The sequence below is a fragment of the Actinomadura rayongensis genome, assembly GCF_009831215.1.
GTDB lineage: Bacteria > Actinomycetota > Actinomycetes > Streptosporangiales > Streptosporangiaceae > Spirillospora > Spirillospora rayongensis.
In genome coordinates this window covers 460,112-516,660 of record NZ_WUTW01000003.1, presented here as the reverse complement: position 1 = coordinate 516,660, position 56,549 = coordinate 460,112, and the positions used below count along the sequence as shown (strand labels likewise).

Here is a 56,549-nt window from a genome sequence, read left to right as displayed (position 1 = left end):
CCGGGGTCAGCAGGGGATCTCCGCGTGGACGGTGAAGCCTCCTTCAGAGTCCGGACCTGCGCTGAACGTGCCGTTGAGGGCGGTGACGCGTTCGCGCATTCCGCGCAGGCCGCTTCCCGTCGGCGCGCCGCCCTCCGCGCCTTCGACCGCGCTGCCGTTCGGGCCGCCAGCCGCACCGTCCGTCGCACCGCCCGTCGCGTCGCTGTTCGGGCTGCTGTTCGGGCTGCTGCTCGGGCCGCTGTTCGGGCCGCCGGTCGTACTGTCTGTCGCGTCGCTGCTCGGGCCGCTGTTCGGGCCGCTGCTCGCGCCGCTGTTCGAGCTGCCGTTCGGGCTGCCAGGCACACCTTCCGTCGCGTCGCTGCTTGCGTCGCTGCTCGGGCCGCTGGTCGGGCCGCTGGCCGCACTGTCCCTCGCGCCGCTGGCCCCACTGCTCCTCGGACTGCCGGTCGCGCTGCTGGCCGGGCTGACGGTCGAGCCGCCGGTCGCGGTGACTTCCGCGCTGTCGTGTCTGCCGCTGGTCGGGCTACTCGTCGGGTTGTTGGTGAGGTTGGCGCCCGGGTGGGCGCCGGGGTGGGCGGGCGGTGGCGTGGGCGTGTTCGTGATCGTCAGGCTCAAGGCGTCCGGGGTGTAGGTCAGCGTGATGTCGGCGGTCACCGGGGGCGGGCCCGCGTGGCGGGTGATGTTCGTCAGGGACTCCTGGACGATCCGGAACGCCGCCAGGTCCGCGCCCGCCGGGAGAGGGCGGCGGTCGCCGGTGACCGTGAGCAGGACGTCCAGGCCGGCCGCGCGGGCGCGGTCGACCAGGTCGTCCAGTTGGGCCAGCCCGGGCGTGGGGGAGCGGGGCGCGCGCTCGCCCTCGGCGCGCAGGGCGCCGATCACCGAGCGCATCTCGGTCAGCGCCTCCTTGCTCGCCTCCTTGATCGCGGCCAGGGCACTGCGGGCCTCCTCGGGGTTGTCGTCCAGCAGGTGCAGCGCCACGCCCGCCCGCACGTTGATCATGGAGATGTTGTGCGCGAGGACGTCGTGCAGCTCCCGCGCCATCCGCAACCGCTCCTCGCTGGCGCGCCGCCGGTCCTCCTCGGCGCGCGTCCGCGCGGCGGCGGCGGCGCGCAGGGACGTCGCCCGCAGCAGCTCGCCGGTCACGAGCGCGACCAGCGCCCAGCCGAGCGAGCCCGCCACGCCGTCCACGCCGGGACGGTCGACCGGGAAGAACGCGCCGGTATGGCCGCGTTCGGCGCCCGGCACGCCGATGAGCGTGGTCAGGACGAGATAGCCGGTGATCGTCGCCGCCGTCCCGGTCCAGGCGACGAGCCGGCGGCCCGCCGTCACCGCCCCGACCATCGCGACCAGCGGCGACAGCATCACCGGGCCGTAGGTGTAGGCGCGCAGCAGGTAGAACGCGGTGACCGCGCCGGTCGCGGCGAGCACCGCCACCGGCGCCCGGCGGCGCAGCAGCAGCGCCAGCGGGCCCGCCGCCAGCAGCGCCACGCCGAGCGCGTCCAGCGGCGTTGCGGGGGGCAGCCGGTCCTCGTGGCCGCCCCACCGGCCGCCCGGATGCTGCGCGCCGAACGATCCGGCGATCTGGACGGCGAGGAGCACCGCCGGGACGACCCAGACGGGCCATTCCGACGGCGGCGGGACGCGGCGCAGCGCGGACGAGGAGGTCACGCCCAGCACGCTAGGCGACGCGAGGGGCGACCGGCATCGCTCGGAAGTCGGCTTCGGGAGTACGCCGGGAGTCGTACGGGGTCCACCGAAAGTGGGCGGATGTAACGGACGGCTCCGGCGCAATCCCCGCAGGTCGCCTACTCGACGGCCGCGCCGTCCGCCACGATGTCGTCGGCCAGCGGGAGCACGACCGACGCGATCTCGGCGATGGTGTCGTCCGGGACGCCCGCCGCGCCGAGCGCCGCGACGAGGTGCCCGGCGACGAGGTCGAAGTGCCGCCGCTCGATGCCCCGGCCGAGGTGGACGTCCTTCATCGACCCGCCGCCGTAGATCATCGGCCCGCCGAGCGCCTGCCCGAAGAACTCGACCTGGCGCCCCTTGAGCCGGGGCAGGTTCGTCCCGGCGAAGAAGCCCGCCAGCTCAGGATCGGCGAGGATCCGCACGTAGAGGTCGTCCACGACCGCGACGAGCGCGTCTTCGCCGCCGATGGATTCGTAGATGCTCATTCCGACATCCCTCCGGTGTGTGGGACCCGAGCACACCGGAGGGCCTTGTCGGGGCGATTGCACCTCGGTTAGGACCGTGGCACGAAAAGCGCACACCGTCGTTCACGCATGGTGAGCGGCGGGCCGCGTCGGTGCCGGAACGGCGGGAGCGGCGGGAGCGGCGGACGCGCGCGGCAGGAACTGCACCAGCGCCGTGATCGCCAGCGACCCCGCGATGAGGTAGACCAGTCCGTCCTGGAACGCGTGCGGGACCCCGCCGGAGACGGCGCCGAAGTAGATGACGCCGATGATCCCGACGCCGAGCGCGTTGCCGACCTGCTGCGCCGTGGCGAGGGCCCCGGCGGCGGACCCGGCGTGGTGCGGCGCGACCCGGGCCAGGACGACGGCGGTGATCGGCGCGAACGCCAGGCCCATCCCGATCCCGTCCAGGACCAGCACGGGGACCAGTGCACCGATCGGTGCATCTACCCCGGCCAGGACGAGCAGGATCGCGAGCCCGCCCGCGCGCACCAGGCCGCCGAGCGCGATCGTCTGCCGCCCGAGCCGCGCGGACAGCCGGGGCGCGAGCAGGGAGGCCGCGAGATAACCGGCGCCGATCGGTGCGAAGACGAGCCCGGCCTGGAGGGCGTCCAGTCCGCGTCCCTGCTGGACGTACAGGGCGAACACGAAGAAGTACGCGGCCATGCTCATCGAGAACGCCACCGCGGTGAGCAGCCCGACCGTGAACGGACGCTCACGGAACAACGCCGGGTCGATCAACGGCGCGGGGTGGCGGCGCAGCGCGTAGACCGCGAGCAGGACGAGCGCGGCGAGTGGGGACAGCCACGTCCACAGCGGCCAGCCCTGCTCGCGTCCCTCGATCAGCGGCAGCAGCACGGCGGCCAGCGCGAGCGTGACGAGCACGGCCCCGCCCGCGTCGAGCCGAGGCCGCGCGCCCGCGGGTCCCGTGTGCCGCGAGCGACCCGGGAGACCGGTCGGGGCCGGTCGGCCGGGGAGGCTGGCCGAGGTCGGCTGGGCGGAGAGGCCGGTCGAGGTCGGCTGAGCGGGGAGACCGGACGGGGCCGGCTGGGCGGGGAGGACGGCGCGGCTTTCCGGGACGACCCGGAACGTCGCAGCGAGGGTCACCAGGCCGATCGGGACGTTGATCAGGAAGCAGGCGCGCCAGCCGAGGCCGAACAGGTCCGCGTTGATGAGCAGCCCCCCGATGAGCTGGCCGAACACGGCGGCGAGCCCGATGGTGAGCGCGTAGGCGTTGATGACGCGGACCTGCGCGCGGCCGGTGTAGGCGGTGCGCAGGATCGCGAGCACCTGCGGCGTGAGCAGCGCGGCGGCGGCGCCCTGGGCGACGCGGGCGGCGATGAGCGTCCCGGTGTCCGGCGCGAGGCCGCACAGCGCGGACGTGAGCGTGAACAGCGCGAGGCCGAGCGCGAAGGCGCGGCGGCGGCCGAGGACATCCCCGAGCTGTCCGCCGAGGACGAGCCCGGACCCGTAGACGAGCCCGTACCCGGCGACGACCCACTCGACGGCCGAGGCGCCCGCGCCCAGGTCGTGCTGGAGGGACGGCAGGGCGACGTTGACGATGAAGAAGTCGAGGACGGTGACGAACACACCGGTCAGCACGGTGGGGAGCGTGCCCGCACGGGCCATGAGCACTCCAGGGGAGATAGAACGGTCGGTATACGTCGCTGATCATAGATAGATCGGTTGATCTACTGTCAAGTCCGTGCCTAGAATCGTCCCGTGACCACGCGCCCCGGACCCCGCGACCGCCTCCTCCAGGCCGCCCGCGACCTCACCTACACCCAGGGCGTCCACGTCGGCGTGGACGCGATCCTCAAGCAGGCCGACGTCGCCCGAAGGTCGCTCTACCAGCACTTCGGCGGCAAGGACGGCCTGATCGTCGAGGTGCTGCGCAGCGCCGACCCCGTCGCCCGCTACCGCACCGCCATGGACGCGGCGGGCGACGAGCCGCGCGCCCGCGTCCTCGCGGTGTTCGACGAGCTGGACCGCGTCACGACCAAGCCCGACTTCCACGGCTGCCGGTTCACGGCCGCCGAACTGGCCCTGGCCGACCCGGGCCACCCCGCGCACAAAGAGGTCCGCGCCACCAAGTGGCGGATCCACGAGCTGTTCGCGGGCGAGCTGACCCGGCACGGCCACCCCGACCCGGACGCGGGGGCGAACCAGCTCGCCGTGCTCGTGGACGGGGTGCTGGCCCAGGGCGTCACGCGCCCCGAGGAGCACCCCGCGCTCGCCGCCCGCGCGCTGGCCGAGACGGTCCTCGACCAGGCCGGGCGGCCCTGAGCCGGGTCAGGCGGTCGACCCGGCCGTGAGGACGGCGTCGATCTCGCGCACGAAGTCGTCCAGGTCGTCCGGCCGCCGGGAGGTGACCAGCGGATAGCCCGCGTCATCGGTAACGACCGGTCGATCTACCCACGTGCCGCCCGCGTTGCGGATGTCGGTCTGCAGCGAGGGATAGGACGTAAGCGTCTTGCCCTCCGTCGCCCCCGCCTCCACCAGCGCCCACGGCCCGTGGCAGATCGCCGCGACCGGCGCGCCCGTGGACGTGAACGCCCGGACGATCCCGATGGCGGTCTCGTTGCGCCGCAGCGTGTCCGCGTTGAGCGTCCCGCCGGGAATGAACAGCAGGTCATAGTCGGCCGGTTCGACCTGGTCCAGCGAAAGCGTCGGTTCGACCGTCTTGCCCGGGTCCCGGTCGCCGACCAGCGTCTGGATGGTGTCCGCGGACGGGGCGGCGACGTCGATGTCGGCGCCGTCGTCGCGCAGGTGCTGCACCGGCACGATCAGCTCGTCCTGCTCGACGCCGTAGTTCGACACGATCGCCAGTGCGCTGTAGCCGGTCAGATTGGCGTCACCCATGATGCTTCCCTTCTGTCGCGGTCAGGCTGCATCCGACCGCCCGTACCCGCCCCCGGAGGCCTATCCACGCGCGACAGAAGGGTTTGCCCGGGGTTGGCCCCGCCCAGACGCGAGCGCTAGCCCCGCCGTCAAAACCCCACCCCGCCGTCCCCGCCCCGCAGCCCGCCCCGGCCCGAAGCCCGGAGCGATGCCGCGCTCGCGAAGACACGGTCGCGGAATGAGACGCCAGGCGAGCCCGGGAAGTCGGCCGGAAGCCGGACGGCCGGGCCGCCGCCCGGCATAACACCGCTGACCGTGGACTACCCCGACAGCGGGCTGAGCTTGACCCTGGGGCACGCGCTGCTGTTGCGCCCGACGGGGTCGGCGGGCTGGCGGGCGCGGGACGCGGCCGGAGCACTCCGCCGTCGCCCGGCTGGCCCGCAGCTGCTCAGGCGCAAGGGCCCGGGCAGGCGCGGGCGTTAGCTCTTGTGGCGGCGACGGCGCCCGGCGGGGCTGGTGGGCGCGGGGCGCGGGCGGGAGCACCCCGCCGATGGCCTTCGGCGGGGCTGGCGGGCATGGGACGCGGGCGAAGCACTCGGCCGCCGCCCCGGCCAGTCCGGAACCGGCCCGGGGCGCAGGGGCCTGGGCGGCTGTGGGCGTTGGCTGTTGTGCGGCGACGGCGTCCAGCGGGAACGGGACGCGGTCGGAACATCCTGCCGCCGCGCCGGCCGGCCCCGGGCCGACGCGGAGTCGGCCCGGGGGCGCTGGGGCCTAGGTGCGGGTGCTAGCTGTTGCGCGGGGACGGGGCTCGGCGCGGTCGGCGGTTGCGGGACGCGGGTGGAGTGCCCCGGCGGCGTCCCTCTTGGGCGGGATGGCCCGTGGTGGCCTCTCGGGGCGCCGGGGTTTCGCGGGACGCGGTGGTCTCGCGGGGCGCGCCGGCCTTGCGGGACGCGGTCTCGCGCGATGAAGCGGCTCCGCGGGACGGGGCGGCTTCGCGGCGCGCGGGGGTCTCGCGGGACGCGGCCTTGCGGGGCGCGGTGTCGCGGGACGGGGCGGACTCGCGGGACGCCGCCTTACGGGGCGCGCTGTCGCGGGGTGAGGTGGCCCTGCGGGACGGTGTTGCCTCGCGGGACGAGGCGGTGGGGGCCGGGCCGGGTGGGGTGCGGGCGCCGGTGATGCGGGTCAGTTCCGCGTCGCCCGGGCGGACGGCCGTCGTCGTCGGGCGGACCTTGGCGGCGGCGAACAGTTCGTCCACGGCGGCGCGCTGGTCGGGCAGGACGAGCGTGACGACCGTCCCGGCGCGGCCGGCGCGGGCCGTGCGGCCGGCGCGGTGCAGGTAGTCCTTGTGGTCGGCGGGTGGGTCCACGTTGACGACGAGGTCCAGGTCGTCGATGTGGATGCCGCGCGCGGCGACGTCGGTGGCGACGAGGACGGTCACCTCGCCCGTCCGGAAGCCGGCGAGCGTGCGGTCGCGCTGGGACTGCGTCCGGCCGCCGTGCAGGGCGCCGGCGTTGATCCCGCGCGCCGACAGCTTGCGGACGAGCCGGTTCGCGGCGTGCTTCATCCGCACGAACATGATCACCTGCCCGGAGCGGGCGGCGATGTGCGCGGTGGTCTCCTGCTTGTCGGTGTCCGCGACGCGCAGCAGGTGGTGCTCCATCGCGGTGACGGCCCCGGCGGCGGCGTCGACGGCGTGCGACACCGGGTCGTCCAGGAAGCGCCGGACGAGCTTGTCCACGTCGCCGTCGAGCGTGGCGGAGAACAGCATCCGCTGGCCGCCGGGCGGCGTGCGGTCGAGCAGCCGGGTGACCTGCGGCAGGAAGCCCATGTCGGTCATCTGGTCGGCCTCGTCCAGGACCGTGACGGCGATGTCGCCGAGGTGGCAGTCGCCGCGTTCCAGCAGGTCGGCGAGGCGTCCGGGGGTCGCGACGAGGACGTCGGCGCCGCGCCGCAGCGCGGTGGCCTGGCGCGCGATCGGCAGGCCGCCGACGACGGCCGTCATCCGCAGGCCGACGGCGTCGGCGTAGGGGGTGAGGGCGGTCGCGACCTGCTGCGCGAGTTCGCGGGTGGGGACGAGGACGAGCGCGAGCGGACGGCACGGCTCGGCGCGCCGGCCGGTGAGGCGGGCGAGCAGCGCGAGGCCGAAGGCGAGGGTCTTGCCGGAGCCGGTGCGGCCCCGGCCGAGGACGTCCCGGCCGGCGAGCGCGCTCGGCAGCGTCGCGGCCTGGATGGGGAACGGCTCGGTGACGCCCTGCGCGGCGAGGGCCGTCAACAGCGGGGCGGGGAGCGGGAGCTCGGCGAACGAGGCGACGGGCGGCGGTGCGGGCGTGCCCGGACGCGGGGACTCCGCGCCGTGCGGTCGCCGGGCCGCCGGGCGCCGGGAGCGGCGCGCGGGACGGGCGGAACGGGTCATGGCGGTAGTCCTTCCGGACCGGGTCGCCGCGGCGGATCGACGCCCGCCGCGGCGCTGCGGAACGGTCAGGCGGGGACGATGTTCTCCGCCTGGAGGCCCTTCTGGCCCTGGGTGACGTCGAACGTCACCTTCTGGCCCTCCTGCAGCTCGCGGAAGCCCTGCGCCGCGATGTTGGAGTAGTGGGCGAAGACGTCGGCGCCGCCGTCGTCCTGGGCGATGAAGCCGAAGCCCTTTTCGGCGTTGAACCACTTGACGGTACCGGTGGCCATATTGATCTCCTTCGGATTAGGTCCCGGTCGCACACCTTGTACGGCCGGAAGCGCCGCGATGGCCCATCCGGAAGATCCAGAACAACAAAAAATGCGCCTGAGGATCGAACCTGCAGGCGCACACAAATGTCTATGGGAACCGCAACTGCCTCGACGCTACCACACGTCCGCCGGAGCGCGATCCGGCGCGCGCGGCGCGTGCGCGAGCGCATGCGCGAGAATGGGCGGTGGCGACGGGAGGAGAACGACCCCATGACCCACCCGGACCGAACCGCGCACATCACCGTCACGCGGAGCCTGTCGCGCGAGCAGCAGGCGCGGCGGGAGCGGCTGATCGCGGCGGCCCGCGCGCTGGCCGACGCGGGCGGCTACCCGGCCGTCACGATGCACGACGTCGCCGACCGCGCGGGCGTGGCGCGCGCCACCGTGTACCGATATTTCGCGACAAAAGACCATCTTCTTACCGAGGTGGCCGCCGTCTGGGCGCAGGAGATCGCCCCCGGCGACCCGGCCCCCGGCGCGACGCCCGAGGAGCGGCTCACCGGCCTGCTGGAGCGCATCGTCGTGGTCGCCGCCGAGAACCTGACGCTCGCGTCGGCGGTCGTCCAGGCGGCGACGTCCGGCGACCCGGGCGTGGACGCGGCCCGCACCGAGCTGTTCGCGCAGCTCCGCGCCCGGCTGTCGGCGGCGATCGGCGATCCGGTGCCGGGCCGCGAGGACGCCGAGATCGTCCTCGGGCACGTGCTGCTCGCCGCCCTCGTCAGCCTGACGTCGCTGCGCCGCCCCGTGGACGAGGTCACCGCGCTCGTGCGCACGTCGGGACGGCTCGTCCTGCGCGGCGCGCTCGCCGCCGTCCCGGGCTGACCGCCGGGTCACAGGACGGTCACGGGCTCCGTCTCCAGGTGATGATCCCCGTCGGGTGAACGCCCGGGGTTGTCACTCGACTGACAACGGCACCCGGCTAATGCGTCGGTGAACCTGAAGCCCCGCCGTCCCACCGGAGGTACCTTCCCCGGAAGGCCCCGGACCCCGGCGGGGTGGGAGGAACCAACGGTGACAGCGTCGATCGAGGAACGTTCGCAGCTCAAGCCCTGGGTGGGCGTGCCCGGTGAGGTCTCGGAGCTGTTCCGACCGCATCTCGGCGCCCTGGCCGAGGAGATGATCGAGGAGATCCTGGCCGGCGTCCCGGAGTACTCGCGTCCGCACGACGAGGAGTACGCGCGGTTCGTCCGGCTCGCGGTGGAGGGCGCGCTGCGGCAGTTCGTCGACCTCATCATGGACCCCGACAGCTCGTGGGAGCCGGTCGCGGCCGTGTACCGGGAGATCGGCTGGGCGGAGGCCCGCGAGGGGCGCAGCCTCGACGTGCTTCAGACGTCCCTGCGGCTCGGCGCGCGCGTCGCGTGGCGGCGGCTGGCGTCGGAGTCGGAGCGGTACAACATCTCGCGCCGGACGCTCGCCAGCATCGCCGAGGCCATCTTCGCGTTCCTGGACGAGATCGCCCGCGCCGCCACCGAGGGGTACACCAAGGCCCGCGAGCAGGAGGCGGGCGAGCTGGAGCACCGGCGGCGCCGACTGCTGGACATGATGCTCGCCGAGCCGCCCGCCGCGCCGCAGGCCGTCGCCGACCTCGCCCGGCTCGCCCAGTGGCGGGTGCCGCGGACGGTCGCGGCGGTCGTGCTGTACGAGCGGGGGCAGGAGCCGTTCACGCACCCGTCGCTGCCGCCGGACGTCCTCGCCGACGTGAACCGGCGCGAGCCGTGCCTGATCGTCCCCGACCCGGACGGGCCGGGGCGCGGGCGCCTGCTGGAGAACGCCCTGCGCAACTGGGTCGCCGCGATGGGGCCCACCGTCCGCACCGAGGACGCAGCCAAGTCGATGCGGTGGGCGCGCGAGGCGCTGCCGCTGGCGCGGCGCGGGGTGCTGCCGTCCGACCGCCTGATCCGCTGCTCCGAGCACATGCCGACGCTCGTGGTGTTCAAGGACGAGGAACTGGTGCGCGCCGTCGCGGACCTGCGGCTCGCCCCGCTGCGCGGCGTCCGGCCCCGGCACCGGGAACGGCTCGTGCGGACGCTGCTGTCGTGCCTGCAGAACGGGTTCAACGCGACCGAGGTGGCGGCGCGGCTGCACGTGCACCCGCAGACCGTCCGGTACCGCCTGCACCAGCTCGAAGAACTGTTCGGCGACCAGCTCTACGACCCGGAGACGCGGCTGGAGATGGAGATGGTGCTGACCGTCTGGCTGAGCAGCCCGGACGCCGAACGCCGCACCGAGGCCGACGAGGACTGACCCACCCGCCAGCACCCGACACGGCCCCGCGAGCGGCGCTGACAGCGCTGCGAGCGGCGGGGACGACGCTGCGAGCGGCGGGGACGGCCTGGCGGGCGGTGGGGGCTACCCCGCGAGCGGGGGGAGCGCCGGGCGGTCGTGCGGGTGGTGGACGGCGCCCGCGATCCGTCCGCGCTCCACGAACACGACGCGGTCGGCGACGGCCGCGGCGGCGCTGTCGCCGGTGACCGCGACGACGCCCGTCCCGAGCCCGGCGGTGGCGCGGCGCAGGCGCTCGAAGAACGCGGCGTCCGGGGCGGCGGCGTCGGGGGCGTCCACGGTGACCAGGCGCGGGCCGGGCAGCAGCGCGCCCGCGCACAGGACGAGCCGCCGGTCGCGGGCGGTCAGCCGCGCGACGGGCGTGCCGAGGACGCCGCCGAGCCCGAGCAGCCACGCCACCCGCGCCGCGCGGTACGGGTCGTGCGGCGTCCCGGCGAGCGCGCAGGACCAGCGCAGATGGCTCGCGACCGTTTCGCGGGGGAACGGGCGCGCGTGCGGCGCGACGAACCCGATCCGGGACCGTCGGACGCCGCGCAGCAGCACGGGGGAGCGCCCGCCGGTGAGGTGGACGGCGCCCGTGCTCGGCGGGACGTACCCGGCGAGGCAGCCGAGCAGCGTGCTGCGTCCCGCGCCGGGCGGTCCCATGAGAGCGCACAGCTCTCCGGCGGCGAACGCGACGTCCACGCCCGCCAGCACAGGCCCGGCGGACGGGTCGTAGGTCTTCCCGAGGCCGGTCGCGCGGACGGTCGTGTCGTGCGTCATACGTCTCCCGGGGGCGTGCGGGGGTGCGTCGCCGGGCCTTTTCCCTGGAGAGAAGCGGTCGAACACTTTCAGTAGCAAAGAAATAACAAAAAGTGATCTCCATCAAACGATTGACCGGCCTGTAGCGCGGTGCCTACGGTGAGGCATGGCCGACCTCGCCCCGCCCGTCCTCCCGGCGGACCCCCGCGAACGGATCATCGAGACCGCGACCCGGCTGTTCGCCGCGCTCGGCTACGACGGCACGTCCACCCGGCTCATCGCCGCGACGGCCGGGCTGAACGTCGCGACCGTCGCCTACCACGTCGGCGGCAAACGGGACCTGTACCTGACCGTCATGGAACGCGCCCACCAGGCCGAACGCGCCGTCCTCGAAGCGCACGACGGCGTGGCGGACGTGCCGGGCCTGCGCCGCCTCCTCGACGCCTACATCGACTTCTGCGTCGAGCACCCGGAGGTCCCCGCGCTGTGGGTGCACCGGTGGCAGTCCGACGCCGCCGACATCGCCGACCTGGAGAGCCGCTACGCCCGGCCGCTCGTGGAGCGCATGGCGGCGGTGGTGCGCGGGGTCGCCGAGGCGGACGTGGACGCCGAGTACGCCGTCATGACCGTCGTCTGGTGCACGCACGGGTTCTGCCGGGGCGGCGTGCCCGACGCGGCCGGACGGCGCGGCATCGACCGTCCGGCCGAGGTCCGCCGGTTCCGCGCCCACGTGCACCGACTGGTCGATCGAATGCTCGGCCTGCACTGAAGGAGCCTTTTTGCCCGCCTCCGTGCCCAGATCCGTAGCCGGACCGCTGGCCGACGGCCGTCCCGCCGCCGACCTGCTCGCCGACCTCGCCCGGCTGCGCGCCGGGGACCTGCCCGTGCGCGGCGGACGCGTGACCGCCTACGTCTACGACACCGGACGGCCCGAGATCCACGACGCCGCCGCCCGCGCCTACCTGGACCTGCTGGAGGTCAACTGCCTGGACCCGACGGCGTTCCCGAGCATCGTCGCGCTGGAGCGGGACGTCGTCGGCGCCGTCGCGGACCGGCTCGGCGGCGGCCCGGACACGCCGGGGATCTTCACCAGCGGCGGCACCGAGTCGATCCTGCTGGCGGTGAAGGCCGCGCGCGACGCGTCCCCGGTGGACGGGACGCCGCAGATCGTCGCGCCGTCCACCGCGCACCCGGCGTTCCACAAGGCCGCGCACTATCTGGGGATGGAGGTCGTGACCGTCCCGGTAGACCAAGCGTCCTACCGCGCCGACCCCGCCGCGACCGCCGCCGCGCTGACGCCCCGGACGGTGCTGGTCGTGGCGTCCGCGCCGTCCTACCCGCAGGGCGTCCTGGACCCGGTGGCCGACCTCGCGCGGATCGCGGCCGACGCGGGCGTGCTCTGCCACGTGGACGCGTGCGTCGGCGGCTGGGTGCTGCCATGGCTGCGCGAGAACGGCCGGGACGTGCCGCCGTTCGACCTGTCCGTCCCCGGCGTGACGTCGCTGTCGTGCGATCTGCACAAGTACGGGTACGCGCCGAAGGGGGCGTCGGTCGTGCTGTTCGCGGACCCGGCGCTGCGCCGCCGCGCGTACTTCGCGTCCGCCGGCTGGCCCGGGTACACGGTCGTCAACGCGACGGCGCAGAGCAGCCGGAGCGCGGGACCGCTCGGCGCGGCGTGGGTGACGCTGCGCGCGCTCGGCGCGGACGGCTACCGGCGGCTCGCGGCCGACGCGATGGACGCCGCCGACCGCCTCATCACCGGAATCGCACGAATCCCGGGCCTTCGAGTCCTGGGCAAGCCCGACGCGCCGCTCGTAGCCATAGCGTCCGACGACCCGCACTTGGACGTGTTCGTCATCGCCGACGCGGCCCGCTCACTCGGCTGGTACTTCCAACCACAGCTGTCGTTCCAGGGCGTCCCGGCGAACCTGCACCTCACGCTGACCGGCGTCAGCGCGGTCGGACCGATGCTCGCCGCGCTCACCGAGGCGGTGAACACGGCCCGCGCCGCGGGCCCCGCCACGATCCCCGACGGCCTCGCCGAGTTCGTCGCGGGCCTGGACCTGGACGCGCTGGACGACCACCAGTTCGCCGAACTCCTCACCGCGACCGGCGACGGCGGCATGGCGACGATCAACGCCGTCCTCGACACCCTGCCCCCCACCACCCGCGAGGCCCTACTGATCCGCTTCCTCTCAGCGCTCTACGCCGGCGCGGTCTAACGCACCGCCCCCCGCGACCCGCAAGCCCGCGCCGGTCCGTGCGTTACGCGGGACGGTGTGACGCGCCGCCGCCCGCAACCCGCGAAGCCCGCTGGTCCGCGTCTTGTCCGCGCTCTACGCGGGCGCGGTGTGCGACGCACTGGTGCCCGCGACTCGCGAGGTGCTGATGGTCTGCGTGGGGTGGTGGGATTAGCGGAGTCGCAGTAGGCGGTGTTGGAGGGACGGGCCGGTGAGGGCTTGGGCGGGGGTGAGTGCGAAGCGGCCCGGGCCGGCGGTGATGGTGCCGATGGGCTCGCCGGCGTTCGCCGCGTGCGGTGGGTCGCCGAGGACGTGCAGGGGTACCGTCAGGCCGCGCCAGCCTACGACCGTCACCGAGGAGGCGGCGCGCACCGGTGTTGATCCGCCTAGGCCGTCCTCGACGCGTGCCACGGTGTCGCCGGACCGGGCGACGCGTTCGGCCGTCAGGGCGTTTTCGGCCGCCGCGACCAGCCGTTCTCCGACGTTGATCGCTCCTACCGCGCTCGGTGACCGCTGTGCCATCACCGCGCCGATGATGAGGACGCTGACCGTTCCGATCCGCTTGCGTGCGGCGAAGACGTAGTTGCCGCCTGCCTTGTCGGTGTAGCCGGTCTTGCCGCCTACGACGCCGTATCGGCCGAGCAGCAGGTTGCCGGCGGGGCGTGCGGCGCCGCCGTTGTCGGGGACGAACATCCGGTTCGCGACGATCTCGGTGAAGGCCTTCACGCGCATTGCGGCCGTCAGCAGTTTCACCTGGTCGGCGGCCGTGCTGACCGTGCGGGCGTCGTAGCCGCTCGGGTCGGTGTACGTCGTGGACGTCATGCCCAGGCTTCGCGCCGTCTCGTTCATCTTCGCGACGAAGTCCACTTCGGTGCCCGCGTCCCAGCGGGCCAGTTCGTGGGCGACGTCGTTCGCCGAGATCAGCAGCAGTGCTTCCAGCGCCTTGCGCTCGGTGAGGTGCTGGCCCGCGGTGATGCCGAGCAGTGACTCGCCACGCGCTCGGCGGCCGGGCAGGTCGGCGACGCCCTGCGCCGACACCGCGTACACGGGGCCGTCCGCGCCGGACGCCAGCGGGTGCTCGTGCAGGAACACGTACGCGGTCATCACCTTGGCGACGCTCGCGGTCGGTGTCGGGGCCGTGCCGCCGGACGTGCCCATCGTGCCGAGGCCGTCCACCGCTACCGCGCTCTGGCCGTTCACGGGCCACGGCAGGACGGGCCTGGTCCCGGCGAACGTGTGCGACGCGGGCAGCGCCAGGACGAGGTCGGGTTCGGGCACCGGCCGCAGCAGCTGCCCGGTGACGACGCCCGCGATCAGCAGAATCGCGACGAGCAGCGTGACGAGCGGCCAGCGGCGGCGGCGCGGCTCCTCGTCGTAGGCGTGCGCGTACGCCGGGATCGGCGGCGGCTCCTCCTCGCGCTCGGTGACCCAGCGCGGCGGTTCCTGCTCGTACTGCTGTTCGTACTGCTGTTCGTACTGCTGTTCGTACTGCTGTTCGTACTGCTGTTCGTACTGCTGCTCGTGCCAGGGCTCCTGCCGGGGCTCGTGCTGGGGCTCGTGGCGCGGCGGGAACTCCGCCTCGAACGGCGGCGCGTAGCCCGGGTCCGGGCGGGGGTCGGACTGCGGTTCGGGCCGGAACGCGGTCACGGGCTCGGTCGGCGGCGCGGCGGGAGACCACGGGGCGCTCCACTGCCCGGACGCGCTCGCGGCGGGACGTTCCTCCGGCAGCGCCGGAAGCCGCTCCTCGACGGTCGGCGTGGCCGAACGCGGCACCGGCAGCCGGTCGGGCCGGGGCACGGGCAGCCGGTCGGACGGCGGCTCGGCCGCCTCGGGCGGCCGGGCCTGCGACTCGGGCTCAGGCATGGGCTCGGGCAGCGGCTCGGGCCGGGTCACCGTGGGATCGTCGGCGGCGACCGGCGTGACCGGCTCGGACGGCGTGACCGGCGCCGAGGGCTCGGACGGCTCGACCGGCGCGGGTGGCGCGGAGAAAGCGGGTGGCGCGGGTGGCGCGGAGGGCACGGGTGGCGCAGACCGCGAAACCCGCGCGGAGGGCCCGGGCGGCGCGACCGGCGCCGACGGCTCGGGGGGCGCAACCGGCTCGGGCGGCGTGACCGGTGCGGACGGGGTGACCGGTGCGGACGGCTCGAACGACGCGGATGGCGCGGGCGGCGTGACCGGCTCGGGTGGCGCAACCGGTGCGGAGGGCGCGGGCGGCGCGGACGGTGCGGAGGCTTCGGGCGGCGCAGGCGGCGCAGGCGGCGCGGAGGGTTCGGGTGGTGCGGACGGTGCGGGCGGCGCAGGCGGTGCGGTGGCCTCGTTGGGCTCCGCGTCCGGTGCGTCCTCGTCCTCGGGCTCGCCGGGCTCGCCGGACGCCTCCGGTTCGGCCGCGCTCGGTTCGGCGGGCTCCGGTCCGGCTGCCTTGGGTTCGGCGGGCTCCGGTTCGGCGGGAGCCGCTTCGGACGCGTCGTCGGTCTCGGGCTCCTCGGCGGGAGCCGCTTCGGCGGGTTCCTCGGGCGTGGCCGCCGCGGGTTCCTCGTCGACGGGACGGGCGTGCCGGCCGCGTCGCGCGCCGCCGGACGGCACCGCGAACTCGGCGGTCTCCGGGCGCTCGGCGTCCGTTTCGGGCTCGTTCACGGCGGCGTCCTCCTCGTCCTGCGTCCACCCACGCGGACCACACGCGGACGCAGCGGGCTCGCCGACGGACCCCCCGTGTCCCCCCTAGAGAATGCGCAGCTTAGCCGGAAAGGGCGGTTCGCAATGCATCATCGATCAAGGAAAACCTCGGCCGGACCGTGAACCCGGACGCACGTTCGCGGCAAGACATCCCCGTCACGTCCCCCACCGGGAAGGCCGGTCCCCCCATGCCCGACCCAAAGCAGCGGCGCCGCCGATGACGGCGCCGCCCGCCGTGCCGGAGACGGCGTCCGACGCCGACCTGATCCGGCGCTCCCACGACGACCCCGAGGCGTTCGCCGCCCTCTTCGACCGCTACGCCCCGATGCTGTACCGCTATGTCGCGCGCCGTCTCGGCCCGGACCCGGCCGAGGACCTCGTCGGCGACACGTTCCTCGCCGCGTTCGGCCGCCGCGACCGCTACGACCTCGACCGCGCCGACGCGCGGCCCTGGCTGTTCGGCATCGTCACCAAGCTGGTCGCACGGCACCACCGCGACGAGGCCGCCCGCTACCGGGCGCTGCGCCGCACCCCGGCCGGCGCCGTCCACGACGACCCGGCCGACGCGGTGGCCGCGGCCGTCACCGCCGCCGCCGTCCGGCCCCGGCTGGCGGGCGCGCTCGAAGCCCTGCCGCGCCGCGACCGCGACGTCCTGCTGCTGGTGGCGTGGGCGGACCTGAACTACGCCGAGACGGCCGAGGCGCTCGGCATCCCGGTCGGGACCGTCCGGTCCCGGCTGAACCGGGCGCGCCGCAAGGTCCGCGCGGCCCTCGGCGACACCGACCCGACGCGCGAGGAGGCGTGACCGTGGACGACCTGAACCTGCTCCGCGACCTCGGGCGCGCGCTGGACCGCGAACCGCCCGCGACGCTCGTCCGGCAACGGTCCCGGCTCGCGCAAGCCCGGCCGCGACGCCGGAGGCCGGGCCCACTCGTCATCGCGGCGGCGGCCCTCGCGACGGCCGCGCTCGTGCTCGTCCCGGCGCTGCTGCGGCAGAGCGGCAAGGCCCCGGCCACGCACCGGCCGGGCACCGTGAAGGCCGTGAACCTGCTGCTCGTCGGCGCGGACGGCGTCCGCGGCGATGCCCGCGCCGACTCGATCGTGCTCGTCCACCTGCCCGCCGACCGCCGCCGCGTCACGGTCGTGAGCCTGCCGCGCGACGTGGAAGCCCCGGCCGCGTGCCCGGGCGCAACGACCGGCGGACGGCTCTCCGGGACGATCCCGAACCGCTCCCTGACCTGCGTGACCCGCAACGTGGAGGCGCTGACGCACGTCCGCGTCGACCACGTCGCGATCCTCGCCTACGCCGGGCTGGTGGAGATGGTGGACGCGGTCGGCGGCGTCGAGGTCATGCTGCCCCGCGCGGTGGACGACCCGGCCAGCGGCCTGAAGCTGTCGGCCGGGCGCCACCTCGTCCGGGGCCGACCGGCCCTCGCCTACGCGCGGGCGCGGCACGGGCTCGGCGACGGCTCCGACCTGGACCGCGTCAAGCGGCAGCAGGCCCTGATGGCCGCGCTCGCCAAAGCCGCGCGCGAAAAGATCACCAACCCGGTCACGCTGGCCCGGCTGGTGAACGCGGTGACGTCCGGCATGGTCGCCGACCGCGCCCTGACCCCCGCGTTCCTGAAGGAGTTGGCAACGAGCCTGGAGCGCACCGACCCCGCCACAGCGCGGTACAAGATCGCGCCGGTCGTCCCGGACCCGCGCGACCCGGCCCGCCTGGTCCTGGACGAGAAGCGCGCCGAGGCTCTGTTCCGGACGCTCAGGTGACCGGCAGCGCGTCCAGCAAAAGACCGATCTCCTCCTCGGTGTTGTAGTAGTGCACCGACGCGCGGACGACGTCCGGAGCGGCCCCGGTGGTGTATCCGTGGCCGCTCGGGACGGCGACGCTCACGTTCACGCCCTTCGCCCGCAGCGCGTCCCGGACGTCGTCCGCCGCGACCCCGTCGACCGTGAACGTCACGATCCCGGACGGCGCCGCACCCCGGTCCAGCACGGTCACGCCGGGCCGCTCGGCGAGCCGTCCGCGCAGGTCGGCGGCCAGCCCGGTGACGCGCGAGGCGATCGCCTCCACCCCGAGGCTCGCCGCGTACCGGGCCGCGACGCCGAGCCCGATCTGCCCGGCGAAGAACCGCTCCCACGTCTCGAAGCGGCGCGCGTCGTCGCGCAGGACGTAGGTGTCCGGAGGCCGCCAGTCCGCCGCCTGCAGATCGAGGAACGGCGGGACGAGCGTCGACAGCACCCCCCGCCGGACATAAAGGAACCCGGTGCCGCGCGGCCCCCGCAGGAACTTGCGCCCGGTCGCCGACAGCAGGTCGCAGCCGATCTCGGCGACGTCCACGGGCCGCTGCCCGACCGACTGGCACGCGTCCAGCAGGTACAGCACGCCCGCGGACCGGCACAGCCGCCCGACCTCGGCGGCCGGGTTCACCAGCCCGTTGTACGTCGGAACGTGGTTGAGCGAGACGAGCCGGACGTCCCCCCGCGCGAGTTCAACGGCGAGCGCGTCCAGCGACACGAGGCCGTCCGGACCGTCGGGCACGACCGCGACCCGCACGCCGAGCGTCTCCTCGGCCCGCCGGTAGGCGATGGCGTTGCTGGCGTACTCGCTGGTCGTGGTGAGGATGCGGTCCCCGGCGGCGAACGGGACGGAGTGGAACGCCATGTCCCACGCCCGCGTCGCGTTCTCCACGTAGGCGATCTCGTCCGGGTGCGCGCCGAGCAGCGCCGCGACGGCCGGGTAGAAGTCGTCGAGCGCGGCGGCGGCCCGGTCCGCGGCCTCGTAGCCGCCGATCTCGGCCTCCAGCCGCAGGTGCCCGAGCACGGCGTCCAGGACGGGCCGGGGCGGGAGGGCCGCGCCGGCGTTGTTGAAGTGGACGACTCCGGCGCATCCCGGCGTCTCCGCGCGGACCCGGGCGACGTCGATGGTCACATGGCCTCCTCTGGCCGTGGTTCGTCAGATCCCATTCAAAGGTCGGGTTCCGTGTTCCCGCAAAGGCCGCCGTGAAATGTCGGACCCGGATGAGAGGGTCGGCGCGCCCGGCGACCGCGGTCCGGTCCGGAACAGGGGCCCGGAACCGGACCGCCGCCGGGCGGACGGGAATAGGATCGGTACGCCCGCCCGGCTCCCGCTTTCGGTGAGGTGACCCGCGTTGCCCGACGAGTCCATTCCCCTCGGCGTCCCGACCCCCGCCCGCATGTACGACGAGGCCCTGCACGGCAAGGACCACTACGAGGTCGACCGGCGCGCCAACGCCACCCTGTACGAGGGGATCGGCGAGGCGTCCGTGCGCGCGACGGCGCTGGAGAACCGCCGTTTCCTCGGCCGCGTGGTGCGCCGGCTGGCCGCCGAGCACGGCATCAGGCAGTTCCTCGACATCGGCTCCGGCCTGCCGACCATGCGCAACACCCACCAGATCGCGCAGGAGGCCGATCCGGGCGCGCGCGTGCTCTACGTGGACTACGACCCGATCGTCGCCGTCCACGGCCGCGCGCTGCTGGAGGGCGACAACACCCGGATCCTGACCGCCGACATGCGCGAACCGGCCGCGATCCTGGACGCCCCCGAGACGCACGACCTGATCGACTTCACCCGTCCGGTGGCGGTGCTGTTCATCGCGGTGTTCCACTTCATCACCCCCGCGGAGGACCCGGCGCGGATCGTCGCGGCGTTCCGCGAGCGCTCGGCCCCCGGCTCCTACGTCGGGATCTCCCACCTGACCAGCGACGGGACGCCGCCCGGCGAGCAGCGGTCGTGGGAGAAGGCGTTCGAGAACGCGACGTCCCCGATGGTGTTCCGCACCCGCGAGGAGATCAACGGCATCTTCGACGGCTACGAGCTGATCGAGCCCGGGCTCGTCCGGCCGTGGACGTGGCACCCCGACGACGAGGGCTCGCCCCAGACGACATCGCTCTACGGAGGCGTCGGCAGGAAGCGTTGACGATGGGGCATTGCCCCCGGAGTCGGAGAAGCTTACGGTCGTTGTCAAGACCACCTCGTGCTCCACCGACGAGCGAGGGATGCGATGACCGACACGTTCACCCCGCCTCCGTATCCCCAGGCACGCACGTGCCCCTACGACCCCCCGCCCGGCTACCGGACGCTTCCCCGTGACGAGCCGCTCGTCCGGGTCACCCTCTACGACGGGCGCGCCGCGTGGCTCGTCCCGCACTACGACGACGCGCGGAAACTGCTCGCCGACCCGCGGCTCTCGTCCGACCGCAGGCGCGACGGCTTCCCCGCGCTGTCGCGGCGGTTCGAGGCGTTCCGGCTGCGGCCCCCGGCGTTCATCGGCCTGGACCCGCCCGACCACGGCGCCCGGCGCCGGCCGCTCATCCCCGACTTCACCGTCCGCCGCGTCGCCGGGATGCGCGCCGAGATCGAGGCGATCGTCGCGGAGTTCCTGGACCGGATGCTCGCCGCCGGGCCGCCCGCCGACCTGGTGGAGGACTTCGCGCTCCCGGTCCCTTCGATGGTCATCTGCCGGCTGCTCGGCGTCCCGTACGACGACCACGCGTTCTTTCAGGACGCGAGCCGCCGCCTGCTGCGGTCCGACGACCCGGACGTCTCGGTCGCGGCGCGCGACGAACTGGCGGCGTACCTGCGCGCCCTCATCGAGGACCCGGAGCGGCGGGCCGGGCTGCTCGGCCGCCTGGCCGCCGCCGACGATCCGCCCGACACCGACGACCTCGTGTCGTCGGCGATCCTGCTGCTGGTCGCGGGCCACGAGACGACCGCGTCGATGATCGCGCTGAGCGTCATCGCGCTGCTCGACCATCCCGACCAGATGGCCGCACTGCGCGACGACCCCGACCTCATGCCGGCGGCCGTGGAGGAACTGCTCCGCTACCTGTCCATCGCCGACATCGCGGGCATCCGCATCGCGCGGGAGGACATCGAGATCGGCGGCCGGACGATCCGCGCGGGGGAGGGCGTCGTCATCCCCAACTCGCTGGTCAACCGGGACGGGGACGTGTTCGCCGACCCCGACGTCCTGGACGTCCACCGCTCCGCGCGCCACCACCTGGCGTTCGGGTACGGCGTCCACCAGTGCCTCGGCCAGAACCTCGCGCGGCTCGAACTCCAGATCGCACTGTCGGCGCTGATCAGGCGGGTGCCGACGCTGCGGCTCGAGGTGCCGCGCGACGAACTGCCGCAGCGCGGCCCGACGACCATCCAGGGCGTGAACGCGCTGCCGATCACCTGGGGGGCCTGATGCGGGTCACCGCCGACCGGACGGTCTGCGTCGGAGCGGGCCTGTGCGCGCTCTCCGCCCCGGAGGTGTTCGACCAGGACGACGACGGGCTCGTCACCGTCCTGCTGCCCGCCCCGGCGGACGAGGACGCGGCGCGCACCGCCGCGAACCTGTGCCCGTCGGGCGCGGTGCGGGTCACCGGCTGAGCGTCCCGGGCCGCGCCCGGCGCGGGGCGCGGCCCGGGGTCACTTCACCGACCCGGCGGTCAGCCCGCCGATCAGGTACCGCTCGACCAGCGCGAACAGCAGCACCACCGGGACGATCGCGATGAGCGACGTCGCGAAGAGGTACTGCCAGTGCTCCTGGTACTGCGTGACGAACGACGGGACGGCGACCGTCAGCGGCTTCCTGTTGTCCGAGACCGACACCGTGAGCGCCACGATGTACTCGTTCCACGCCGTGATGAACGTGTAGACGACGGCCGTCACGACGCCGGGCAGCGAAACCGGGAGCGTCACGCGGAAAAGGGCGCCGATGCGTCCGGCGCCGTCCAGGAACGCGGCCTCCTCCAGCTCTTTCGGGACGGCGCTGAACGAGCCGTGCAGGATCCACACGCAGAACGGCAGATTGAACGCCGCGTTGACGAGGATCAGCGCCTCCAGCGTGTCGGTGAGGTTCAGCGCGACCATTTCCCGGTAGACGCCGATGACGAGCGCGGTCGGCGCGAACATCTGCGTGACGAGCACCAGCAGCAGGAACGCGCCGCGCCCCTGGAACCGGTTGCGCGCGGCGTAGTACGCGGCGGGGAGCGCGCACGCCAGCGTCAGCGCCGTCGCCCCGCCCGCCACGATCAGCGACACCCGCAGATTGGTGAGAAGGGGCGCGGCCGACCAGACGTCGGTGAAATTCGACCACTGCCAGTGCGACGGGAGATAGCCGCCCGGCGAGCGCGTCAGCTCCCGTTCCGGCTTCAGCGCCGTCAGCAGCATCTCGACGTAAGGCAGCAGGAAGAACAGCGCGACGAGCCAGCCCACACCGGCCAGCAGCGCGACGCGGAAACGCTTGTTCATGCCCTCGCCCCCGGACGCCGGACGGCGCGCAGATACAGCAGCACCATCAGCAGGATGAGCAGGAAGTTCACCACGGCCATCGCCGCCGATTCGCCGACGTGCTTGTCGAAGAACGCGATCTTGTAGGTGAACGTGGTGGTGATGTCGGTGGCGTGCCCGGGGCCGCCCTGCGTCATCGACCAGATGATCGGGAAATTGTTGAACACGTTGATGACGTTCACGATCGTCCCGATGAGCAGGGACGGGCGCAGCAGCGGCAGCGTGATGCGGAAATAGGTCGTCCAGGCGGACGCGCCGTCCACCCGGGCCGCCTCGTAGACGTCGTCCGGAATGCTCTGCAGTCCGGCGAGGATGACGAACGAGGTGAACGGCAGCGTCACGAACACCGCGACGCCCATCATCCACAGCAGCGCCTGCGCGGGATGCGCCAGCCAGTTGACCGGCTTGTCCAGGACGCCCAGGTCGAGCAGCACGCGGTTGATCACGCCGGAGTCGTTGTCGAGCATCCACCGCCAGATCAGCGCCGTCATCAGCACCGACGCCGCCCACGGGACGATCACCGCCCACCGCACGGCGCGGCGGCCGGGGAACCGCGCGTGCAGGAGCTGGCCGAGCGCGAGCGACAGCACGGTCGCCGCGACGACCACGCCGGCGACCCACAGCAGCGTCCGGCCGAGCACCGGCCACAGGTCCGGCTCGTCGAACAGGTCGGTGTAGTTGGACGTCCCCGCGCCGCCGAGCGTCGTGCCGGACGAGCTGATGTCCAGCAGCGACGTCCGGACCATCTCCACGACCGGCCACAGCACCACCGCGCCGACGAGCAGCAGCGACGGCGCGAGCCACGGCAGCGGCGCGAGCGCGCGGCGGAGCCCGGGGAGCCGGGCGGGCCGGGACGACGCGCCCCGGCCCGCCTTCGTGACGCCGTCCACTCAGCCGGCCTTCTCGGCGGTCCGCTGGATGCCGGACAGGACCTGCTTCGGGTCGCCGCCGGACACGGCCGAGCCGAGATCCTGCTTCACCGCCCCGGCCACGGCGGACCAGGCGGGATTGCTCGTGGGAGCGAACTTCGACGTCGGGAGCGCGTCCACGAACTGCTTCATGTAAGGGTCGGAGCTGAGCGCCTCCCCGGCCGATTTCGTGACCGGCAGGAAGCCCTCCAACTTGAGGAACTTCGACGTGTTCTGCGCGGTGTAGAAGAAGTCGAGGAAGCGGCGGACCGCCTCGCGGTTCTTGCCGCCGTTCTTCTTGAACGCCGCGAGGACGTCCATCACGCCGAGCGTGTTGTGCTCCTTGCCGTCCCTGCTCGGCAGCGGCGCCACGCCGAAGTTCAGGTTCTTGTTCACCGGGTCGATGAATCCGGCCTTGGTGAACGGTCCGCCGATCGCCATCCCGATCCGGCCCTGCGCGAACTGGTTGAACACCTTCGCGCGGTCGGTGGTCTCCGGGTTCGGCTGCGTGACGCCCGACTTGGTGAGGTCGCGCAGATAGGTCAGCGTGGCGACGTTCGCGGGCTGGTCGATCGCCCATTTCCCGGACGCGTCCACCCAGCCGCCGCCGTTGTTCATCGCCCAGGAGTAGAACTCGGCCTGCGCCTCCTCGGGGCCGAGCGGCAGCCCGTACCCGGTGGCGCCCGCGGCCTTGATCTTCTGCGCGTCCTTCTTGACGTCGTCCCACGTCGCGGGCGGTCCGCCGAGGCCCGCCTTGGCGAACAGGTCCTTGTTGTAGAACAGCAGGCGGGCGCTGGAGATGAACGGCAGCCCGTACTGCTGCCCCTGGTACTGCGCCTGCGCGACGAACGTCGGCGTGAAGTCGCCGAGCACCTGCGGCGAGACGACCTCGGACGCCTTGTAGATCAGCCCGTCGCGGGCGAAGTCGGAGAAGGCGTTGTAGTTGAGGACGTCCGGCGTCTGCTTGGTCTGGACATAGGTCTGCACCTTGCGGTCCATCTGCGCCCAGTCGACCATTTCGAGCGCGACCTTGTAGCCCGGGTTCTTCGCCTGGAAATCCTTGATGAGGGCGTCCCAGTAACCCTTGGTGTTGTCGTCGTAGATCGCGGCGACGAAACGGATCGTCTTACCGTCCGAATCATCGCCCGAAGCGCTTCCCTTGCCGCACCCGGCGGCGGCGAGGGCCACGCTCAGACCCGCCGCCACGACGCCGATGAACTGCTTTTTCATCTGTTCCGCCTTCACTGCGGGACACGCTGGACGTGTCCCGCGATATCCCCTTTCCCTGCCCCGGCCCACCCCACCGGGACCCGGCGTGTTCCCCGAACCTAAGAGCCGGTCCGGACCGGTTCAAGGTCCGATTTCCAACCGTTATTCAAATCGCCACTGGTCCGGTCCGCACGCTGGACTGGTCCGGTCGGCCGCCCGCCGGGCGCACCGGGGTAAATGCGGTGCTTACCTTGTGCTGATCCGGCACTTATGCGCCGTCGATTAGCGTGTCCGGCGGACGGACGGGCCGCCCCGACACCTCCGGGCTGCTTTCTGGGGTTGGGAGCCGGGCGGAGACGGCGGCCCGTCCGTGCGCCGCGCCCCGCGACGGGGGCCGGGGCGCGTGCGCCCCGGATCAGTGCAGGTCGCGCGTCGCCGGCAGCAGCAGGGTGAAGATCGGCGGCGCGGGCCGGCGGAGCACGAGCCGCCCGCCCTCGGCCTCGGCGAGCGAGCGCGCGAGCGCCAGCCCGATCCCGTGGCCGTTGCCGGACGCGCTGCGCCGCGTGAAGATCTCGTCCTCCGGATCGGTGACGCCCGGCCCCTCGTCGGCGACGTCGAACGCGAGCCCGCCGCCGATGTCGCTGGCCTCCACGGTGATCCGCCCGCCGCCGTGCTCGCGCGCGTTGTCCACGAGGACGTCCAGGATCTGCCGCAGCGCCGAGGTCTTCACATGGACGGTCGGCAGCGGCCCGTGCACGACCGTCGCCAGCGGCAGCCCCTCCCAGCGGGCGCGCAGCTCGTCCAGCAGCGCGGGCACGTCCAGCGGCGCGCGGTCGGGCCCGGCGTCGCGGGCGAGCAGCAGCAGGTCGTCGATGATGTCGCGCATCCGCTCGCCGCGCCGCACGGCCGTCCGCGCGGCCGAGCGCAGGTCCGCGCCGGGCCGCTCCAGCGCCGACTCCAGCCCGAGCAGCAGCCCGGTGAGCGGGGTGCGGAGCTGGTGCGAGACGTCCGCGCTGAACGCCCGCTCGCGCTCCAGCATCGACCCGAGCCGCCGCGCGGTGACCTCCAGCGCGCGGCCCGCCGCGTCCGCCTCGCGCAGCCCGGACGGGTCGGCGCGCACGGTGAAGTCGCCGTCCCCGAGCGCCTGCGCGGCGCGCGTCAGCCGTTCCAGCGGACGCGCCAGCCGCCGCGACTGGTTCCACGCGACCCCGGCCGCCAGCCCCACGATGACCAGCGCGAACGCGCCCATGAGCAGCCACGTCCGGACCGTCCTGGCGTGCACGGTCGCGGCGGGCAGCGCGACCCGCACGACCTGCCCGGGACCGCCGCGCGAGGGGACCGGCGTCGTCACCGCGAGCGCGCGCCCCTCGGCGGCCTCGTGCGAGCGCCCGTCCCGCGCGGCGGCGGCGACGTGCGACACGGCCGGTCCCGCACCGGCGACGCGGACGCCGTCCGTTCGGTAGATCCCGACGACGAGATGCGGGCTCAGCTCGCGCGCGGCCGGGGCGGTGCCGTTGCCCGCGCCCGCCGCGACCCGCGCCGCGTCGCGCTCCAGCGTCGCCACCGCCTCGGCCCGGTACAGGAGCTGGACGGCCACGGCCAGCGGGACGATCAGCAGCGCCACCGCCACCGCCGTGATCCCCGCGATCGTGACGAGGAGCCGCCGCCGCAGCGGCGTTCCAGGAGGACGTTCCATGCGCTTCCACGCCTTTCCGGCAGGCCGCACCGAGAATAACCGGGCGCGCCGGGGTGAGCGCCGCGTTAACCGGCCGCTCACCTGCCCGGGGATAGGCTGACGAACGTCCGGATCTTCCGGGGGGAGGCACGCCATGACGGCGGGACGGCTGCTCGTCGTCGAGGACGACGACGTCATCGGCACCGAGCTGGCCGAGGCCCTCGGCGCCCAGGGCTACACGGCCGAGTGGGCGCCCGACGGCGCCGACGCGCTGGCCCGCGCCGCCGAGCGTCCGCCGGACCTGATCCTGCTCGACCTCGGCCTGCCCGACATGGACGGCGTCACGCTGTGCCGCAAGCTCCGCGGTCTGCTCGCCGACACCGTCATCGTCGTCCTCACCGCCCGCACCCGCGAGTTCGAGGTCGTCGTGGCGCTGGACGCGGGCGCCGACGACTACCTGACCAAGCCGTTCCGGCTGACCGAGCTGATGGCCCGGCTGCGCGCCCACCTGCGGCGCAGCGGCGCGGCCCGCGCGGAGGAGCGGTTCCTGACGCGCGGCGGCCTCACGCTGGACCTCGCCGCGCGGCGCGCGAGCTTCCACGGCACCGAGATCCGGCTGCGGCCGAAGGAGTTCGACCTGCTGGCGTGCCTGGCGGCCAGCGCGGGCGAGGTCGTGACGCGCGAGGCCCTGATCGACCGGGTGTGGGACGTCCACTGGTTCGGCCCGACCAAGACGCTCGACGTCCACATCTCGGCGCTGCGCCGCAAGCTCGCCGAGCACGGCGCCGACCCGACGTCGATCACCACGCTGCGCGGGCGCGGCTACCGCTTCGAGGCGTGACGCGTCACTTGCTGGGCTGCGGCGTCTCGCAGTGGACCTTCGGGTTCACGCCGAAGTAGTTCAGCGGCCCGGCGACGATCGTCAGCGTGAGCGTCCCGAAGTCCGCGCAGCTCGTGTCGGCGTCGTCGAAGTAGTGGCGCTGCGCCGCGGCGAACCCGCCGATGACGAGCCAGATGATGAGGACGACGCTTCCGGCGCGCATGGCACACCTCCCGGTGGCGGTCCGCCGGGTCGGCGGACGAGAACGCCGTCAGTGTGTCCACGCGAGCAATGATTATTCCGCTTGCATGGGAAGTAGCAGGACAAAGCGGGCGCCCTCCTGGCCGTCCGAGCGATCCTGCAGCACGAGCGAGCCCTGGTGCGCCGCCGCGATGTCCCGCGCGATGGCGAGCCCGAGCCCGGTGCCGCCCGCGTCGCGGTGCTGCCCCTCGGCCAGCCGGGTGAACCGCTCGAAGATCCGCTCGCGGTCCTCCGGGGGGATGCCGGTGCCGTCGTCCACCACCTCGACGACCGCGTAGCCGCCGGGCAGCGTCCCGATCCGCACGATCACCTCGGACGCGGCGTGCCGGTCGGCGTTGTCGATGAGGTTGGTGAGCAGGCGGGCGAGGTCGCGCGGCGATCCCCGCACCGTCACCGGGTCGCCGTCGGGCACGATGATCCGCGACCGGCGCGGGCGCCGCAGCACCTCCTGGTCGGCGAGGCCGTGCAGCTCGACGGGCTCGTCCGGGCCGCGGTCGGAGGAGTCCAGCCGCGCCAGCGCCAGCAGGTCCTCCACCACGGCCTGGAGCCGGTCGGCGCTGCGCAGCGTCGCGTCCAGCGTCTCCCGGACGTCGGACGCGTCCGGATCGGCCAGCGCCACCTCCAGCTCGGTGCGCAGCCCGGCGAGGGGGCTGCGCAGCTCGTGCGACACGTCCGACACGAAGCCGCGCTGCCGCGCCACCGCCGCCTCCAGCCGGTCCAGCGTCGCGTTCACCGACGCGGCCAGCCGCGAGATCTCGTCGTCGCGCGGCGGGACGGGCACCCGGCGCTGCAGGTCGGACGCGGTGATCTCGTCCAGGTCCGCGCGGATCTCGTCCACCGGGCGCAGCGTCCGGCCCGCCGCCCGCCACGTCCCGGCGCCGATCAGCCCGGTGACCAGCGGGATCCCGATCGCGAGCACCGCCGCCTCGCCGGGACGCGGGACGAGGCCCGGCGCGGGCAGCAGCGCGTAGGCGAAGAACTCGCCGTGCGCCGTCACCGCCCGCCGGACGAACACCCGGAAGCAGTGGCCGCCCGGCGCGGAGATCCCGCACGCCGTGCCGATCCGGCGCTCCTCGGTCGGGCCGGGCGGCGGGAACGCGACCGGCGGCTCGCCGATCATCTCCTCGTTGGCGGCGGCGATCCGCCCGCCCGGGCCGATGACCTGGAGCAGTTCCTGGGAGTCGCCGGTGAGGATCCGGCCGTCGTCGGGCAGCCCGCCGTGGACGGTCGCGACGAGCCGACTGGACTCCTGGCCGAGTTCGCGGTCCACGGCGGAGAGCTCCTGCCGCCGGATGAGCAGGAGCAGCAGGACGTACACGGCGAGCGTCAGCACCGCCGTGATCAGGACCGCCGACAGCGTCACGCGCAGCCGGATCCGCGGCGGCTGGCGCCACCGGGGCACCAGCCGCATGATCCGTCCCCGCCGCGCCCGCCAGGCCGACTCCGCATCGCCGTCCGCGCCGCCGGACGAGCCGCCGGAGTCGCCGCCGGAGTCGCCGCCGGACGCACCACGGGATCCGCCGCCGGGCATGCCGCGGGGCGCGCCGCCGGACGCGCCACCGGGCGTGTTGGAGGACGTGCCGCCGGGCGCGCCGCTGGACGCGCTGCTGGAAGCGCCGCCGAGCGTGTTGCCGGGCGCGTTGCCGGGTGCGCCGCCGGGCGCGTTGCGGGACGTGCCGCCGGACGCGTCGCCGGGTGCCTCACCGGGCGCGTTGCCAGGCGCGTTGCCGGACGCGCCGGCGCGCGCGTCGTCGCGCGCGCCGTCGGGCGCGTCCTGCGGAGGGCCGGTCCCGGCCGCGGCGGGACGGGCGGCCCCGCCACCGCCGGGTCGGCGCATTCCGAGCCACCTCGCGGGATCGTTGCCTGGTCGCCGAAGACCTGCCCCGATCCCGGCAAACCGCCCCCTCCCGCCCGGTCAAACCTGGGTCGGCGCGGTCAGTCGCGCGAGTCCAGCCCCCAGCGCGACCGGATCGCGTTGTCCACGGCCCCGAAGATCTGGTCGATGACGATCCCGATGATCAGGATGACGATCATGTAGGAGATCATGTCGGCGGTGTTGTTCAGCTCCCGCGCCTGCGACAGCAGCACGCCGAGCGACGTGGTGTCCCCGATGATCACCAGCAGCTCGCCCGCCATCAGGCTGCGCCACGCGAACGCCCAGCCCTGCTTGAGCCCCGCCACGAACGACGGCAGCGACGCGGGCATGATCAGGTGCCGGTACAGGTTCAGCCCGCGCAGCCCCATGACCTTCCCGGCGCGCAGCAGGATCGGCGGCGTGTAGTCCACGCCCGCGATGAGGCCGTTGGCGATCGACGGCGCCGCGCCGAGCACGACCACGAACAGGATCGCGCTCTCGCTCAGCTTGAACAGCAGGATCGCCAGCGGGAACCACGCGATCGACGGCATGGTCTGGAGCCCGGTGATCAGCGAGCCGAACGCGCGCCGCAGCACCAGGAACCGGGACACCAGCGCGCCGACCAGGACGCCCACCAGCACCGACACCGCGAACCCGATCGCCGCGCGCTGCATCGTCAGCGCGACGGCCTTCCAGAACCGGCCGCTCGTGACCTGGTCCCAGAACACCGGCAGCGTGTCGCCCGGGCCGGGCAGGACCCAGGGCTCCTTCCAGCCGCTCCAGACGACGATCTGCCACGCGCCGAGCGCGATGAGGACGGCCGTGGCCATCGGCCACACCGCGTTCCACACCCGCGAGAGCCGGTCGCGGCCGGGGGAGCCGCCGAGTTCGAGCGCGTCCAGGCCCGCCAGCTCGCGGTTCAGCCGGTCGCCCGCGTCGCGCTTCTGCCCGGCGCCCTGCACGGTGTCATGCGCCATGACGTCCGACCTCCTCGCGCAGCCGGTCGGTGATGTGGGCGGCGAGGCTCGACACTTCGGGCGAGTCGATCCGCCGGGGCCGGTCCATCGGCACGGGGAACTCCTCCACGACCCGTCCGGGACGGCTGCTGAGCAGCACGACCCGGTCGCCGAGGCGCACGGCCTCGCGGACGTTGTGGGTGACGAACAGGATGCTCAGCGACCGCTCCGTCCAGATGCGCTCCAGCTCGTCGTGGAGCAGGTCGCGGGTCATGGCGTCGAGCGCGCCGAACGGCTCGTCCATGAGCAGGACGGTGCCGCCCGCCGCGCCGTCCTCGTTGACGGTGAGGGCGAGCGCGCGGGCGAGCGCCACGCGCTGGCGCATGCCGCCCGACAGCTGGTGCGGGCGCTTGCGGCCGAAGTCGCGCAGGTGGACGGACGCGAGCAGGTCGCCGGCCCGGTCGCGGCGCTCGCCGCGCGGGACGCCCCGCGCCTTCAGCGCCAGCTCGACGTTCGCGCTGACCGTGAGCCACGGGAACAGCGCGGGCTCCTGGAACATCATCGCGACGCGGGCGTCGCCGGTGTCGATCGTCCCGGCGGTGGGACGGTCCAGGTCCGCGACGAGGTTGAGCAGCGTGCTCTTCCCGCAGCCGGACGCGCCGAGCAGGCAGACGAACTCGCCGGGCGCGACGGACAGCGAGACGTTGTCGAGTGCCAGCAGCCGGTTCCCGCCGGAACCGAAGGCTTTGGAGACGCCGTCGAGCCGGACCGCCGTGTCGGCGGTCCGGCTCGTGGCGGCCGGGGCGGCCTGTGTCATTTGTCGGAGACCTGTGCCTTTCCACTCGCCTTGAGGACCTCGTTGAGGGGACCGAGGTCGTAGATGCCGGTGAGGTCGGTCTTGGCCAGGAGGCCGATCTGCTCGGCGTGCTGCGCGCCGGCGAACAGCGACGAGGCCACCGGGTCCTCGGTGAACGTGATCTGCTTGAAGGCCGCGTCCAGGACCTCCTGCTTGAGCGGCTTGCCGCTGAGTTTGGTGAGGGCGTCGTTGGCGGTCTTCTCGGCGTCGGCCTTGTTGTTGTTGATGTAGTCGGTCGCCTCGACCACGCCCTCCAGCAGCTTCTTCACCGTGTCCGGGTGGGCCTTGGCGTACTTCTGGCTGACGATGAGGTTGGTGATGACGAACTTGCCGCCGGGCCACAGCGAGCTCTCGTCGAGGAGCTTCTTGCCCTTGCCCTCGATGATCAGCCGGGACGCGTAGGGCTCGGGCACCCAGGCGCCGTCGATGGAGCCCTGCTCGAACGTCTGGAGCGTCTGCGAGTTGTCCTGCGGGACGACCTTGACGTCGCCGCTGCCGTCCTTGTTGGCCGTCAGGCCCTGCTGCTTGAGCCAGTAGCGCAGCGCGACGTCCTGGGTGTTGCCGAGCTGCGGCGTCGCGATCTTCTTGCCCTTGAGGTCGGCCGCGCCCTTGATCGAGGGCTTGACGATGAGCGAGACGCCGCCCGACGCCGCGCCCGAGAAGATCTTGATCGCCTTGCCGTGCGACTGCGACCACGCGTTGATCGACGGGTTCGGGCCGACGAACGTCGCGTCGATCGCGCCGGAGAACAGCGCCTCGACGGCGGCCGGGCCGGCGTTGAACGTCGCGGTCTTCGGGGCCGTGCCGAGGTGCTTGGCGAAGATGCCCTTCTCGACGCCGACGAGCGCGGTCGCGTGCGTGATGTTCGGGAAGTAACCGAGCCGCAGGGGTGCGTCCTTGTCTGCGGGGTCGTCGTCGCCACAGGCGGTCAGCACACCCGATCCGGCGAGAAGGATCATGGCTGCTGCAGCCGCGCGCCCGCGGAACCTACGGAACATTCGGTCTATCCCTACTGTTTCGGTGTGTTCGGTTTGGACAGTAGATAAGGTTGGTAATGAGTTCGTCAAGTCGCCTGCGTGGCACGGTTTTGTCACGAAGCATCCCGATGCTCCGGGCGTGCCCCTTGGCCCCGCTCCCGGCCCCCTCGATAGGGTGACTAGCCAGCCGGAACCACCGCACGCACCAAGGAGCACGCCGTGTCGTCGATCGAGGCCGTCCTCGCCCGGGAGATCCTGGACTCGCGGGGCAACCCCACCGTCGAGGTCGAGGTCCTGCTCGCCGACGGCACCGAGGCGCGCGCCGCCGTGCCGAGCGGTGCGTCCACCGGCCAGTTCGAGGCCGTCGAGCTGCGCGACGGCGGCGACCGCTACAACGGCAAGGGCGTGCGCGACGCCGTCCGGGCCGTCAACGAGACGGTGGACGAGAAGCTCGTCGGCTACCCGGTCTCCGAGCAGCGCCTGATCGACCAGCTCCTCATCGACCTCGACGGCACGCCCGCCAAGTCCGCGCTCGGCGCCAACGCCATCCTCGGCGTGAGCCTCGCGGTCGCCAAGGCCGCCGCCGAGTCGGCCGGGCTGCCGCTGTTCCGCTACGTCGGCGGGCCGAACGCGCACCTGCTGCCCGTCCCGATGATGAACATCCTGAACGGCGGCGCGCACGCCGACACCAACGTCGACGTCCAGGAGTTCATGATCGCGCCGATCGGCGCGCCCACCTTCTCCGAGGCGCTGCGCTGGGGCACCGAGACCTACCACGCGCTGAAGTCGGTGCTGAAGGCCAAGGGACTGAGCACCGGGCTCGGCGACGAGGGCGGCTTCGCCCCCGACCTGCCGAGCAACCGCGAGGCGCTGGACCTCATCCTGGAGGCGATCCGCAAGGCCGGGTTCGCGCCGGGCCGCGACATCGCGCTCGCCCTCGACGTCGCCGCCAGCGAGTTCCACGACGCCGGGACGTACGCGTTCGAGGGCGGCAAGAAGTCCGCCGACGAGATGGCCGCCTACTACGCGGGCCTGCTCGCCGACTACCCGCTCGTCTCCATCGAGGACCCGCTGGACGAGGAGGACTGGACGGGCTGGAAGGCCCTCACCGACGCCGTCGGCGGACGCGTCCAGCTCGTCGGCGACGACCTGTTCGTCACCAACCCCGAGCGGCTCGCGCGCGGCATCGAGACCGGCACCGCCAACGCGCTGCTGGTCAAGGTCAACCAGATCGGCAGCCTCACCGAGACGCTGGACGCCGTCACGCTCGCCCAGACCAGCGGCTACCGCTGCATGATGAGCCACCGGTCCGGCGAGACCGAGGACACCACGATCGCCGACCTCGCCGTCGCGACCAATTGCGGCCAGATCAAGACCGGCGCGCCCGCCCGCAGCGACCGCGTCGCCAAGTACAACCAGCTCCTGCGGATCGAGGAGCTGCTGGACGACGCGGCCCGCTACGCCGGCGCCGCCGCGTTCCCGCGCTTCTCCGCCGAGGGCTGACCGCGTCTCCGATGGCCCGGGACCCGAGCGAGGACACCGGCGACACCGGCCGCCGGGGCGACGGCGCCCCGGCGGGCCCGCCGCGCCCCGGGCTCGGCCACGCGCTGACCGGCCGCGCGGCGATCCTCGCGGTCGTCGTCTGCGCGATCGCGCTGAGCCTCGCCTACCCGGTCCGCGAGTACGTGGCGCAGCGCCAGGAGATCGCGCAGCTGGAGCACCGGCAGGCCGAGGCGCGGCGGCAGGTGGACGAGCTGACCCGGCACGAGCAGCGGCTCGGCGACCGGTCCTACATCGAGCGCGAGGCCCGGCGGCGGCTGCGCTACTGCATGCCGGACGAGAAGTGCTACATCGTCCTGGACGGCGGCGACGGCGGCGGGACACCGGCCGGCGGGAGCGGCACCGGCCGCCGTCCGCCCTGGTACGAGACGCTGTGGCGGTCCGTGCGGGACGCCGACCGCCCGCGCTGAGCGGGAGAGAAGCCCGAGGATGATCCACGCAACAGACGAGGCCGCCGTCGCGGCCCAGCTCGGCCGTACCCCGCGCGGGATCCGGCGGGTGGCGTACCGTTGCCCGTGCGGACGGCCCGCGGTGATCGAGACGGCGCCGCGCCTCCCGGACGGAACGCCGTTCCCGACCCTGTTCTACCTGACGTGCCCGAAGGCCGCGTCCGCGATCGGGACGCTGGAGGGGAGCGGCGTGATGCGCGAGATGCAGGCCAGGCTCGCCGACGACCCGGAGCTGGCCGCCGCCTACCGGGCCGCCCACGAGGACTACCTGCGCCGCCGCGACGCGGCGGCGGCGGAGGACGGCGTCGAGCCGCTGCCGCCCGGGACGCAGAGCGCCGGGGGCATGCCCGAGCGCGTCAAGTGCCTGCACGCGCTGATCGCGCACGAGCTGGCCGTGCCGGGGTCGAACCCGTTCGGCCGGGAGGCGCTGGACGCGCTGCCCGAGTGGTGGCGGTCGGGACCGTGCGTCCGGCCCGAAGCGGAGCCGGAACTGGAGGAGGAACGGTGACGCGCGTCGCGGCCGTGGACTGCGGCACCAACTCGGTCCGGCTGCTCGTCGCCGACGTCGCCGGCGAGACGCTGACCGACGTCGAGCGGCGGATGGAGATCGTCCGGCTCGGCGAGGGCGTGGACCGTACCGGACGGCTGTCGGACGCCGCCCTGGACCGTACCTTCACCGCCATGCGCGGGTACGCCGAGCTGATCGAGCGGCACGGCGCGGAGAAGGTCCGGGTCGTCGCGACGAGCGCCACCCGCGACGCCGCGAACCGGGACGCGTTCGTCGCGGGCGTCGTGGAGATCTTCGGGACGGCCCCGGAGGTCGTCACCGGCGAGGAGGAGGCGGCGCTGTCGTTCGCGGGCGCGACCCGGGAGCTGGCGGAGCTGCGTCCGGCCCGGCCGTACCTGGTCGTGGACATCGGCGGCGGCTCGACCGAGTTCGTGCTCGGCGGCTCGTCGGTGCGCGCGGCGCGGTCGGTGGACATCGGGTGCGTCCGGATGACCGAGCGGCACCTGAAGGACGGCGACCCGCCGTCGCCGGGCCAGATCAGCGCGGCCGTGGCCGACATCGACGCGGCGCTGCGGCTCGTCCGCGAGTCCGTGCCGGTGGACGAGGCGCGGACGCTCGTCGGGCTGGCGGGCTCGGTGACGACGGTCGCGGGCATCGCGCTGGACCTGCCCGCCTACGACTCCGACCGCATCCACCTCAGCCGGATCATGGCGGGCCAGGTCCACGACGTGACGCGCGACCTGCTGCACGCGTCCCGCGCGGAACGCTCCGAGATCGGCGTGATGCACCCCGGCCGCGTGGACGTCATCGGCGCGGGCGCGCTGATTTTGGACCGCATCATGCGCGAGTTCGGCTTCGGGGCCGTGATCGTCAGCGAGCACGACATCCTCGACGGCATCGCCTGGTCGCTGGCCTGACGCCGTGGGCAATCGTCCGTTCGTCCCGCCCGGCACCGGGTGGCCCGAGGATCCGGCGGCGCCGGACACGCCCGTCGCGCGCGACGCGGCGGACGTCGCCGCGCTGGCCGCGAGCGCGCCGGACCTGGCCGAGGTCGCGGCGCGCGAGTCGGTGTGCCGCGCGTGCGACCGTCTCGTCGCGTGGCGGGAGAAGGTCGCGGTGGAGCGGCGGCGGATGTTCGCCGACGAGGAGTACTGGGGCCGTCCGGTGCCGGGCTGGGGCGCGGACGAGCCGACGATCCTGATCTCGGGCCTCGCCCCGGCGGCGCACGGCGGCAACCGCACCGGGCGGATCTTCACCGGCGACCGGTCCGGGGACTGGCTGTTCGCGTCGCTGCACCGGGTGGGGCTGGCGGCGCAGGAGACGAGCGTCCGGGCCGGGGACGGGCAGGAACTGTTCGGCGTGCGGGTCGTCGCGGCCGTCCGCTGCGCCCCGCCCGACAACAAGCCGACGCCCGACGAGCGCCGCGCCTGCCTGCCGTGGCTGGAGCGCGAGGTCGCCGAGGTCGCGCCATCGGTGCGCTGTGTGGTCGCGCTCGGCGGGTTCGCGTGGCAGGCCGTCTGGCCCGCGCTGGGACGCGCCGGGTACGCGCTGCCGCGTCCGCGCCCGCCGTTCGGGCACGGCGCCGAGGTGCTGCTGCCCGGCCCGCACGGACGGGACGTCACGCTGCTCGGCTGCTACCACCCCAGCCAGCAGAACACCTTCACCGGGCGCGTCACCGAGGCGATGCTCGACGCGGTCTTCACGCGCGCCCGGGCGCTGGCGTCCTGAGCCCGGGACGGGGCCGGCCCCCGTCGGCCCCGTCCCGTCGGGCGTCGTGAGATGAGATGCGCCCGAGTTCACCCAGGTTCGCCGTATTTGACGGATTAATCTGTGCGCCGGATCACGTTCGGTGAGGACGCCGCGCATCGGGGTACGGGCGTCCCATGGCCCCTGCGAAGAACCCCCGGCGGATCGTGATCCTCGGCGGCGGCTACGTCGGCATGTACACCGCGCTGCGCCTCCAGCGGAAGCTGCGCCGCGAGATGCGCCGCGGCGACGTCACCGTCACCGTCATCGACCCGCAGTCCTACATGACCTACCAGCCGTTCCTGCCGGAGGCGGCGGCGGGCAACCTGGAGCCCCGGCACGTCGTCGCGCCGCTGCGCAAGGTGCTGAAACGCTGCCGCGTCCGCAATGGCTATGTCACCCGCGTCGACGCCGCGCGCCGCCGCGTCTCCTACCGTCCGGCCGGGGCGGACGACCACGCCGAGCAGGAGATCCCCTACGACGTGCTCGTCGTCGCGCTCGGCTCGGTCTCCCGGACGCTCCCGATCCCCGGCCTCGCGTCCTGCGGCATCGGGTTCAAGACCATCGAAGAGGCCATCTACCTGCGCAACCACGTCCTGCACCAGCTCGACGTGGCCGCGTCCAACGACGACCCGGCGGTCCGCCGCCGCGCGCTGACGTTCGTGTTCGTCGGCGCGGGCTTCGCCGGGATCGAGGCCCTCGCCGAACTGGAGGACATGGCCCGCGACGCGTGCCCCTGGTACGGCATCGACCCGGCGGACATGCGCTGGATGATGGTCGAGGCCACCGACCGCGTCCTGCCCGAGGTCGGCCCGGAGATGGGCCGGTGGACGGTCGAGGCCCTGCGCCGGCGCGGCATCGAGGTCAAGCTGGAGACGCTGCTGAAATCGGCGGAGAACCGGCACATCGTCCTCAGCGACGGCGAGGAGTTCGACGCCGCCACGCTCGTCTGGACGGCCGGGGTGAAGGCGCACCCCGTCGTCCGCAACAGCGACCTGCCGCTGGACGACAAGGGACGCGTGAAGGTCGGCGCCGACCTCGTCGCCGAGGGCCGCCCCCACGTGTACGCCGCCGGGGACAACGCCCGGGTGCCCGATCTGTCGGGCAAGGGGGAGTTCACCGCGCCGAACGCGCAGCACGCCGTCCGGCAGGCCCGCCGCCTCGCCGACAACATCGTCGCCGACCTGCGCGGAAAGGACCGGACGCCCTACGAGCACGCCTACGTCGGGTCCGTCGCGGGTCTCGGGCTGCACAAGGGCGTCGCGAACGTCTACGGCGTCAAGCTGCGCGGCCTGCCCGCGTGGCTCATGCACCGCACGTACCACCTGTCACGCATGCCGACGTTCAACCGTAAGATGCGGGTGACGGCGGACTGGACCCTGGCGCTCTTCTTCCGGCGTGAGATCGTCTCGCTCGCCGAACTGGAGCGCCCGCACGAGGAGTTCGAGCTGGCCGGCCGGAGCTGACGGGGGGAGCGCATGCAGGACGGTGTCGCGGGCCGCCTCACCCCCCTGCTCACCCGGATCCTCCTCGGCGACGAGGGCGGCGCCGGCGAACTGCCCGTCCAGGTCCGCGCCTGGGACGGCAGCGCCGTCGGCCCCGCCGGGGCGCCCGCGTTCGTGCTGCGGCACCGCCGCGCGCTGCGCCGGCTGCTGTGGAAGCCGGGCGAGATGGGGCTCGTCCGCGCCTACGTCGCCGGTGAACTGGACATCGAGGGCGACGTGTTCGCCGCGCTCGGAGCGGTCCAGCGCGTCATGCGCAGCGGCGACGAGCCCATCCGGCTGAGCGGCGACGACAAGCGCGAGATCGTCCGGACGGCCGTCATGCTCGGCGCGGTCGGCCCCGAGCCGCGTCCGCCCGCCGAGGAGTTCCCGGCGGGCCGCGCGCCCGCCGCGGAGGCGCCGCTGCGGGCGCCCGCCGCGTTCTTCGCCCGGATGCTCGGCCCGTCGCTCGCGCACGGCAGCGGCCTGTGGGACCAGGCCGTCGACCTGGAGGACGCCCAGCGCGCCGCCCTGGACTGCGTCGCCGAACGGCTCGGCCTGTTCCCCGGCGCCCGCGTCCTGGACCTGTCGTCGGGCTGGGGCGCGTTCGCCCGCCGCGCCGCCGCCGCGGGCGCCCGGGTCGTCGCGCTCGCCCGCACGCCCGAGCAGGCCGAGCACCTGCGCGCCGCGCGGGTCGAGGGCGTGGACGTCCGCGACGGCGGCCTGGACGCCGCGGGCGACGGCCCCTACGACGCGATCGCCGGGCTCGGCGGCGTCGAGTCCCCGGACCTGCCCGTCGCCCGGCTCTACGAACTGCTCGCGCCCGGCGGCCGGCTCGTGCTCCAGCGGACGGCCCGCCGTCCCGGCCCGCACGAGGTCCGCCGCACCTTCACGACCAGCTACATGTTCCCCGGCGACGCCGAGCTGCGGACGCTCGGCGAGCAGGTCGCCGCGCTGGAGGACGCCGGGCTCGAGGTCCGCGCCGTCACCGCGCTGCGCGAGCACCACGCCCGGACGCTGCGCGCCTGGGCGGCGGGGCTCCAGCGGCACTGGGCCGAGTGCGCCGAGCTGGCGGGGGAGGGGCGCGCCCGGGTCTGGCTGCTCTACCTCGCCGCGTCCGCACTGGCCTGCGAGAGCGGCCGGGTCGGCGTCCACGAGATCGCCGCCATCCGCCGGGACCGCGACGGCCGCGCCGGGACGACCCTCGTCGAGGAACGCGCCATTCTCAGCCGCTGACGCTCCGTGCCCGCGAATCCCTCGCCGGTCACGCTGCGTAGCGATATGATGGGACCGCCCCTGTGGCCCAACGGTTAGAGGCGGGCTCCCTAAAAGAGCTTCATCGTGTCGGTTCAACTCCGACCAGGGGCACCGCGACCAACGTCACGGTCATCGTTATGTGTCCGCGACCCGCGCGGGGGAACGATCGTCGGCGCCGTCGCGTCTACCATCACGAGGACCGGTGGCGGCCCGGATGGAGGACACCAGTGGAAAGCAGGAACCCCGCGTTCCGGGGCCAGAACTTCCGCCAGCGCGCGGGCGCGTACAACGGGTACGGCGCCCCGGAGACGCTGCCCGGCGGTCCGGCGTACGCGCCGTCCCGTCCCATGACCCTGGACGACGTCGTCGTCCGCGGCTTCTTCACGCTCGGCACGCTGGTCGTCGCGGCGGCGCTCACCTGGGCGCTCGTCCCGACCGCGGCGGCGGCGCCGGTGCTGGTGGTCGCGACGATCGCCGAACTCGGCATCTGGGCGTTCATCACGTTCGGGCGCAAGGCGAACGCGCCGCTCGTGCTGGCGTTCGCGGCCGTCTACGGCATCGTCGTCGGGGTCCTCAGCCACGCCTACAACGACCTCTACCACGGCATCGCGTTCCAGGCCGTCGTCGGCACCGCGCTCGCGTTCGGCGCGACGCTCGCCGTCCACGCGCTGCGGATCGTCCGGGTGACGCCCCGGTTCGTCCGGTTCGTCGTCGCGGCCGGGTTCGGGCTGATGGGCCTGATGATCGTGGACCTGCTCGTGTCGGCGTTCGGCGGCGACAGCGGCATCGGCATCCGCGACGCGTCCAGCCCGCTCGCCTACGTGTTCAGCGTCGTCGCGATCCTCGTCGGCTGCTTCTTCCTGCTGCTCGACTTCGACACGATCGAGCGCGGCGTCGCCGAGCGCGCCCCGGAGAACTTCGCCTGGTACTGCGCGTTCGGCCTGACGCTCAGCCTGGTCTGGATCTACCTGGAGCTGCTGCGCTTCCTGTCCTACTTCGCGGGCGGACGCAACTAGCCCGCACGGAAAAGGCCCCCGCCGGACGGATCCGGCGGGGCCTTCGCGTGGGGGGACGCGGGTCAGCTCAGGCGCTCCAGCACCATCGCCATGCCCTGGCCGCCGCCGACGCACATGGTCTCCAGACCGAACTGCTTGTCGTGGAACCGCAGGCTGTTGATCAGCGTGGACGTGATCCGGGCGCCGGTCATGCCGAACGGGTGGCCGACCGCGATCGCGCCGCCGTTGACGTTCAGCTTGTCGAGGTCGATGCCCAGCTCGTCCGCCGAGGGCAGCACCTGCGCGGCGAACGCCTCGTTGATCTCCACGAGGTCGATGTCGTCGATCGTCAGGCCCGCGCGAGCCAGCGCCTGCCGGGAGGCCTCCACCGGGCCGAGGCCCATGATCTCGGGGGACAGGCCGGTCACGCCGGTGGACACGACGCGCGCGAGCGGGGTGATGCCCAGCTCGGCGGCCTTGGTGTCGCTCATGACGATCACGGCGGCGGCGCCGTCGTTCAGCGGGCAGCAGTTGCCCGCCGTGATGGTGCCGTCCGGGCGGAACGACGGCTGGAGCGAGGACACCTTCTCGTAGGTGGTGCCGGGGCGGGGGCCGTCGTCCTTGGTGACGACCGTGCCGTCGGGGAGGGTCACCGGGGTGATGTCCTGCTCCCAGAAGCCGTTGGCGATGGCCTTCTCGGCGAGGTTCTGCGAGCGGACGGCGAACTCGTCCTGCGCCTGCCGGGTGACGCCCTTGAGGCTCGCCACGTTCTCGGCGGTCTGGCCCATCGCGATGTAGACGTCGGGGATGTTCCCGTCCGCGCGCGGGTCGTGCCACACGCCGGCGCCGCCCTCGGCGGTCTTGGCGGTGCGGGCCTTGGCGTCGTCGAACACCGGGTTCTCGGTGTCGGGCATGCCGTCGCTGCTGCCCTTGATGAACCGGCTGACGGTCTCCACACCGGCGGAGACGATCACGTCGGCCTCGCCGGCCTTGATCGCGTGCAGCGCCATGCGGGTGGTCTGGAGCGAGGACGAACAGTACCGCGTGATCGTCGCGCCGGGCACGTTGTCCCAGCCCAGCAGGACGGACACGACGCGGCCCAGGTTGTGGCCCTGCTCGGCGCCGGGCAGGCCGCAGCCGAGCAGCAGGTCGTCGATCTGGGACGGGTCGAGCTGCGGCACCTTCGCCATGGCGGCGGCGACCATCTGCACGGTCAGGTCGTCACCGCGGACGTCCTTCAGCGACCCCTTGAAGGCACGGCCGATCGGCGAGCGCGCGGTTGCGACGATGACAGCCTCGGGCATGTCGGGACTCCTTGGTCTCCTCTGGGCGGCGATCGTTGGTTACTCGCCGGTCGCTTGTGAATCTAGCGTTCCCGGTGCAGGCCCGTACATGTCGGGTGGCGCACATCATTGACACTTCGTCTAACAGTGCGGTGAGCACCGGGCCGCCGCCCAGCGGACAAACAGGACATTACGCCGGTCAGGCGGCCCCCGGAGTCGTCGGCGCGGGCTCCGGCACGCCCCGGCGGCGCAGCAGCGTGGCCCACCGGCCGCGCGGCCCCCGGTCGGTGCCCGCGACGCGCGTCCCCGCGACCTCGGTGCCCGGCTCGTCCGCCGCCTCCGCCGCCGCGAGGTAGACCGGCAGCACGCCCGTCCGGCGCCGGGGATCGGGCAGGACGTCGAAGTCCGGCTCCAGGTCCAGCGCCGCCGCCATCGACGGCAGCACCGCCATCGCCGCCGCCGCGTACCCGCGCGCCGACGGGTGGTACCGGTCCGCGCTGAACATCTCGCGCGGATCGGCGGCGAACTCGCGGCCGAGCAGGTCGCCGAGCGACACCGACCGGCCCCCGCGCTCCACCACCACGATCGTCTGCGCCGCCGCGAGCCGCCGGCTGGCGTTCTGCGCGATCCACCGCAGCGGCTGCCAGAGCGGCTTCACCGAGCCGAGGTCCGGGCACGTTCCGACGACGACCTCGCAGCCCGCCGCGCGCAGCCGCTCCACGGCCGTCGCCAGGTGCCCGACCGACTCGGCCGCCGGGATCCGCGCGGTGACGTCGTTGGCGCCGATCATGATGACCGCGACGTCCGGGCTCGCCGCCAGCGCCCGGTCCACCTGCTCGGGCAGCATCGACGACCGCGCGCCCGACAGCGCGACGTTGGTCAGCTGCACCGGCCGTCCCGCGATGGCCGACAGGCCCGCCGCCAGCAGCGCGCCCGGCGTCTCGTCCGGCTGGTGGACGCCGAGGCCCGCCGCCGTCGAGTCGCCCAGCATGACGAACGACAGCGGCGCGCCGGTGTCCGGCCCGAACACGCCGTCCGCGACCGGCGGCGGCGTGCTCGGCGTCGCCCTGATCATTTTCTTGGCCAGCCGCGCCTCGACCAGGACCAGCCCGATCGTCAGCCCGCCGACGGCGGTGATCCCGCCGCCCCCGTACGCCGCCGCGGCGGCGATCCGCCGCGCCCGCAGAGCCCTCAGCAACCTCATCCTGCCACCTCCGCCCACCCGACCCCGTACGGCGGTGATGCCCGCGAACGCCGTTCTGGGTTACCGTCGGAAACTGGAATCTATCCGAAACCGCATCCCCGACCCTCGCAGTACACGCGGGCTGAACAGGGATGTAACACGATGAAACGATCAGCGCCAGGGGCGCTCGTCCGGCAGGGGGAGTCGCGATGCAGGTGAACGATTCGCTGGTCGAACTGATGGGGAACACGCCGCTCGTCCGGTTGCGGCGGGTCGTCGCGGGGGCCCGTCCGCAGGTCCTCGCCAAGGTCGAGTACTTCAACCCGGGCGGCTCGGTGAAGGACCGGATCGCCGTCCGGATGATCGACGCGGCCGAGGCGTCCGGCGAGCTGCCGCCCGGCGGGACGATCGTGGAGCCCACGTCCGGCAACACCGGCGTCGGCCTCGCCATCGTCGCGCAGGAGCGCGGCTACCGGTGCGTGTTCGTCTGCCCCGACAAGGTCGCCCGCGACAAGATCGACGTGCTGCGCGCCTACGGGGCCGAGGTCGTCGTGTGCCCGACGGCCGTGTCGCCCGAACACCCCGACTCGTACTACTCGGTGTCGGACCGGCTCGCCGCCGAGATCCCCGGCGCGTGGAAGCCGAACCAGTACGCCAACCAGAACAACCCGGACTCGCACTACGCGACGACCGGCCCGGAGATCTGGGCGCAGACCGACGGCACCGTGACCCACTTCGTCGCGGGCATCGGCACCGGCGGGACGATCACCGGCACCGGGCGCTACCTCAAGGAGGTGTCCGGCGGGGCCGTCCAGATCATCGGCGCGGACCCGGAGGGCTCGGTCTACTCCGGCGGCTCCGGCCGTCCGTACCTGACCGAGGGCGTCGGCGAGGACATCTGGCCCGAGACCTACGACCGGACGATCTGCGACGACGTCATCGCCGTCTCCGACAAGGACTCCTTCCTCATGACGCGGCGGCTCGCCCGCGAGGAGGGGCTGCTCGTCGGCGGGTCCTGCGGGATGGCGGTGGTCGCGGCCCTGCGCGTCGCCGCGAGCGCCCCGGACGACGCGGTGATCGTCGTCCTGCTGCCCGACGGCGGACGCGGCTACCTCAGCAAGATCTTCAACGACGAGTGGATGGGCCAGCACGGGTTCAGCGAGGACGCGACCGCGGAGGCGACGGTCGGGGACGTCCTCGCGCAGAAGGCCGAGGCGCAGTCCGACGGCATCCCGAACTTCGTCCACATGCACCCCACCGAGTCGGTCGGCGAGGCGGTGAAGGTGCTCCGCGAGTTCGGCGTGTCGCAGATGCCGGTCGTCTCGCCGGGCGCGGGGCACCCCGACGTGATGGCCGGCGAGGTCATCGGCGCGGTCGAGGAGCGGGTGCTGCTGCACGCCCTCTACGCCGACCAGGCCGGGCCGGACGAGCCGCTGGAGAAGCACATGAGCCCGCCGCTGCCGGTCGTCGGGTCCGGCGAGCCGGTCTCGCGGATGGTGTCCGTCCTGGAGGGCCGGGACGCGGCGGTCGTCCTGGTGGACGGCAAGCCCACGGGCATCGTCACCCGCCAGGATCTGCTGGCCTTCTTCGCGAACGGCTAGTCGGCGGCGCCGGGGGACGGGTCGTCGTGCTTGGGCGGCAGCCAGCCGGTCCCCTCGCACGGGCGGCAGTTCTCCGGCGACACCGCCGTGGTGATCTCCCCGGCCTGGACGGCGGCGCGCGGGACGGGCCGCACGCCCGCGCCGCCGCAGCACGGGCAGAGCATGTGGATACCTGCCGGAATCATCCGCACCCGCTGTTCCTGGACATGGCCAGGACGGTACGGCAGTCGACCAATCCTTTGCGAACTCCTGTCTGAACCCTTGCCGTTCAGCGGACGACGCGGAAGCGCTGGTTGGTGGCCAGCGGCGCGTGCGACACCGCGACGCGCTCCAGCCGGACCCGCGTGCCGCCCGGGTGGTCGAACAGCCGGACGCCGTCGCCCAACAGGATCGGCGCGGTCATCACGAGGATCTCGTCCAGCACGCCCGCGGCCAGGCACTGCCGCGCGATGTCCGCGCCGATCACGTTCACGTACTTGTCGCCCGCGGCGGCCTTGGCGGCGGCCACGCCGGACTCCAGGTCGCCGACGAACGTCACCTCCGGCACGGACATCTCGGGCACGTGGTGGGTCACGACGAACTGCGGCCCGTCCCAGCCGCCGCCGAACGCCTTGCCCTCCTTCTCGGTGCCGCGGTGCGGGTCGTCGCCGCGGAACGACCGGTTCCCGATCAGCAGCGCGCCGATCTCCGCGATGACGTCCGCCACCGCCGGGTTCGGGCCGATGAGGTCGGTCAGCCAGGACATGTCGCCGCCCGGACCGGCGATGAAGCCGTCCAGCGACGCCGTGCAGGAGTACAGGATCTTCGCCATGCCCCGATGATGCCCGCCGGGTCCGACAGTCGCGTCAGGCGCGCGCGAACGGGCCGTCCAGCGCCGCCCACTGGAGCAGCATGATCGTCTTGGCGTCGGTGATGCCGCCGTCGCGGGTCATCGCGAGCGCCCGCTCGAACGGCAGCTCGACGACCTCGATGTCCTCGCCCTCCTCGGCGAGCCCCGTCACGCACGCGATGTGCGGCTCGCCCTCGACCGGCGCGGCGTAGCAGTGGACGATCTCGGTGACCGACCCCGGGCTCATGTACGCGTCGAGGACGTGCTCCGGCTCGCCGATGACGTACCCGGTCTCCTCGGCGGTCTCGCGGCGGATGGCGTCCTCGGGCCGGTCCTCGTCCAGCAGCCCGCCGGGCGTCTCCAGCAGCATCCCGTCCGGATGCCCGTTGACGTACGCCGGGTAGCGGAACTGGCGGATCAGCACGACCGTCCGGCGCGCGCGGTTGTAGAGCAGGATCGTCGCGCCGTTGCCCCGGTCGTGGGTCTCGCGCTCGTGGGTCGTCCAGCGCCCGTGCCGGTCCTGGTAGTCGAAGACGGTGTTGCGCAGCACGTACCAGTACGACGACAGAACCTGCACGTCGCGCACCTTCACCCGCGGATTCCCGGTGAGGTCCCGCCCCGCCCGGTCCAGCCCCGTCCGCCCCCGCCGATCCGGCGTGTCGATCCCTTCGGTCACCGTCCCGACCCTAACCGCCCGCCCCCGCCACGACCACGAAGTGAGACCCGCCTCGCACAAACCCCACCCACCGCGCGCCCACCGCGCCAGAGCGCGGCGCGCGCGGCGGGGTGTCCGTGCGCGCGGCGGGGGCGGAGAGGGGCGTTCGGGACGGGAAAAGCCTGGGGCGCGAGCCGTTAGGCGAGCGCCCCAGGCTGGGGTCTTTCCAGGTGAGCCGGGAGGTGGGGCGGGGGAAATGGGCGGTGTTTCCGGCCCGTCCCTCCTCCCGGCGGTCTTTCAGCGGCGGAGGCCCGTGGCCACCTGCCAGTCCTCGTCCTCGCCGGCCGGGGCCTGCTTGGGGGCGTCGCCGTGGCCCGGCCACCAGGCGCGGTGGCCCAGCATCGCCGTCAGGCCCGGCACGAGGAACATCGACATGACGAACGCGGCGATCGAGATGCCGATGGCGACCGAGAAGCCCATCTGCTGGAGGAAGGACACCTTCGCCAGCATCATCACCGAGAACGTCCCGGCGAGGATCAGGCCCGCCGCGGCGACCGTCGGGCCGCCGTGCTGGACGGCCAGCGCCGCCGCCTCGCGCGGCTCGTGGCCCTCCTTGGCCTCCTCGCGCAGCCGCGCGGTCATCAGGATGTTGTAGTCGGTCCCGATGGCCAGCACGAACAGGTAGAGGATGATCGGCAGCTGGAAGGTCACCCCGGCCTCGCCGAGCCCGCCCTGGAAGACGTACACGGCGCTGCCGAGCGTGGACGCGAAGCCGACGAGCACCGCCGCCACCAGGTACACCGGGGCGACCACCGACCGGAGCAGCAGCGCGAGGATCACCGCGATGAGCACCGCCGCCACCGGCAGCGTGACCGACAGGTCCCGGTTGTTGACGGTGTTGATGTCCGCCCACAGGGCCGTCTCACCGCCGACGTAGGAGCGCATCCCGTCCGGCGTGGCCTTGTGGACGGCCGGCCGCAGCTTGTCCTTCACCAGCACGACGGACTCGTTGGCGACCGGGTTCTTCTTCAGCAGCAGGTCCACCCGGACGACGCTCTTGTCCAGCGGCGCGGGGACGGGGTCCTGCACCCGGGCGACGCCGGGGGCGCCGCCGGCCGCCGAGCGGAACGCGGCGACCTGGGCGTCGGTGGCGGGCGAGCCGTCCGTGGTCTTCAGGTAGACCTGGACGGGCTTGGTGAGTCCGGGCGGGAAGCCCTTCTCCATGTCCTTGGTGGCCTGCGCGGACTCGGTGTCCTGCGGGAACCCGGACGCGAAGTCGTAGTCGGCCTTGAACCCGAACACCCCGGCCGCGAGGACGAGCATGAGCCCGCCGGACACGACCGCCGCGAGCCACGGACGCCGTCCGACGCCGCGCCCGATGGACGCCGAGATGCGCGCCTTCGGCTGCTTCTTCCACGACTTGGACGGCCAGAACACCGCCGTGCCGAGCAGCGAGATGATCGCCGGGAACAGGGTCAGGGCGGTGATGCCCATGAACAGGACCGCGATGGCGAGCGACGGCCCCCACGCCTTGAACGCGCCGAACGTGGCGAGCAGCAGGACGAGGAACGTCACGGCGATGGCGGCGGCGGCGGAGGCGATGACCTCGCCGACGCGCTCCACCGACTGGATCATCGCGGTCTTCTTGTCCTCCCCGGCCCGCAGCCGCTCGCGGTAGCGGAACAGGAGGAACAGGTAGTAGTCGGCGCCGACGCCGAACAGGACGATCAGGATGATGATGCTGAGGCTGTCGTCGCTGGAGAAGTTCAGCACCTTCGACGCGGCCCCGACGAGCCCCATCACCACCTGCATCGTGATACTGATCACGATCAGCGGCAGGACGGCGGCGATCGGCGCCCGGAAGATCAGCAGGATCAGCCCGATGATCAGGACGAACGTCGCGATGCCGACGATCTCGAAGGACTGGTTGAACGAGTCCTCGTTGTCGACGAACCCGGCGACGTCACCGCCGACCTTGGCCTCCAGCCCGCTGCCCGACAGGAGCTTCGGCAGCTGGAGCCGGATGTCCTTCACGGCGTCGGCCTGCTTCTTGCTGTCCTCGGTGCTCGTGCCCTTCATGCCCACGACGACGACCTGGACGGCCTTGTTGGGAGCGACCGTCTCCTTGGACGTGGAGACGGCGGTGACCGTGGGGTACTTCTTCGCCTGCAGCGCCGCGGCCGTCTGGCCGACCTTCGCGACGTCCGGCGTGGTCAGCGTCCCGCCGTCGGAGCGCTTCACGACGATCACGGTCGTCTGGTCGGCCTGCTGCGGGAACGCCTTCTGGGCGACCTTCATCGCCTGCGCCGACTCGTACTTGGACGGCAGGAAGTCGCCCTGGTCGGACTTGGTCGAAAGCTTCGGCGAGAACGCGATGACGACCACGGCGACGACCAGCCAGCTCACGATGGTCCACCACGGATGCCGCACGACGAAGCGTGCGAGACCAGCGAACATGGTTGATCCTTACTCGGGGGGTTGGGCTCTGTATCTCCACAAACGGTAAAGAACGAAAGCGCATGACGGCTCACCCCACAAGCCCATTTTCGGGCTGATACCTCGGGTGGACCCCTCTCATCCTTCGGGAGGGGCGCCGGGTCGCTAGCCTCATACGCATGGACAACGACGTGCGGCGATCCTTCGAGACGCTGGCCATCCACGCCGGGCAGGAGCCGGACGCGACGACGGGCGCGGTCGTCCCGCCGATCTATCAGGTGTCGACCTACAAGCAGGACGGCATCGGCGGCCTGCGCGGCGGTTACGAGTACTCCCGCTCCGCCAACCCGACCCGGACGGCGCTGGAGACGTGTCTCGCCGAGATCGAGGGCGGGACGCGGGGCCTGGCGTTCGCGTCCGGCCTCGCCGCCGAGGACGCGCTGCTGCGCGCGGTCTGCCGGCCCGGCGCCCACATCGTCATCCCCGACGACGCCTACGGCGGCACCTACCGGCTGATCGCCAAGGTCGCCGAGCCGTGGGGCGTGTCGTTCGACCCGGTGCCGCTCGGCGACATCGCGGCCGTGCGGGCGGCGATGCGGCCCGAGACCGTGCTGATCTGGGCGGAGACGCCGACCAACCCGCTGCTCGGCATCGCCGACATCGCCGCACTGGCGAGCGTGGCGCACCAGGCGGGCGCGCTGCTGGCGGTGGACAACACGTTCGCCTCGCCGTACCTGCAGCGTCCGCTGGCGCTCGGCGCGGACGTGGTCGTCCACTCGACGACCAAGTACATCGGCGGCCACTCCGACGTGGTCGGCGGCGCGCTGGTCACGGCCGACAACGTGCTCGGCGACCAGCTCGCGTTCCACCAGAACGCGATGGGCGCGGTCGCGGGGCCGTTCGACGCGTGGCTGACGCTGCGCGGCGTGAAGACCCTCGCCGTCCGGATGGACCGGCACTGCGCCAACGCCGAGCGGGTCGTCGGGCTGCTGACCGCGCACCCGCGCGTCCGGGAGGTGCTGTACCCGGGGCTGCCGGACCACCCGGGGCACGACGTCGCGGTGAAGCAGATGGCGAAGTTCGGCGGCATGGTGTCGTTCCGGATGGGGTCGGCGGCCGAGGCCGTCGCGGTGTGCGAGAACACCAAGCTGTTCACGCTCGGGGAGTCGCTCGGCGGCGTGGAGTCGCTGATCGAGCACCCGCACCGGATGACGCACGCGTCGGCGTCGGGCTCGCCGCTGGAGGTGCCGGACGACCTCGTCCGGCTGTCCGTCGGCATCGAGGACGCAGGCGACCTGCTGCGCGACCTGGAACGTGCCCTGGGCTGACGCCAACCGGACTGCCCTTCCCGGACGACGCTTGATCAAACATCTATGCTGGGCGCGTCGGGCTTCCTCCGGAAAGGGCCGCGGGTGCGCAGAGCAGTGGTGTGGGGTGCGGTGCTGACCGCGGTCGGCGCGGGCGCGGCGGGGCTCGTCCCGCCCGGCGCGGCGGCGTCCCCGGCGGTTCCGCCGGGCGGCGGCTCGGTGGCGGCGGGCTCGGCCGTCATGGTCACGCCGGACCTGCCGAAGTTCCGCACCTACGCCTACGGCAAGAACGCGCGGCAGCGGCTGGACGCGTACTGGCGCGCGCCGGTGAAGTCGGCGCGCGCCAAGCCGGGCCCGGCGGTCCTGCTGCTGCACGGCGGCTACTGGATCGAGGGCGACAAGCGGGACTGGAAGTACGTCGCGCGCCGCCTCGCCGGGGACGGCTTCACGGTCTTCGCCGCCGACTACCGGCTCGCCGGGCCGCACGCGGTGTGGCCCGCGCAGCGCGACGACGCCCTGGCCGCGCTGCGGTTCGTCAAGAAGAACGCCAAGCGGTGGAACGTCGACCCCGGCCGGATCGCGGTGGTCGGCTCGTCGGCGGGCGGGATGCTCGCGACGCAGCTCGGCACCTACGGCGAGGGCGCGAAGCAGGTGCGGGGCGTGGTCGCGCTGTCGCCCGTCAACAACCCCTACCTCGCCTTCCGGCAGGGGGAGGCGCCGGACGCCTCGTCCCGCCAGGCCAAGCTGCGCCGCGCCGTGGTGGACCTGCTCGGCTGCGTCCCGGGCGCCGTCCCGGGCACTGAGGACGACGACCTGTGCTGGGGCCGCGCGGACGACGCCGACGCGGCCGTGCACGCGTCCGCCGGCGACGCGCCGATGCTGCTGATGCACGCCGCCGGGGACTTCGTGCCCGTCACGCACAGCACCGAGCTGGCGAGCGCGCTGCGCGCCGCCGGGGTGGCCGCGACCGTCCGGACGGTCGCGGGGAACGGGCACGGCACCGCGCAGCTCGGCGACCCCGGCGTCTACTCGCGCATCCTCGCGTTCCTGCGCGCCCGCACCCGCTGACGCGGCGCCCGGGGTTGCACCCGGAGCGGCGCTCCGCATAGATTCCGGAGCAGTGTTCCGGAAACGGCGGGGGGATCACCCATGCGGGCTGTGCGCGTCCACACGTTCGGCGACCCGGACGTCCTGCGCCCGGACGAGGTGCTCCGGCCCGAGCCGGCGCCCGGCGAGGTGCTGATCCGCGTCCACGCGGCCGGGGTGAACCCGGCGGACCTGTACGCCCGGCGCGGCTTCCCGAACATCCCGCCGGACCTGCGGCCGGAGATCCGGCTGCCGTGGACCCCCGGCGGGGACGTCTCCGGCGTCGTCGTGGACACCGCGCCGGACGTCACCGCGTGGCGCCCGGGCGACCGGGTGTTCGGGCTCGTCCGGTTCGGCGACATCAACAACGGCGGACGCGCGTACGCCGAGTACACCACCGCCCCGGCCGACCACCTGGCCCGCGTCCCGGACGGGCTGGACCACGTCCCCGCGGCGGGCGTCCCGATGGCGGGCCTCACCGCGCTCCAGATCATGTTCGAGGTCGCCGCGCTGCCGCCCGGCAAGAAGGTGCTGGTCAACGGCGCGGCGGGCGGGACGGGCCACTTCTTCGTCCAGCTCGCCAAGACGCGGGACGCGCACGTCGTCGCCGTCGCGTCCGGCCGCCACGAGGCGTTCCTGCGCGACCTCGGCGCGGACGAGTTCATTGACTACACGACCACCGACGTCGCGACCGCCGTCCGCGACGTGGACCACCTGTTCGACGCCGTCGCCGGGCCGGACGCGTACCGCCTGCTGCCCGTGCTCCGCGACGGCGGCGTCATCTCCCCGATCTACCTCGGCGACTACCACCCCGAGGAGGCCGCCGCGCGGGGCATCACGTTCGCGGGCGGCCAGGTCCGCTCGGACGGCGCGGGCATGGCCGAGCTGGCGCGGCTCATCGAGTCGGGCGCCGTCCGGGTCGCGGTGGACAGCGAGTTCGCGCTGGCCGACGCGGCGTCCGCGCACGCGCACGGCGAGCGCGGCCACCTCCAGGGCAAGATCGTCCTGCGGGTGGACTAGCCGTTCCAGACCATCAGGACGAGGATCACGAGCCACAGCAGCGCGACGATCCCCGACAGCGCGGCGATCCGGCCGCGCTCGGCCACCGCGACGTCGCCGGCGTCCTTCTCCTCGCCCGCGCCCTCGCGCTCGGTGAGCAGCTTCACCGCGTGCCCCTGGTCGCGGACGACGACGAGCAGCAGCGCCAGCGACACGACGAACAGCGTCATCGACACCGACAGCCACGCCTCGGAGAACGCGCCCTCGGCGAGGAACAGGCCGAACAGGAAGATCCCGAGCGTCCCGAGCCCGTAGATCTGCGTCGTGCGGTGCAGATAGCGGACGACCGTCACGTTGCCCTGCCGGATGTACCGGGGCGTGGACATCGTCGCGGCCGTCAGCGGCCCGAGCGTGAAGATGGCGAAGCCGACGTGCAGGACGAGCAGCAGGCGATCGGAGGTCGACATGACGACCAACCTAACCTGTCCCGGCCCGGTGTCACCCGGCGGCGCGGCGCCGCGACCGGCGCACCCGGAGGTAGTCGCTCACGACGTACTCGCCGAGCCGCTCGGCGTCCGGCGCGAACACCCGGCCGCCGTTGCGGCGCGCGACCTCCTCCACGAACGACACGAGGCGGCGGTCGTCGGCGAGCATGAAGAAGTTCATCCCCGCCCCGCGCCGCGTCATCTTGTCGACCTCGGACATCGTCAGGACGAGCGTGTCGGGCGACGGCGGGTAGTCGAACCGGGACCGTCCGTCCGGCCGCAGGTGCGCGGTCGGCTCGCCGTCGGTGACGATCAGGACGATCGGCTCGAAGTCCGGATGCCGGTCCAGATGCCGTCCGGCGATCATCAGCGCGTGGTGCAGGTTCGTGCCCTGGACCATGTCCCAGTCGAGCCCGGCCATCTCGGTGGGGTGCAGCGTGCGCGCGTAGTTGGAGAACCCGACGATCTGGATCGCGTCCTGCGGGTACTTGCTCGTCACCAGCGAGTGCAGCGCGAGCGCCGTCTGCTTGGCCGCGCCCCACGTCCCGCGCAGCACCATCGAGTACGACAGGTCCACCAGCAGGCACACCGCCGCGCCCGTGCGCCGCTCGGTCTCCTGCACCTCGAAGTCGTCCACGGCGAGCCGGACGGGCCGCTCCCCGGCGGTGCGGCGGATCGCGTTGCGGACGGTCGCGACGACGTCGAGCGGCTGCTCGTCCCCGAACCGCCACGGCCGCGTGGCGCCGGTCAGTTCCCCGGCCTTGCCCGCGTCCTGCTGGTCGTGGTCGCCCTGCCGGTCGCCGTCGAGCTGGGAGAACACGCGGCGCAGCGCGGTCTCGCCGAGCCGCCGGACGGCCTTCGGCGTCAGCTCCAGCTTCCCGCGCCGCCGCCGCAGGTAGCCCTGCCGCTCCAGCTCGGCCTCGATCCGGCGCAGCGCGGCGAGGTCGTCCACGGCGCGGCGGCCGAGCGCCCGCCGGACGGCGTCCTCGTCGATGTCGTCCAGCCGCGCGCCCGGATAGTCCTGCGCGAGCGCGGCCTCCAGCTCGGCGAGGTCGGCCAGCTCGGCGAGCGCGGACGTGGCGTCCCCGACGCCGAGCGCCGTGTCGCCGGTCATGTGCTCCGGGACGCCCCAGCCGAGGTCGGGCCGCCGGGCTCGTAGCGCGCCGGTGAGCCGTTCCATCTCCAGCGCCAGGCCCGCGTCCTGCATGACCTGGTCCATCAGGTCGGCCAGCTCGGCGCGCTGCTCGGGCGACAGCGACGCCATGAGCCGGTCCATCGCGGCGGCGCGGCGGGCGAGGATGTCGACCAGCTCGTCGAGGTTGCGCGGCTGCTCGGGGAAGAAGTCGCCGTACTCCTGCATGAAGCGGTCGAAGTCTTCGGGGGTGTGCTCGCCGCGCGCCTCGGCGTCCAGCATCTGGTTGAGCGCGGCCATCATGTCCTTGACCCGTTCCATCGCGGCCGGGTCGGGGTTCTGCATGGCCTGCCGCATGCCCTGGAACTGCGCGTCCAGGACGTCGCGGCGCAGCAGGTCCTTCAGCTGCTCGAACGTCTGCCGCGCGGCGTCGGACCGCCACTGGTAGTCCGACAGGCGGCGGACGGCCTGCGCGGTGTCGTCGGGCAGCGCGTCCAGCTCGGCCTCGCGCAGCCGCGCCTCGTCGCCCGGATCGGGGAACAGCTCGGCGCGCTCCTGCCCGACCGCCGTGTCCAGCAGTGCCCGGACGCGCTCCAGCGTGCCGTCCAGGCGCCCCCGGTCGCGGATCGCGCGGCGCCGCTCGCGGACCTCGCGCAGCAGGTCGTCCAGGCCGCGCCGGTCCCGGACGCCGGGCAGCCCCCGGCGCAGCATGTCCCGCAGGGCCTCGTCGGCGCGGGTGCCGTCCAGCACCGAGTCGCCGACCGCGTCGAGCGCCGACCGGACGTCGTAGGGAGGGGCCAGCGGATCCGGTCCGTCGTGGTAAGCCCCGTAGCGGTAACGGCTCATCTGCGCCTTCCCGTGCTCACGTCCGGTAGGTGGCCGTTCCGTCCGGGCTGTCGCCGACGTCCTTGGAGAGCTGGCGGGTCAGGAACATCCCCTCCAGCGCGAACTCGATCGCCGCGGCGGCCTGGCCGGGCGAGTCGCCGCTGAGCCCGAGGCGCTCCATCATCCGCGCCAGCCCGGGCACCGGCCCGACGCGGCGCAGCAGCTCGCCCGCGCCGACCAGCTCGCCGGACTCGACGCTCGCGCCGGCCTCGAACCGGGCGCGCAGCCCGTCCAGGTCGGCGGCGCCGAGCGTGCGGCGGAACGTCTCGGCGACCGCGCGGCGCAGCAGGTGCTCCAGCACCTCCTGCTCGCGGCCCTCCTCGCTGACCTCGAACTCCACCTTGCCGAGCAGCGAGGGGACGATCGCGGGCAGGTCGCAGACGCGGGCGACCGCGCGCTCCTCCCCGGCGAGCGCGGCGCGGCGCACCGCACCGGCCGCGACGGTCTCGGCCCCGGCGAGCGCAAACCGCGCCGACACGCCGGACCGCGCGTCCACGGCGGACGACTCCCGGACGAGCCGCGTGAACCGTCCGACCACCTCGATCAGGTGGCCGGGCACCTCGGCGGGCACGCCGCCGAGGTCGGCGAACTCGGCCTCCTGGCGGATCAGGTCCAGCTCGGTGTCCAGCGCGAGCGGGTAGTGCGTGCGGATCTCGGCGCCGAAGCGGTCCTTCAGCGGGGTGATGATCCGGCCCCGGTTGGTGTAGTCCTCGGGGTTGGCGCTCGCGACGAGCAGCACGTCCAGGGGGAGCCGCAGCGCGTAGCCGCGGATCTGGACGTCCCGCTCCTCCAGCACGTTGAGCAGCGCGACCTGGATGCGCTCGGCGAGGTCGGGCAGCTCGTTGATCGCGAAGATGCCCCGGTTGGTGCGCGGGACGAGCCCGTAGTGGACGGTCTCGGGATCGCCCAGCGTCCGGCCCTCGGCCACCTTGATCGGGTCGACGTCGCCGATGAGGTCGCCGACGGCGGTGTCGGGCGTGGCGAGCTTTTCACCGAACCGGTCGTCGCGGTGCCGCCACGCGACGGGCAGGTCGTCGCCCCGCTCGTCCGCGAGCCGCAGGCACCGCACGCAGACGGGCGCGTAGGGATGGTCGTTGATCTCGCAGCCGGCGACGACGGGCGTCCACTCGTCCAGCAGCCCGACGAGGGTGCGGATCAGCCGCGTCTTGCCCTGCCCGCGCTCGCCGAGCAGCACCAGGTCGTGCCCGGCGAGCAGGGCGCGTTCCAGGTGGGGGAGCACGGTGTCGTCGAAGCCGACGATGCCGGGGAAGCGCGGCTCGCCGGACCGCATCCGGGCGAGGAGGTTGTGGCGGATCTCCGCCTTCACCGTCCGCTGGACGTGGCCGCCGGCGCGGAGGTCGCCGAGCGTGGTCTCAGGAGGTGTGGTTGGACGCACGCGATCGACACTACGTCGCGGTCTACGGGTTCGCACCCCCTTACCGTCGGGCCACGAGGTGTTTGGGGAGGGGTGCCGCGACGGGGAGACTAGGAGCGTGGACGCAACCGGGAGAGGTGCCGATGGCGCGGTTCGGTGATGGCTTGGCGGTCGGGCCGGACCTGGTGTCCGCCGCCGAGGTCGCGGTGCGGCGGGCGCTGGACGGCCTGGACGCGGCGCCCGACCTGCTGTTCGTGTTCGTCTCCGGCGACGACCCCGAGCAGGCGGGCGCGGCGGCGCGGCGGGCGGGCGCGCTCGCGGGCGCCCGCGTCGTGCTCGGGTGCAGCTCGGCGGGCGTCATCGGCGGCGGGCGCGGCGTGGAGGGCGCGGGCGCGGTCAGCGCGTGGGCGGCGGTGCTGCCCGGCGCGCGGCTGGAGCCGTTCCGGCTGGAGACGCTGCGCGCGGGGGACCGGCTGGTCGTCGCCGGGATGCCCGAGACGCGGGCCGACGACGTCGTGGGCGTCCTGCTCGCCGACCCCTACGGCTTCCCGGTGGACGCGTTCGTGGAGCGGTCCGCCGAGGCGCTGCCGGGCCTGCCGCTGGTCGGCGGCCTCGCCGACGGAGAGCGCGGCGCGATCCGGCTGTTCGTGAACGGCGAGGTCCACGACGGCGGCGCGGTCGGGGTGGTGCTCGGCGGGCCGGTGACGGCGGCGACGGTGGTCAGCCAGGGCGCCCGTCCGATCGGCCCCGACATGGTGGTGACGCGCGCGGACGAGAATGTGCTGTACGAGCTGGCGGGCCGTCCGGCGCTGGAGAAGCTGGAGGAGATCGTCGCCGAGCTGCCCGAGGAGGACCGGGAGCTGGCCGGGCAGGGGCTGCTGATCGGCGTCGCGATGGACGAGTACGCCGACGAGCACGAGCGCGGCGACTTCCTCGTCCGGGGCGTGGTCGGCGCGGACGCCGAGGCGGGCGCGCTCGCGATCGGCGACGTCGTGGACGTCGGCCGCACGGTCCGCTTCCAGGTCCGCGACGCGTCCGCCGCCGACGACGACCTCACCGCGCTGCTCGACCGCTTCGACCTGGCGGTGGAAGGCGCCCTCCTGTTCTCCTGCAACGGCCGGGGCCGCGCGACGTTCGCCGACTCCGGCCACGACGCCCGGCTGCTCGGCCGCGCGTTCGCGGGCGCGGGCGTCGGCGGCTTCTTCGCGGCGGGCGAGATCGGCCCGGTCGGCGGACGCAACCACGTCCACGGCTACACCGCGTCCATCCTCGCCTTCGGCCCCGCCCCCGACGCTCCATGAGTTATGTGCTGGCGGTGGACGTCGGGGGGACGAAGCTCGCCGCCGCGCTGGTGGACGAGGCCGGGCGGCTCACCGGGTACCGGCGGATGGCGACGCCGTCCGGGCCGTACGTCGGCGCGGACGATCTGTGGCGGGCGTTGGTCGAGCTGCTGGACGAGGTGACCGGGCGGGTCGTGCCGGTGGGCGTCGGGGTGGGCTGCGGCGGGCCGATGATCTGGCCGGACGGGGACGTGTCGCCGCTGAACATCCCGTCGTGGCGGCGGTTCCCGCTGCGCGCGCGGCTCGCCGACCGGTATCCGGGCGTGCCGGTGCGCGTCCACAACGACGCGGTGTGCGTGGCGGTGGCCGAGCACTGGCGCGGCGCGGGGAAGGGGCACCGGAACGTGCTCGGGATGGTCGTCTCGACGGGCGTCGGCGGCGGCCTCATCCTGGACGACCGTCTCATCACCGGCGCGAGCGGCAACGCCGGACATGTCGGGCA

General features: G+C 73.6%; 52 protein-coding genes and 1 tRNA gene (1 of these 53 cut by a window edge). 26 read left to right on the top strand and 27 right to left on the bottom strand.

What is annotated here, in order from left to right; translation table 11 throughout:
• Positions 1–6 precede the first annotated feature (6 nt).
• The 3 genes from GQ466_RS32875 to GQ466_RS19230 all read right to left on the bottom strand — a co-directional run bounded on the left by GQ466_RS32875 (position 7) and on the right by GQ466_RS19230 (position 3,821).
• Positions 7–1,668, bottom strand: coding sequence for a histidine kinase (locus tag GQ466_RS32875; RefSeq protein ID WP_337193542.1), 1,662 nt, complete (start codon positions 1,666–1,668; stop codon positions 7–9).
• A gap of 137 nt (positions 1,669–1,805) precedes the next feature.
• Positions 1,806–2,174 (bottom strand): group I truncated hemoglobin, encoded by a 369-nt coding sequence (locus GQ466_RS19235; protein WP_161104340.1) that lies wholly within the window; start codon positions 2,172–2,174, stop codon positions 1,806–1,808.
• Positions 2,175–2,276: 102 nt separating this feature from the next.
• Positions 2,277–3,821: an MFS transporter gene (locus GQ466_RS19230; protein WP_161104339.1), complete on the bottom strand. Its 1,545-nt coding sequence runs from the start codon at positions 3,819–3,821 to the stop codon at positions 2,277–2,279.
• A 93-nt stretch (positions 3,822–3,914) separates the two neighbouring features.
• Here GQ466_RS19230 and GQ466_RS19225 point away from each other — a divergent pair, with 93 nt between their 5' ends.
• Complete coding sequence (locus GQ466_RS19225; protein WP_161104338.1) at positions 3,915–4,478, top strand: TetR family transcriptional regulator; 564 nt, start codon at positions 3,915–3,917, stop codon at positions 4,476–4,478.
• 6 nt (positions 4,479–4,484) lie between these two features.
• Here GQ466_RS19225 and GQ466_RS19220 read toward each other — a convergent pair whose 3' ends face one another.
• From GQ466_RS19220 to GQ466_RS19210, 3 genes are all read right to left on the bottom strand, one after another.
• Positions 4,485–5,054 carry a type 1 glutamine amidotransferase domain-containing protein gene (locus tag GQ466_RS19220; protein WP_161104337.1) on the bottom strand — a complete coding sequence of 190 codons (570 nt, stop codon included), beginning with the start codon at positions 5,052–5,054 and terminating at the stop codon, positions 4,485–4,487.
• Positions 5,055–5,817: 763 nt separating this feature from the next.
• Complete coding sequence (locus GQ466_RS19215; protein WP_161104336.1) at positions 5,818–7,446, bottom strand: DEAD/DEAH box helicase; 1,629 nt, start codon at positions 7,444–7,446, stop codon at positions 5,818–5,820.
• 65 nt (positions 7,447–7,511) lie between these two features.
• Positions 7,512–7,715: a cold-shock protein gene (locus GQ466_RS19210; RefSeq protein ID WP_103562292.1), complete on the bottom strand. Its 204-nt coding sequence runs from the start codon at positions 7,713–7,715 to the stop codon at positions 7,512–7,514.
• 252 nt (positions 7,716–7,967) lie between these two features.
• Between GQ466_RS19210 and GQ466_RS19205 the strand changes: the two genes are divergently transcribed.
• Positions 7,968–8,579: a TetR/AcrR family transcriptional regulator gene (locus GQ466_RS19205; RefSeq protein WP_161104335.1), complete on the top strand. Its 612-nt coding sequence runs from the start codon at positions 7,968–7,970 to the stop codon at positions 8,577–8,579.
• Positions 8,580–8,768: 189 nt separating this feature from the next.
• Positions 8,769–10,001, top strand: a complete 1,233-nt coding sequence (locus tag GQ466_RS19200) for a PucR-like N-terminal domain-containing protein (protein WP_161104334.1) — start codon at positions 8,769–8,771, stop codon at positions 9,999–10,001.
• A gap of 105 nt (positions 10,002–10,106) precedes the next feature.
• Here GQ466_RS19200 and GQ466_RS19195 read toward each other — a convergent pair whose 3' ends face one another.
• Positions 10,107–10,802 (bottom strand): ABC transporter ATP-binding protein, encoded by a 696-nt coding sequence (locus tag GQ466_RS19195; protein ID WP_161104333.1) that lies wholly within the window; start codon positions 10,800–10,802, stop codon positions 10,107–10,109.
• Between the two features lie 145 nt (positions 10,803–10,947).
• Between GQ466_RS19195 and GQ466_RS19190 the strand changes: the two genes are divergently transcribed.
• Both GQ466_RS19190 and GQ466_RS19185 read left to right on the top strand, forming a co-directional pair.
• The gene (locus GQ466_RS19190; RefSeq protein WP_161104332.1) at positions 10,948–11,550 is read left to right on the top strand and encodes a TetR/AcrR family transcriptional regulator; all 603 of its coding nucleotides are present in this window, start codon (positions 10,948–10,950) and stop codon (positions 11,548–11,550) included.
• 22 nt (positions 11,551–11,572) lie between these two features.
• Positions 11,573–13,003: an aminotransferase class V-fold PLP-dependent enzyme gene (locus GQ466_RS19185; RefSeq protein WP_161104331.1), complete on the top strand. Its 1,431-nt coding sequence runs from the start codon at positions 11,573–11,575 to the stop codon at positions 13,001–13,003.
• 189 nt (positions 13,004–13,192) lie between these two features.
• Here the strand turns inward: GQ466_RS19185 and GQ466_RS32870 are convergent, their stop codons facing one another.
• The gene (locus GQ466_RS32870; protein WP_337193541.1) at positions 13,193–15,655 is read right to left on the bottom strand and encodes a D-alanyl-D-alanine carboxypeptidase family protein; all 2,463 of its coding nucleotides are present in this window, start codon (positions 15,653–15,655) and stop codon (positions 13,193–13,195) included.
• 256 nt (positions 15,656–15,911) lie between these two features.
• Here GQ466_RS32870 and GQ466_RS19175 point away from each other — a divergent pair, with 256 nt between their 5' ends.
• Together GQ466_RS19175 and GQ466_RS19170 are read left to right on the top strand one after the other, a co-directional pair.
• The gene (locus GQ466_RS19175; protein ID WP_161104330.1) at positions 15,912–16,499 is read left to right on the top strand and encodes an RNA polymerase sigma factor; all 588 of its coding nucleotides are present in this window, start codon (positions 15,912–15,914) and stop codon (positions 16,497–16,499) included.
• Positions 16,496–17,464: an LCP family glycopolymer transferase gene (locus tag GQ466_RS19170; protein ID WP_161104329.1), complete on the top strand. Its 969-nt coding sequence runs from the start codon at positions 16,496–16,498 to the stop codon at positions 17,462–17,464. Before GQ466_RS19175 ends, GQ466_RS19170 begins: the two co-directional genes overlap by 4 nt.
• Here GQ466_RS19170 and GQ466_RS19165 read toward each other — a convergent pair.
• Positions 17,457–18,626, bottom strand: a complete 1,170-nt coding sequence (locus GQ466_RS19165; protein ID WP_161104328.1) for an aminotransferase class V-fold PLP-dependent enzyme — start codon at positions 18,624–18,626, stop codon at positions 17,457–17,459. The genes GQ466_RS19170 and GQ466_RS19165 overlap by 8 nt on opposite strands.
• Before the next feature lie 220 nt (positions 18,627–18,846).
• Here GQ466_RS19165 and GQ466_RS19160 point away from each other — a divergent pair, with 220 nt between their 5' ends.
• The 3 genes from GQ466_RS19160 (at position 18,847) to GQ466_RS19150 (ending at position 21,095) form a co-directional block, all read left to right on the top strand.
• A complete protein-coding gene (locus tag GQ466_RS19160; protein WP_237418116.1) occupies positions 18,847–19,635 on the top strand; it encodes an SAM-dependent methyltransferase in 789 nt (262 codons plus the stop codon).
• An 84-nt stretch (positions 19,636–19,719) separates the two neighbouring features.
• Positions 19,720–20,910 carry a cytochrome P450 gene (locus GQ466_RS19155; RefSeq protein WP_161104327.1) on the top strand — a complete coding sequence of 397 codons (1,191 nt, stop codon included), beginning with the start codon at positions 19,720–19,722 and terminating at the stop codon, positions 20,908–20,910.
• Positions 20,910–21,095, top strand: a complete 186-nt coding sequence (locus GQ466_RS19150; RefSeq protein ID WP_161104326.1) for a ferredoxin — start codon at positions 20,910–20,912, stop codon at positions 21,093–21,095. The genes GQ466_RS19155 and GQ466_RS19150 overlap by 1 nt, the downstream gene beginning before the upstream one ends.
• Before the next feature lie 39 nt (positions 21,096–21,134).
• Here the strand turns inward: GQ466_RS19150 and GQ466_RS19145 are convergent, their stop codons facing one another.
• The 4 genes from GQ466_RS19145 to GQ466_RS19130 form a co-directional block, all read right to left on the bottom strand.
• On the bottom strand, positions 21,135–21,959 hold the full coding sequence (locus GQ466_RS19145; RefSeq protein ID WP_161104325.1) for a carbohydrate ABC transporter permease: 825 nt from the start codon (positions 21,957–21,959) through the stop codon (positions 21,135–21,137).
• Entirely contained in the window at positions 21,956–22,888 is a 933-nt protein-coding gene (locus tag GQ466_RS19140) for an ABC transporter permease subunit (protein ID WP_161104324.1), read from the bottom strand. Before GQ466_RS19140 ends, GQ466_RS19145 begins: the two co-directional genes overlap by 4 nt.
• Complete coding sequence (locus GQ466_RS19135) at positions 22,889–24,136, bottom strand: extracellular solute-binding protein (protein WP_161104323.1); 1,248 nt, start codon at positions 24,134–24,136, stop codon at positions 22,889–22,891. It abuts the gene before it with no gap.
• A 394-nt stretch (positions 24,137–24,530) separates the two neighbouring features.
• Complete coding sequence (locus tag GQ466_RS19130) at positions 24,531–25,811, bottom strand: sensor histidine kinase (protein WP_161104322.1); 1,281 nt, start codon at positions 25,809–25,811, stop codon at positions 24,531–24,533.
• 133 nt (positions 25,812–25,944) lie between these two features.
• On the opposite strand from GQ466_RS19130, the gene GQ466_RS19125 reads away from it, so the two are divergent.
• The gene (locus GQ466_RS19125) at positions 25,945–26,631 is read left to right on the top strand and encodes a response regulator transcription factor (protein ID WP_161104321.1); all 687 of its coding nucleotides are present in this window, start codon (positions 25,945–25,947) and stop codon (positions 26,629–26,631) included.
• 4 nt (positions 26,632–26,635) lie between these two features.
• Here the strand turns inward: GQ466_RS19125 and GQ466_RS19120 are convergent, their stop codons facing one another.
• The 5 genes from GQ466_RS19120 to GQ466_RS19100 form a co-directional block, all read right to left on the bottom strand.
• Positions 26,636–26,833 carry a hypothetical protein gene (locus GQ466_RS19120; RefSeq protein ID WP_161104320.1) on the bottom strand — a complete coding sequence of 66 codons (198 nt, stop codon included), beginning with the start codon at positions 26,831–26,833 and terminating at the stop codon, positions 26,636–26,638.
• 72 nt (positions 26,834–26,905) lie between these two features.
• Positions 26,906–28,708, bottom strand: coding sequence for a sensor histidine kinase (locus tag GQ466_RS19115; RefSeq protein WP_237418115.1), 1,803 nt, complete (start codon positions 28,706–28,708; stop codon positions 26,906–26,908).
• Between the two features lie 98 nt (positions 28,709–28,806).
• Positions 28,807–29,703, bottom strand: a complete 897-nt coding sequence (locus tag GQ466_RS19110) for an ABC transporter permease (protein WP_161104319.1) — start codon at positions 29,701–29,703, stop codon at positions 28,807–28,809.
• Positions 29,693–30,499 carry an ABC transporter ATP-binding protein gene (locus GQ466_RS19105; RefSeq protein ID WP_161104318.1) on the bottom strand — a complete coding sequence of 269 codons (807 nt, stop codon included), beginning with the start codon at positions 30,497–30,499 and terminating at the stop codon, positions 29,693–29,695. The genes GQ466_RS19110 and GQ466_RS19105 overlap by 11 nt, the downstream gene beginning before the upstream one ends.
• On the bottom strand, positions 30,496–31,536 hold the full coding sequence (locus tag GQ466_RS19100) for an ABC transporter substrate-binding protein (protein ID WP_161104317.1): 1,041 nt from the start codon (positions 31,534–31,536) through the stop codon (positions 30,496–30,498). The genes GQ466_RS19105 and GQ466_RS19100 overlap by 4 nt, the downstream gene beginning before the upstream one ends.
• A 198-nt stretch (positions 31,537–31,734) precedes the next feature.
• Between GQ466_RS19100 and eno the strand changes: the two genes are divergently transcribed.
• The 9 genes from eno to GQ466_RS19055 all read left to right on the top strand — a co-directional run bounded on the left by eno (position 31,735) and on the right by GQ466_RS19055 (position 39,532).
• On the top strand, positions 31,735–33,018 hold the full coding sequence (eno, locus tag GQ466_RS19095) for a phosphopyruvate hydratase (protein ID WP_161104316.1): 1,284 nt from the start codon (positions 31,735–31,737) through the stop codon (positions 33,016–33,018).
• An 11-nt stretch (positions 33,019–33,029) separates the two neighbouring features.
• Positions 33,030–33,485, top strand: coding sequence for an FtsB family cell division protein (locus GQ466_RS19090; RefSeq protein WP_161104315.1), 456 nt, complete (start codon positions 33,030–33,032; stop codon positions 33,483–33,485).
• Between the two features lie 19 nt (positions 33,486–33,504).
• On the top strand, positions 33,505–34,032 hold the full coding sequence (locus GQ466_RS19085; protein ID WP_161104314.1) for a DUF501 domain-containing protein: 528 nt from the start codon (positions 33,505–33,507) through the stop codon (positions 34,030–34,032).
• A complete protein-coding gene (locus tag GQ466_RS19080; RefSeq protein ID WP_161104313.1) occupies positions 34,029–34,949 on the top strand; it encodes a Ppx/GppA phosphatase family protein in 921 nt (306 codons plus the stop codon). The genes GQ466_RS19085 and GQ466_RS19080 overlap by 4 nt, the downstream gene beginning before the upstream one ends.
• 4 nt (positions 34,950–34,953) lie before the next feature.
• Positions 34,954–35,760: a uracil-DNA glycosylase family protein gene (locus tag GQ466_RS19075; protein ID WP_161104312.1), complete on the top strand. Its 807-nt coding sequence runs from the start codon at positions 34,954–34,956 to the stop codon at positions 35,758–35,760.
• Between the two features lie 155 nt (positions 35,761–35,915).
• Positions 35,916–37,244, top strand: a complete 1,329-nt coding sequence (locus GQ466_RS19070) for an NAD(P)/FAD-dependent oxidoreductase (protein WP_161104311.1) — start codon at positions 35,916–35,918, stop codon at positions 37,242–37,244.
• A 12-nt stretch (positions 37,245–37,256) separates the two neighbouring features.
• Positions 37,257–38,495 (top strand): class I SAM-dependent methyltransferase, encoded by a 1,239-nt coding sequence (locus GQ466_RS19065; RefSeq protein WP_161104310.1) that lies wholly within the window; start codon positions 37,257–37,259, stop codon positions 38,493–38,495.
• A 56-nt stretch (positions 38,496–38,551) separates the two neighbouring features.
• Positions 38,552–38,627: transfer RNA gene (locus GQ466_RS19060), tRNA-Leu, on the top strand.
• 116 nt (positions 38,628–38,743) lie between these two features.
• Positions 38,744–39,532: a Bax inhibitor-1/YccA family membrane protein gene (locus GQ466_RS19055; RefSeq protein WP_161104309.1), complete on the top strand. Its 789-nt coding sequence runs from the start codon at positions 38,744–38,746 to the stop codon at positions 39,530–39,532.
• A 62-nt stretch (positions 39,533–39,594) separates the two neighbouring features.
• Here GQ466_RS19055 and GQ466_RS19050 read toward each other — a convergent pair whose 3' ends face one another.
• A complete protein-coding gene (locus GQ466_RS19050; RefSeq protein ID WP_161104308.1) occupies positions 39,595–40,815 on the bottom strand; it encodes an acetyl-CoA C-acetyltransferase in 1,221 nt (406 codons plus the stop codon).
• A gap of 178 nt (positions 40,816–40,993) precedes the next feature.
• Positions 40,994–41,998 (bottom strand): SGNH/GDSL hydrolase family protein, encoded by a 1,005-nt coding sequence (locus GQ466_RS19045; protein WP_161104307.1) that lies wholly within the window; start codon positions 41,996–41,998, stop codon positions 40,994–40,996.
• 188 nt (positions 41,999–42,186) lie between these two features.
• On the opposite strand from GQ466_RS19045, the gene GQ466_RS19040 reads away from it, so the two are divergent.
• Complete coding sequence (locus tag GQ466_RS19040) at positions 42,187–43,578, top strand: cystathionine beta-synthase (protein ID WP_161104306.1); 1,392 nt, start codon at positions 42,187–42,189, stop codon at positions 43,576–43,578.
• On the opposite strand, the gene GQ466_RS19035 is transcribed toward GQ466_RS19040, so the two are convergent.
• From GQ466_RS19035 to GQ466_RS19020, 4 genes are all read right to left on the bottom strand, one after another.
• The gene (locus GQ466_RS19035; protein ID WP_161104305.1) at positions 43,575–43,769 is read right to left on the bottom strand and encodes a hypothetical protein; all 195 of its coding nucleotides are present in this window, start codon (positions 43,767–43,769) and stop codon (positions 43,575–43,577) included. The two genes, GQ466_RS19040 and GQ466_RS19035, sit on opposite strands and share 4 nt — an antisense overlap.
• 77 nt (positions 43,770–43,846) lie before the next feature.
• Positions 43,847–44,389 (bottom strand): dihydrofolate reductase family protein, encoded by a 543-nt coding sequence (locus tag GQ466_RS19030; protein ID WP_161104304.1) that lies wholly within the window; start codon positions 44,387–44,389, stop codon positions 43,847–43,849.
• Between the two features lie 34 nt (positions 44,390–44,423).
• The gene (locus GQ466_RS19025) at positions 44,424–45,083 is read right to left on the bottom strand and encodes an NUDIX domain-containing protein (protein WP_161104303.1); all 660 of its coding nucleotides are present in this window, start codon (positions 45,081–45,083) and stop codon (positions 44,424–44,426) included.
• Between the two features lie 276 nt (positions 45,084–45,359).
• Positions 45,360–47,519 (bottom strand): MMPL family transporter, encoded by a 2,160-nt coding sequence (locus tag GQ466_RS19020; RefSeq protein ID WP_161104302.1) that lies wholly within the window; start codon positions 47,517–47,519, stop codon positions 45,360–45,362.
• Between the two features lie 158 nt (positions 47,520–47,677).
• Between GQ466_RS19020 and GQ466_RS19015 the strand changes: the two genes are divergently transcribed.
• From GQ466_RS19015 to GQ466_RS19005, 3 genes are all read left to right on the top strand, one after another.
• Positions 47,678–48,826 carry a cystathionine gamma-synthase gene (locus GQ466_RS19015; RefSeq protein WP_161104301.1) on the top strand — a complete coding sequence of 383 codons (1,149 nt, stop codon included), beginning with the start codon at positions 47,678–47,680 and terminating at the stop codon, positions 48,824–48,826.
• Between the two features lie 84 nt (positions 48,827–48,910).
• Complete coding sequence (locus tag GQ466_RS19010) at positions 48,911–49,873, top strand: alpha/beta hydrolase (RefSeq protein WP_337193540.1); 963 nt, start codon at positions 48,911–48,913, stop codon at positions 49,871–49,873.
• 81 nt (positions 49,874–49,954) lie between these two features.
• Positions 49,955–50,911: an NADP-dependent oxidoreductase gene (locus GQ466_RS19005; protein ID WP_161104300.1), complete on the top strand. Its 957-nt coding sequence runs from the start codon at positions 49,955–49,957 to the stop codon at positions 50,909–50,911.
• Here the strand turns inward: GQ466_RS19005 and GQ466_RS19000 are convergent.
• Genes GQ466_RS19000 through GQ466_RS18990 form a run of 3 tightly spaced genes read right to left on the bottom strand, consistent with a single transcriptional unit; the run spans position 50,908 to position 54,788 of the window.
• Positions 50,908–51,357 (bottom strand): DUF2269 family protein, encoded by a 450-nt coding sequence (locus GQ466_RS19000; protein ID WP_161104299.1) that lies wholly within the window; start codon positions 51,355–51,357, stop codon positions 50,908–50,910. The two genes, GQ466_RS19005 and GQ466_RS19000, sit on opposite strands and share 4 nt — an antisense overlap.
• A gap of 31 nt (positions 51,358–51,388) precedes the next feature.
• Positions 51,389–53,353, bottom strand: a complete 1,965-nt coding sequence (locus GQ466_RS18995; protein WP_161104298.1) for a VWA domain-containing protein — start codon at positions 53,351–53,353, stop codon at positions 51,389–51,391.
• Positions 53,354–53,369: 16 nt separating this feature from the next.
• Complete coding sequence (locus GQ466_RS18990; RefSeq protein WP_161104297.1) at positions 53,370–54,788, bottom strand: sigma 54-interacting transcriptional regulator; 1,419 nt, start codon at positions 54,786–54,788, stop codon at positions 53,370–53,372.
• Between the two features lie 122 nt (positions 54,789–54,910).
• Here GQ466_RS18990 and GQ466_RS18985 point away from each other — a divergent pair, with 122 nt between their 5' ends.
• Positions 54,911–56,068 carry an FIST signal transduction protein gene (locus GQ466_RS18985; RefSeq protein WP_161104296.1) on the top strand — a complete coding sequence of 386 codons (1,158 nt, stop codon included), beginning with the start codon at positions 54,911–54,913 and terminating at the stop codon, positions 56,066–56,068.
• A protein-coding gene (locus GQ466_RS18980; protein ID WP_161104295.1) for an ROK family protein crosses the window boundary here: on the top strand, positions 56,065–56,549 show its 5' portion. Its footprint extends 448 nt past the window's final position; the window shows 485 of its 933 coding nt (coding positions 1–485); its start codon is at positions 56,065–56,067; its stop codon lies off the right edge, out of view. Before GQ466_RS18985 ends, GQ466_RS18980 begins: the two co-directional genes overlap by 4 nt.

Bases quoted from the DNA above. Each gene is read 5' to 3' on its own strand.
- GQ466_RS19235 (WP_161104340.1), bottom strand. From the start codon at position 2,174: ATGAGCATCTACGAATCCATCGGCGGCGAAGACGCGCTCGTCGCGGTC.
- GQ466_RS19230 (WP_161104339.1), bottom strand. From the start codon at position 3,821: ATGGCCCGTGCGGGCACGCTCCCCACCGTGCTGACCGGTGTGTTCGTC.
- GQ466_RS19220 (WP_161104337.1), bottom strand. From the start codon at position 5,054: ATGGGTGACGCCAATCTGACCGGCTACAGCGCACTGGCGATCGTGTCG.
- GQ466_RS19215 (WP_161104336.1), bottom strand. From the start codon at position 7,446: ATGACCCGTTCCGCCCGTCCCGCGCGCCGCTCCCGGCGCCCGGCGGCC.
- GQ466_RS19210 (WP_103562292.1), bottom strand. From the start codon at position 7,715: ATGGCCACCGGTACCGTCAAGTGGTTCAACGCCGAAAAGGGCTTCGGC.
- GQ466_RS19205 (WP_161104335.1), top strand. From the start codon at position 7,968: ATGACCCACCCGGACCGAACCGCGCACATCACCGTCACGCGGAGCCTG.
- GQ466_RS19195 (WP_161104333.1), bottom strand. From the start codon at position 10,802: ATGACGCACGACACGACCGTCCGCGCGACCGGCCTCGGGAAGACCTAC.
- GQ466_RS19190 (WP_161104332.1), top strand. From the start codon at position 10,948: ATGGCCGACCTCGCCCCGCCCGTCCTCCCGGCGGACCCCCGCGAACGG.
- GQ466_RS19175 (WP_161104330.1), top strand. From the start codon at position 15,912: ATGACGGCGCCGCCCGCCGTGCCGGAGACGGCGTCCGACGCCGACCTG.
- GQ466_RS19155 (WP_161104327.1), top strand. From the start codon at position 19,720: ATGACCGACACGTTCACCCCGCCTCCGTATCCCCAGGCACGCACGTGC.
- GQ466_RS19150 (WP_161104326.1), top strand. From the start codon at position 20,910: ATGCGGGTCACCGCCGACCGGACGGTCTGCGTCGGAGCGGGCCTGTGC.
- GQ466_RS19145 (WP_161104325.1), bottom strand. From the start codon at position 21,959: ATGAACAAGCGTTTCCGCGTCGCGCTGCTGGCCGGTGTGGGCTGGCTC.
- GQ466_RS19135 (WP_161104323.1), bottom strand. From the start codon at position 24,136: ATGAAAAAGCAGTTCATCGGCGTCGTGGCGGCGGGTCTGAGCGTGGCC.
- GQ466_RS19130 (WP_161104322.1), bottom strand. From the start codon at position 25,811: ATGGAACGTCCTCCTGGAACGCCGCTGCGGCGGCGGCTCCTCGTCACG.
- GQ466_RS19125 (WP_161104321.1), top strand. From the start codon at position 25,945: ATGACGGCGGGACGGCTGCTCGTCGTCGAGGACGACGACGTCATCGGC.
- GQ466_RS19120 (WP_161104320.1), bottom strand. From the start codon at position 26,833: ATGCGCGCCGGAAGCGTCGTCCTCATCATCTGGCTCGTCATCGGCGGG.
- GQ466_RS19115 (WP_237418115.1), bottom strand. From the start codon at position 28,708: ATGCGCCGACCCGGCGGTGGCGGGGCCGCCCGTCCCGCCGCGGCCGGG.
- GQ466_RS19110 (WP_161104319.1), bottom strand. From the start codon at position 29,703: ATGGCGCATGACACCGTGCAGGGCGCCGGGCAGAAGCGCGACGCGGGC.
- GQ466_RS19105 (WP_161104318.1), bottom strand. From the start codon at position 30,499: ATGACACAGGCCGCCCCGGCCGCCACGAGCCGGACCGCCGACACGGCG.
- GQ466_RS19100 (WP_161104317.1), bottom strand. From the start codon at position 31,536: ATGTTCCGTAGGTTCCGCGGGCGCGCGGCTGCAGCAGCCATGATCCTT.
- GQ466_RS19090 (WP_161104315.1), top strand. From the start codon at position 33,030: ATGGCCCGGGACCCGAGCGAGGACACCGGCGACACCGGCCGCCGGGGC.
- GQ466_RS19085 (WP_161104314.1), top strand. From the start codon at position 33,505: ATGATCCACGCAACAGACGAGGCCGCCGTCGCGGCCCAGCTCGGCCGT.
- GQ466_RS19070 (WP_161104311.1), top strand. From the start codon at position 35,916: ATGGCCCCTGCGAAGAACCCCCGGCGGATCGTGATCCTCGGCGGCGGC.
- GQ466_RS19065 (WP_161104310.1), top strand. From the start codon at position 37,257: ATGCAGGACGGTGTCGCGGGCCGCCTCACCCCCCTGCTCACCCGGATC.
- GQ466_RS19050 (WP_161104308.1), bottom strand. From the start codon at position 40,815: ATGCCCGAGGCTGTCATCGTCGCAACCGCGCGCTCGCCGATCGGCCGT.
- GQ466_RS19045 (WP_161104307.1), bottom strand. From the start codon at position 41,998: ATGAGGTTGCTGAGGGCTCTGCGGGCGCGGCGGATCGCCGCCGCGGCG.
- GQ466_RS19040 (WP_161104306.1), top strand. From the start codon at position 42,187: ATGCAGGTGAACGATTCGCTGGTCGAACTGATGGGGAACACGCCGCTC.
- GQ466_RS19030 (WP_161104304.1), bottom strand. From the start codon at position 44,389: ATGGCGAAGATCCTGTACTCCTGCACGGCGTCGCTGGACGGCTTCATC.
- GQ466_RS19020 (WP_161104302.1), bottom strand. From the start codon at position 47,519: ATGTTCGCTGGTCTCGCACGCTTCGTCGTGCGGCATCCGTGGTGGACC.
- GQ466_RS19015 (WP_161104301.1), top strand. From the start codon at position 47,678: ATGGACAACGACGTGCGGCGATCCTTCGAGACGCTGGCCATCCACGCC.
- GQ466_RS19005 (WP_161104300.1), top strand. From the start codon at position 49,955: ATGCGGGCTGTGCGCGTCCACACGTTCGGCGACCCGGACGTCCTGCGC.
- GQ466_RS19000 (WP_161104299.1), bottom strand. From the start codon at position 51,357: ATGTCGACCTCCGATCGCCTGCTGCTCGTCCTGCACGTCGGCTTCGCC.
- GQ466_RS18995 (WP_161104298.1), bottom strand. From the start codon at position 53,353: ATGAGCCGTTACCGCTACGGGGCTTACCACGACGGACCGGATCCGCTG.
- GQ466_RS18985 (WP_161104296.1), top strand. From the start codon at position 54,911: ATGGCGCGGTTCGGTGATGGCTTGGCGGTCGGGCCGGACCTGGTGTCC.